At 36.2% G+C, this 57,671-nt stretch carries 41 protein-coding genes (2 of these 41 running past the window's edge); 25 read left to right on the top strand and 16 right to left on the bottom strand.

Features of this window, described 5'->3' with window-relative positions; genetic code table 11:
• Positions 1-10, bottom strand: the 5' end (the start) of a protein-coding gene (locus tag A3EM_RS0132750; RefSeq protein ID WP_020532495.1) for a transporter. The gene continues 977 nt to the left of window position 1, outside the view; only the first 10 of its 987 coding nucleotides appear in the window; the start codon lies at positions 8-10; the stop codon falls past the left edge of the window.
• Between the two features lie 496 nt (positions 11-506).
• Between A3EM_RS0132750 and A3EM_RS0132735 the strand changes: the two genes are divergently transcribed.
• The 8 genes from A3EM_RS0132735 (at position 507) to A3EM_RS0132700 (ending at position 8,226) form a co-directional block, all read left to right on the top strand.
• Positions 507-992 (top strand): thioredoxin family protein, encoded by a 486-nt coding sequence (locus A3EM_RS0132735; protein ID WP_020532492.1) that lies wholly within the window; start codon positions 507-509, stop codon positions 990-992.
• A gap of 271 nt (positions 993-1,263) precedes the next feature.
• The gene (locus tag A3EM_RS0132730; protein WP_020532491.1) at positions 1,264-2,676 is read left to right on the top strand and encodes an anthranilate synthase component I family protein; all 1,413 of its coding nucleotides are present in this window, start codon (positions 1,264-1,266) and stop codon (positions 2,674-2,676) included.
• Between the two features lie 28 nt (positions 2,677-2,704).
• Positions 2,705-3,271, top strand: a complete 567-nt coding sequence (locus tag A3EM_RS0132725; protein ID WP_020532490.1) for an anthranilate synthase component II — start codon at positions 2,705-2,707, stop codon at positions 3,269-3,271.
• A 108-nt stretch (positions 3,272-3,379) separates the two neighbouring features.
• Positions 3,380-4,363 (top strand): anthranilate phosphoribosyltransferase, encoded by a 984-nt coding sequence (trpD, locus tag A3EM_RS0132720; protein WP_020532489.1) that lies wholly within the window; start codon positions 3,380-3,382, stop codon positions 4,361-4,363.
• Positions 4,364-4,425: 62 nt separating this feature from the next.
• Complete coding sequence (locus tag A3EM_RS0132715) at positions 4,426-4,632, top strand: hypothetical protein (RefSeq protein WP_020532488.1); 207 nt, start codon at positions 4,426-4,428, stop codon at positions 4,630-4,632.
• Positions 4,633-4,853: 221 nt separating this feature from the next.
• Entirely contained in the window at positions 4,854-6,095 is a 1,242-nt protein-coding gene (locus A3EM_RS0132710) for a redoxin domain-containing protein (protein ID WP_020532487.1), read from the top strand.
• 158 nt (positions 6,096-6,253) lie between these two features.
• Positions 6,254-7,042, top strand: coding sequence for an indole-3-glycerol phosphate synthase TrpC (trpC, locus tag A3EM_RS0132705; protein WP_020532486.1), 789 nt, complete (start codon positions 6,254-6,256; stop codon positions 7,040-7,042).
• A gap of 257 nt (positions 7,043-7,299) precedes the next feature.
• On the top strand, positions 7,300-8,226 hold the full coding sequence (locus A3EM_RS0132700) for a CorA family divalent cation transporter (protein WP_020532485.1): 927 nt from the start codon (positions 7,300-7,302) through the stop codon (positions 8,224-8,226).
• 319 nt (positions 8,227-8,545) lie between these two features.
• Here A3EM_RS0132700 and A3EM_RS0132695 read toward each other — a convergent pair whose 3' ends face one another.
• Entirely contained in the window at positions 8,546-10,774 is a 2,229-nt protein-coding gene (locus A3EM_RS0132695) for an NADP-dependent isocitrate dehydrogenase (RefSeq protein ID WP_020532484.1), read from the bottom strand.
• Positions 10,775-11,021: 247 nt separating this feature from the next.
• Positions 11,022-12,392 (bottom strand): ABC transporter permease, encoded by a 1,371-nt coding sequence (locus A3EM_RS0132690; RefSeq protein ID WP_020532483.1) that lies wholly within the window; start codon positions 12,390-12,392, stop codon positions 11,022-11,024.
• Between the two features lie 337 nt (positions 12,393-12,729).
• Between A3EM_RS0132690 and A3EM_RS0132685 the strand changes: the two genes are divergently transcribed.
• Positions 12,730-15,402: a WG repeat-containing protein gene (locus tag A3EM_RS0132685; protein WP_157638198.1), complete on the top strand. Its 2,673-nt coding sequence runs from the start codon at positions 12,730-12,732 to the stop codon at positions 15,400-15,402.
• A gap of 75 nt (positions 15,403-15,477) precedes the next feature.
• Here the strand turns inward: A3EM_RS0132685 and A3EM_RS0132680 are convergent, their stop codons facing one another.
• The 3 genes from A3EM_RS0132680 to A3EM_RS44325 form a co-directional block, all read right to left on the bottom strand.
• Positions 15,478-21,657: a carboxypeptidase-like regulatory domain-containing protein gene (locus A3EM_RS0132680; RefSeq protein ID WP_083925346.1), complete on the bottom strand. Its 6,180-nt coding sequence runs from the start codon at positions 21,655-21,657 to the stop codon at positions 15,478-15,480.
• 127 nt (positions 21,658-21,784) lie between these two features.
• Entirely contained in the window at positions 21,785-22,204 is a 420-nt protein-coding gene (locus A3EM_RS0132675; protein WP_020532480.1) for a c-type cytochrome, read from the bottom strand.
• A 131-nt stretch (positions 22,205-22,335) separates the two neighbouring features.
• Positions 22,336-23,046: a TapB family protein gene (locus A3EM_RS44325; RefSeq protein WP_020532478.1), complete on the bottom strand. Its 711-nt coding sequence runs from the start codon at positions 23,044-23,046 to the stop codon at positions 22,336-22,338.
• Positions 23,047-23,406: 360 nt separating this feature from the next.
• On the opposite strand from A3EM_RS44325, the gene A3EM_RS0132660 reads away from it, so the two are divergent.
• The 3 genes from A3EM_RS0132660 to A3EM_RS0132650 all read left to right on the top strand — a co-directional run bounded on the left by A3EM_RS0132660 (position 23,407) and on the right by A3EM_RS0132650 (position 27,776).
• Complete coding sequence (locus A3EM_RS0132660) at positions 23,407-24,492, top strand: DUF2652 domain-containing protein (RefSeq protein ID WP_020532477.1); 1,086 nt, start codon at positions 23,407-23,409, stop codon at positions 24,490-24,492.
• A gap of 432 nt (positions 24,493-24,924) precedes the next feature.
• Positions 24,925-26,583: a transcription termination factor Rho gene (rho, locus tag A3EM_RS0132655; protein WP_020532476.1), complete on the top strand. Its 1,659-nt coding sequence runs from the start codon at positions 24,925-24,927 to the stop codon at positions 26,581-26,583.
• Between the two features lie 125 nt (positions 26,584-26,708).
• Positions 26,709-27,776, top strand: coding sequence for a mandelate racemase/muconate lactonizing enzyme family protein (locus tag A3EM_RS0132650; RefSeq protein ID WP_020532475.1), 1,068 nt, complete (start codon positions 26,709-26,711; stop codon positions 27,774-27,776).
• An 88-nt stretch (positions 27,777-27,864) separates the two neighbouring features.
• Here the strand turns inward: A3EM_RS0132650 and A3EM_RS0132645 are convergent, their stop codons facing one another.
• Together A3EM_RS0132645 and A3EM_RS0132640 are read right to left on the bottom strand one after the other, a co-directional pair.
• On the bottom strand, positions 27,865-29,208 hold the full coding sequence (locus A3EM_RS0132645) for a tetratricopeptide repeat protein (protein ID WP_026210723.1): 1,344 nt from the start codon (positions 29,206-29,208) through the stop codon (positions 27,865-27,867).
• 274 nt (positions 29,209-29,482) lie between these two features.
• Positions 29,483-31,207, bottom strand: a complete 1,725-nt coding sequence (locus tag A3EM_RS0132640) for a M61 family metallopeptidase (protein WP_020532473.1) — start codon at positions 31,205-31,207, stop codon at positions 29,483-29,485.
• Positions 31,208-31,608: 401 nt separating this feature from the next.
• Here A3EM_RS0132640 and A3EM_RS0132635 point away from each other — a divergent pair, with 401 nt between their 5' ends.
• The gene (locus A3EM_RS0132635) at positions 31,609-32,778 is read left to right on the top strand and encodes a glycosyltransferase family 4 protein (RefSeq protein WP_020532472.1); all 1,170 of its coding nucleotides are present in this window, start codon (positions 31,609-31,611) and stop codon (positions 32,776-32,778) included.
• Positions 32,779-32,827: 49 nt separating this feature from the next.
• Here the strand turns inward: A3EM_RS0132635 and A3EM_RS0132630 are convergent, their stop codons facing one another.
• Together A3EM_RS0132630 and pgl are read right to left on the bottom strand one after the other, a co-directional pair.
• Positions 32,828-33,262 (bottom strand): UPF0158 family protein, encoded by a 435-nt coding sequence (locus A3EM_RS0132630; RefSeq protein ID WP_157638197.1) that lies wholly within the window; start codon positions 33,260-33,262, stop codon positions 32,828-32,830.
• A 135-nt stretch (positions 33,263-33,397) separates the two neighbouring features.
• Complete coding sequence (gene pgl, locus A3EM_RS0132625; RefSeq protein ID WP_026210721.1) at positions 33,398-34,120, bottom strand: 6-phosphogluconolactonase; 723 nt, start codon at positions 34,118-34,120, stop codon at positions 33,398-33,400.
• Between the two features lie 242 nt (positions 34,121-34,362).
• On the opposite strand from pgl, the gene A3EM_RS0132620 reads away from it, so the two are divergent.
• The 7 genes from A3EM_RS0132620 (at position 34,363) to A3EM_RS0132585 (ending at position 44,547) form a co-directional block, all read left to right on the top strand.
• Positions 34,363-35,736 carry a tetratricopeptide repeat protein gene (locus A3EM_RS0132620; protein WP_020532469.1) on the top strand — a complete coding sequence of 458 codons (1,374 nt, stop codon included), beginning with the start codon at positions 34,363-34,365 and terminating at the stop codon, positions 35,734-35,736.
• A 315-nt stretch (positions 35,737-36,051) separates the two neighbouring features.
• On the top strand, positions 36,052-39,336 hold the full coding sequence (locus A3EM_RS0132610; RefSeq protein WP_020532468.1) for an amidohydrolase family protein: 3,285 nt from the start codon (positions 36,052-36,054) through the stop codon (positions 39,334-39,336).
• Between the two features lie 229 nt (positions 39,337-39,565).
• Positions 39,566-40,447: a lipoyl synthase gene (gene lipA / locus A3EM_RS0132605; protein WP_026210720.1), complete on the top strand. Its 882-nt coding sequence runs from the start codon at positions 39,566-39,568 to the stop codon at positions 40,445-40,447.
• Between the two features lie 18 nt (positions 40,448-40,465).
• Positions 40,466-40,705, top strand: a complete 240-nt coding sequence (locus A3EM_RS0132600) for a cytochrome b5 domain-containing protein (RefSeq protein WP_020532466.1) — start codon at positions 40,466-40,468, stop codon at positions 40,703-40,705.
• 105 nt (positions 40,706-40,810) lie between these two features.
• Positions 40,811-42,034: a GTPase HflX gene (hflX, locus tag A3EM_RS0132595; protein WP_020532465.1), complete on the top strand. Its 1,224-nt coding sequence runs from the start codon at positions 40,811-40,813 to the stop codon at positions 42,032-42,034.
• Between the two features lie 99 nt (positions 42,035-42,133).
• The gene (locus A3EM_RS0132590; protein ID WP_020532464.1) at positions 42,134-42,727 is read left to right on the top strand and encodes a hypothetical protein; all 594 of its coding nucleotides are present in this window, start codon (positions 42,134-42,136) and stop codon (positions 42,725-42,727) included.
• 146 nt (positions 42,728-42,873) lie between these two features.
• Positions 42,874-44,547, top strand: coding sequence for an alanine/glycine:cation symporter family protein (locus tag A3EM_RS0132585; protein WP_020532463.1), 1,674 nt, complete (start codon positions 42,874-42,876; stop codon positions 44,545-44,547).
• A gap of 57 nt (positions 44,548-44,604) precedes the next feature.
• Here A3EM_RS0132585 and A3EM_RS46530 read toward each other — a convergent pair whose 3' ends face one another.
• Together A3EM_RS46530 and A3EM_RS0132570 are read right to left on the bottom strand one after the other, a co-directional pair.
• Positions 44,605-45,738 carry a M15 family metallopeptidase gene (locus A3EM_RS46530; protein ID WP_020532462.1) on the bottom strand — a complete coding sequence of 378 codons (1,134 nt, stop codon included), beginning with the start codon at positions 45,736-45,738 and terminating at the stop codon, positions 44,605-44,607.
• A gap of 380 nt (positions 45,739-46,118) precedes the next feature.
• A complete protein-coding gene (locus A3EM_RS0132570; RefSeq protein ID WP_020532461.1) occupies positions 46,119-47,315 on the bottom strand; it encodes a murein hydrolase activator EnvC family protein in 1,197 nt (398 codons plus the stop codon).
• Between the two features lie 342 nt (positions 47,316-47,657).
• Here A3EM_RS0132570 and hisB point away from each other — a divergent pair, with 342 nt between their 5' ends.
• A complete protein-coding gene (gene hisB / locus A3EM_RS0132560; RefSeq protein WP_020532459.1) occupies positions 47,658-48,752 on the top strand; it encodes a bifunctional histidinol-phosphatase/imidazoleglycerol-phosphate dehydratase HisB in 1,095 nt (364 codons plus the stop codon).
• Positions 48,753-49,288: 536 nt separating this feature from the next.
• Positions 49,289-49,882, top strand: coding sequence for a hypothetical protein (locus A3EM_RS0132550; protein ID WP_026210719.1), 594 nt, complete (start codon positions 49,289-49,291; stop codon positions 49,880-49,882).
• 81 nt (positions 49,883-49,963) lie between these two features.
• Here A3EM_RS0132550 and A3EM_RS0132545 read toward each other — a convergent pair whose 3' ends face one another.
• Complete coding sequence (locus A3EM_RS0132545; protein WP_020532457.1) at positions 49,964-50,866, bottom strand: succinylglutamate desuccinylase/aspartoacylase domain-containing protein; 903 nt, start codon at positions 50,864-50,866, stop codon at positions 49,964-49,966.
• Between the two features lie 183 nt (positions 50,867-51,049).
• Here A3EM_RS0132545 and A3EM_RS0132540 point away from each other — a divergent pair, with 183 nt between their 5' ends.
• The 3 genes from A3EM_RS0132540 (at position 51,050) to A3EM_RS0132530 (ending at position 54,562) form a co-directional block, all read left to right on the top strand.
• Positions 51,050-51,919, top strand: a complete 870-nt coding sequence (locus tag A3EM_RS0132540) for an aldose 1-epimerase family protein (protein ID WP_020532456.1) — start codon at positions 51,050-51,052, stop codon at positions 51,917-51,919.
• A 285-nt stretch (positions 51,920-52,204) separates the two neighbouring features.
• Positions 52,205-52,945 (top strand): hypothetical protein, encoded by a 741-nt coding sequence (locus tag A3EM_RS0132535; RefSeq protein ID WP_020532455.1) that lies wholly within the window; start codon positions 52,205-52,207, stop codon positions 52,943-52,945.
• A gap of 42 nt (positions 52,946-52,987) precedes the next feature.
• The gene (locus A3EM_RS0132530) at positions 52,988-54,562 is read left to right on the top strand and encodes a thiol-activated cytolysin family protein (RefSeq protein WP_020532454.1); all 1,575 of its coding nucleotides are present in this window, start codon (positions 52,988-52,990) and stop codon (positions 54,560-54,562) included.
• Between the two features lie 29 nt (positions 54,563-54,591).
• On the opposite strand, the gene A3EM_RS0132525 is transcribed toward A3EM_RS0132530, so the two are convergent.
• The 3 genes from A3EM_RS0132525 to A3EM_RS46525 form a co-directional block, all read right to left on the bottom strand.
• A complete protein-coding gene (locus tag A3EM_RS0132525) occupies positions 54,592-55,224 on the bottom strand; it encodes a hypothetical protein (RefSeq protein ID WP_020532453.1) in 633 nt (210 codons plus the stop codon).
• Between the two features lie 249 nt (positions 55,225-55,473).
• Positions 55,474-56,532: a PorP/SprF family type IX secretion system membrane protein gene (locus tag A3EM_RS0132515; RefSeq protein WP_026210718.1), complete on the bottom strand. Its 1,059-nt coding sequence runs from the start codon at positions 56,530-56,532 to the stop codon at positions 55,474-55,476.
• A gap of 56 nt (positions 56,533-56,588) precedes the next feature.
• On the bottom strand, positions 56,589-57,671 hold the 3' end of the coding sequence (locus tag A3EM_RS46525; protein WP_052323402.1) for a leucine-rich repeat domain-containing protein. Its footprint extends 2,874 nt past the window's final position; the window shows 1,083 of its 3,957 coding nt (coding positions 2,875-3,957); its start codon lies beyond the right edge, outside the window — the gene reads right to left on this strand; the stop codon is at positions 56,589-56,591.

The following is a 57,671-nucleotide window of genomic DNA, read 5'->3' as shown; positions in this document are numbered from 1 at the left end:
AGGGTCGCATTTTTAGTCTTTGCAAATGCAACAATGGCAATAGTGATTATAGTTCGATTTTATCAAATGAGTTTTCCCTCAGTAAAAATTTGTTTTGTAGAATAAAAAGAAAAAACGGCAAAAATGCCTTCAAAATTAGTGTGGGAAAGGGTATCAGATATGGGGTTGTTTTTTCTAGTCCCAGGTGGGAAAATATGGCAGATATCTTCCTTACTTTCTCAGAAAACCTTTTTGAAGGCAAGATTTTTGGGCACTTTTCATCGAATGGAAAAGAGTCGAATGTGTAATCATCATGCTTTGCTTATAAATTAGTTTTGAAGTTTTGAGTGAAAGGTCAGTTATAAAATCTAAAAGTGGCTAAAATCCACAAAAATGAGCTTTTACTTTTTGCTACGGAAAGCCTAAATTTATTAAAGGAAATATTGTTTTCATAGGGCACCAATATAAGGAATACCTGATGAAAGAGGAATAAAAAGTTTTTGAGGTAAAATTCATGATTCATTAAAATGACAAAATTGATAAAAAGAAAGAGCGGTTATTTATTTACATCAGCTTATTTGGTGGTGGCGATTATTATTCTTGGTTTTTCCTCCAATGTTAAAAAAGGGGAAAATGATGAAAAACAAATTAACTGGCTGACTATTGATGAAGTTCAGGAACTTTCAAAAAAGGAACCACGGAAAATTTTTGTGGATGTGTATACTTCCTGGTGTGGCTACTGCAAATTAATGGATCGCACAACTTTTACCGATCCTGAGGTAGTGGATTATGTGAACAAACATTATTACGCTGTGAAGCTAAATGCAGAAAGTAATAAAATGATAAAATTTCATGGCAAATCCCTGGCTGAAGGCGATCTGGCCAATGCTTTTGATGTTTCCGGCTACCCAACTATTGTGTTGCTGGACGCAAAAATGAAAACTGCTGATGCCCAGCCCGGATATAGAAAAGCCAAAGGTTTTCTTAAAATGCTAAAGCAATATAATGAGTAAATTTTCCCGGAGAGTTTTCAATGAAAAGGCTGTTTTCTTGCCTGATTCTCAAAAAAATCCCTTTTAGCATTTGGAATATTCAATTTAGCTGACTTTTTTTGTTTTATGATAAAAAATAAATCTCAATATGGATTCTGGTTTTGGCAGTGGTGCATTGGAAATTTCAATGTGGGCAGAATTCTATTGTAATATTATAAAGATATTCTTAAGAAGGCTTCTTGTTCACTCAAGAGGCCTTTTTTTTTAATGTTCTTATCAAAACTAAAAGAAATTGAAAAAGTTTAAAATTACCACCAAACACAAAAAACTACTTGCCGATACCTACACTCCGGTAAGCATGTATCTGCAGCTAAGAGATTATTTTGTGAACACCATTTTACTGGAAAGCTCCGATTACCATGGAAATGAAAATGCTTTTACCTACATCTGTTGCGAGCCTATTGCCAGATTTGAGGCTTATGGAAAGGAATATCTGGTAAAATACCCGGATAATTCTATCGAAAAAAAGGAAGTTGGGGAAAGAAAGGAAATATTAGCCGCTTTAAATGAATTTACCGAAGCTTTCGATACGCCTAAAAGTGAGGTAAAATTTATCCAGAATGGACTGTTTGGATACATGTCGTTCGATGCTGTTCAGGATTTTGAGGAAATTAATTTTACCAATGAACCTACCGATGAACTTAAAATTCCGGAAGTTTTATATCAGGTTTATCGCTATGTAATTGCCATCAACCATTTCAATGAAGAAGTGTATTTGTTTGAGCATCAGGTGGAAGGAAATGAAGTTGAAAGTAAACTGGATACCATCCAGACACTTTTGAGCAACAGAAGTTATGGGGCTTATAATTTCGAAACTGTTGGAGAGGAAACTACAAACTTTACCGATGCCCAGTTTCTGGAAGTGTTACAAAAAGGCAAGGACCACTGCCACCGGGGAGATGTTTTCCAGATCGTACTTTCCAGAAGGTTTTCCAAAGCATTTAAAGGTGATGACTTTAATGTGTACAGAGCGCTGAGATCAATCAATCCTTCTCCCTATCTTTTCTATTTCGATTTTGGAAATTTCAAGATTTTCGGTTCTTCTCCGGAAACGCAAATCGCCATAAAAGATAAGAAAGCAGCGATTTACCCCATAGCAGGAACTTTCAGAAGAACTGGAAATGACGAACAAGATGCGGTAATTGCCAAAGAATTATTCGATGATCCCAAGGAAAATTCGGAGCATGTGATGTTGGTAGATTTGGCCAGAAACGACATGAGCAGAAATGGGGAAAATGTAAAAGTGGAAACTTTCAAGGAAATTCAATATTTCTCACACGTAATCCACCTGGTTTCCAAAGTAACGGGCGATGTGACTAAAGATAATATTTTGCAGGTAGTGGCAGATACCTTTCCGGCAGGAACACTTTCAGGTGCGCCAAAATACAAAGCCATGGAATTGATCGATAAATATGAAAATATAAGCCGAGGCTATTATGGTGGCTGTATTGGCTTTTTAGGTTTCAATGGGGATTTTAATCATGCCATTATGATCAGATCATTTTTGAGCAAGAATAATCAATTGCATTACCAGGCGGGAGCTGGAGTAGTTGCCAAATCTGAAACGCAAAGCGAGCTGGAAGAAGTGAATAATAAGCTGATGGCTTTAAGAAAAGCGCTGGATGTGGCAAAAGAAATAAGATAATGAGGCGGTTTACAAAAAGAAATTCAAAATGAAATTATTAATACTGGATAATTACGATTCATTTACCTACAATCTGGTTCATCTGATTAAAGAGTTGGGATATGCGCCAGTGGTAAAGAGAAATGATAAAATATCATTGGAATCGGTGGGAGAGTTTGATAAAATTTTGCTTTCCCCAGGTCCGGGAATTCCGGTGGAAGCCGGAATCATGATGGACCTGATTAAACAATATGCACCCACCAAAAGCATCATGGGGGTTTGCCTTGGGCATCAGGGAATTGGGGAAAGCTTTGGCGCGAATCTGATCAATATGGATTTGGTGTACCACGGCATTGTTTCGGAAACGCAGGTATTGGATGAAGAAGAAATCCTTTTTAAAAAAGTGCCTAAAGTTTTCAATACCTGTAGATACCACTCCTGGGTAGTCGATCCGAAGGAACTTCCCGAAGATTTGGTGATCACTGCTACCAATGAGGAAGGCAGAATCATGGGACTTCGCCACAAAAAATATGATGTGAGAGGAGTGCAGTTTCATCCGGAATCATTTCTTACGGAAAATGGCGCTACAATTATGAAAAACTGGCTGGAGGCTTAATTTTATTTGAATAAAGAAATCTGGTGAAGATTATATAAAAGCTGGTTACTTCCACTAAATAAGTAGCCAGCAACACAAATTGAATATTAACTGAAACCTTCGGGAAAAATGAAAGAAATTTTAAACCGACTTTTTGAATACAAAACCTTATCAAAAACTGAAGCAAAGGAAATTCTTACCAATCTTGCTCAGGGAAAATACAACCACAGTCAGGTGGCAGCCTTTCTCACGGTTTACTTAATGCGAAATATTACTGTTGATGAACTGGAAGGATTTAGAGATGCAATGCTCGAATTGTGCATCCCGGTAGAATTCGATGGTTTCGATGTAATTGATTTATGTGGAACTGGCGGAGATGGCAAAAATACTTTCAATATCAGTACGCTTTCAAGTTTTGTGGCTGCCGGGGCAGGCGTGAAAGTAGCCAAACATGGAAATTATGGTGTTTCTTCCGTTTCTGGTTCCTCAAATGTACTGGAACATTTCGGACATAAATTTACCAACGATCAGGACAAGTTGAGGAAGTACATGGATGAAGCCAATATTTGCTTTTTACATGCGCCACTTTTCCATCCGGCAATGAAAAATGTTGGTCCGATCAGAAGAGAACTTGGAGTGAAAACCTTTTTCAACATGCTGGGACCAATGGTAAATCCTTCGAAACCCAAAAACCAACTGGTTGGAGTTTTCAATCTGGAACTGCAAAGATTATATAATTACCTGTATCAGAAAACGGATAAAAACTATGTGATTCTTCATGCGCTCGATGGCTATGATGAGATTTCCCTTACCGGAGATTTTAAAGTAGTAACTCCGGCAAAGGAAAGCATTTATTCCCCCGAAGATTTAGGACTGAAAAAATGTAATCAGGAAGATATTTTTGGTGGGGAAAGCATAGAAGAAGCCGCTAAAATATTTAAGGATATCATTAGCGGAGATGGCACACCAATTCAAAATGAGGTGGTAATAGCCAATGCCGGAATGGCGATCCATTGTGCCAAAAATATTGCCGTAGAAGAAGCTTTAGCGCAGGCTAAGGAATCACTAGAATCCGGAAAAGCCAGGGCTGCTTTGGAAAAATTAGTGGCCTAAATAATAAATAAAGACTAATCAAAGACTTATAAATAATTGTTTAAAATTTAATTGAAATTGTCATGAATGATTTTATGAAAGACTTGGAAATGTATTCTTCAATGGAAAATGAATACCTTAAAAAATTTCCACAAGCCCAACCTATTGGTAACTTTTATTCTTACTTCGGTTTATCTAAAATGATGGAAATCCTGGAAGAAGCCAACGGAAGGGAAATCAGATTTTACAAAGGCGGAAATGAAGATCAGTGCATTTATGTATTCGTCTAACCCTTCCTCAAAGGATTTGCAAGTTGGAATAGCATCAACTTGCAAATCCTTTTTAATTTTATAAAATCCCTTCAAAAAAAGCTGCTGAACCCGCTGGATCGCAATTGCATTGCGATTCTTACAAATTCGGTATTTGCAATGCTATTTTATCTTTTTACATTTGATTGATATACATTACAATTTCTGCTAAGGTTAATACTTTTTCAAAAACAACCATCACTATGAACCTACCTGATTTTTCATTACCAATTATTCTAATAAATATTTTATTCGGTAGTATTTCTTGTTCTGTTAATAACTCTGGCAAGAATGGAGAAATTGAGCAAAAAAACCTATCAAGTATTACAGTAGGCTCAAAAGTACCTGCCTATTCCTTTAAGAACGTGTTAAATAGTAATGTGCAATCTATTTCGATTGATGAGTACAGTGGTAAACCAGTACTCATTGAATTTTGGGCGACTTGGTGTAGCCCTTGTTTACCAGCGATGAAAAAACTGGACAGCCTTCAACAGCAGTTCCAAGGTAAAATTGAAGTTATTACTGTTTCAGCAGAGCATAAAGATAGACTTGAGAATTATATTAAAAATACCAACACTCGTCTTCCTGTAGCAATTGATTCCTTTTTTTATCAAGCTGTACCTACAAATGGTATTCCTACTACTGTGTTAATAGATCAACTTGGTATCGTAAAAGCAATTACACACCCAGCTAATATTAATACGGAAATTATTAATAAGTTAATTGCTGGGGAGGAGCTTGCATTAAAAAGAGAAAAAGAAATTTCAAAATCTATTGTAATAAACAAGATAGTTGGGACAGAATATCAGATTTTACTTAAATCTCAATCACCCTCAAAAGGAATGGAAGAGCATTCTTCAGTTAACTCTGAAGGGAAAAAGAATGGCTATATTTATTATAACCATGCATTACCAAGCCTATTTCAGAAGCTTTTTGATATACCAACCTACTATAGACTTTTTTACAGAGATGGTCTAGTGGAAAGTGACTTTTATAATAACACTAATAATAACAATATCTTTACATTGATTTTGGAATTTGAACCTCAATTTGAAGAAAAAACTAAACAGAAAGCTATTGATTTTTTAAATAGAAATTATGATATAACTGGTAAAAAATCTATAGATAGTGTAGAATGCTTTCTATTAACTGTTTCTGATAATATTCTGAAAGAATCTACAACTGAAAAGGAAGATTATCAATTTAGAGGGCCTGAGCTAATAGCAAAAAAACAAAAAATGGAAAGACTTGCCCTTTATATTGAAATGATGCAACGTATAATTGTAATAGACAAGACAGGTCTGGAAGGACTATATGATTTAGACCTTAAATGGGAATTTGAAAAGCCTGAAACTTTGCATAGAGAATTAGCAAAATATGGACTTGAATTAAAAAAGTCAGAAACAACACTGCCTATAGAGATTGTAGAAATATATAAGAAATAAACCCAATTTTATTGCGATACTTACAAATGCTGCTAAGCAATACCCTAATCAAGTTTCCCACCCAAAAATTCCAGTCCACAATTAGTTTCTTTTCCAAAACCAATAGCAGTTTGTGATATCTCCTTATCTTTGTCGGGAAAAATTAATTTTAGATAGTTGTGGATATACTGGAAAGAATAATTGCCCATAAGCAAATTGAAACTGAAGCCAGAAAATCAAAGGTTTCGGTGAAGGAACTGGAAGCTTCTGAGCATTTTAACCGGGAAGTTTTCTCGCTCAAAAAATCATTGGCGAATTCCAATTTTGGCATTATTGCCGAATTCAAAAGGCGATCTCCTTCCAAAGGATTGATTAATGGAACAGCCCAACCAGCCGATATCACTCAGGGATACATCAGTGCCGGAGCCAGTGCAGTTTCCGTATTAACCGATCAGGAATTTTTTGGTGGGAATATGGACGATTTGAAAGCCGTAAGAAAGGTTTTATCAAGTCCTATACTCAGAAAAGATTTCACCATAGATGAATATCATTTATTAGAAGCCAAATCTATTGGGGCAGATGCTATTTTACTAATTGCCGCAGCGCTTGCTCCTCAGCAATTAAAAGACCTGGCAAAATTTGCCAAAAATCTGGGGCTGGAAGTACTAATGGAAGTGCATAACATACAGGAACTGGAAGAATGCCTGAACGACTATGTAGATGTAGTGGGGATCAATAACAGGAATCTAAAAACTTTTGAGGTAAGTATTGAGACTTCCATTGAAGTAGGAAAAGCCATTCCCGATCATTACCTGAAAATTTCAGAAAGCGGTATCAGCAATTGTGAAAGTATTTTTGAATTGCAAAAGCATGGTTTCCAGGGATTTCTAATTGGGGAAAATTTCATGAAAAATGCTGATCCAAAAGCCGCAGCAAAATCATTTTTCCAGGAATTGAATGGAAAATAATTATCCTTTTGCAGAATAAAACGGGGAAAAGCCTTCAAAACTAGTGGGGGAAAGACGACCAGATATTAGTGATGTTTTTCAAGTCATTAGTGGGGAAGTATTGCAGAAAGCCTAGAAAAAATGTAGTTTTTTTGTATTTATAGATGATTTGCATGCTTTAAAAATCGACAAAAACTTATAATTTTTTATAATTACTAAAGTTGTTTTTGAAAGGAGCAATTAAACAAATTTTTTAATCCTAACAACACATTTTTTTAATGATCCAATCAGTATTTCGGGACGAAGAACAAAATTTTGAGTGGCTGGATGTAACTAGTCCAAGTGCAGAAGACTACCAGACACTTACCGAAAAATATGACCTTCATCCAGCTGCAGTAAAAGATTGCCTTTCCCCAAACCATTTGCCCAAGTACGAAAGGATAGGGGAGACTGCCTTTTTAATTACCAGAATCTATGATGAAAATAGTCAGACAGAAGCAGATACAATACAGCAACTGACCAACAAAGTTGCGCTTTTTGTATCAGAAGAATACCTGATTACCATCCATAGAAAAAAGGAATCATTTATCGAAAAGGTAAAAAAGAAATGGCAAAACCCGGAAAAACTGGATTCTGAAACGCCCTCTTATTTGCTTAACCAATTATTGAATAAAATTCTCCATACTTATGATGGGGCAATGGAAAGAGCTGCTGAAGGACTGGATACACAAGAAACCAGAATTTTTAATGATACCAAAAACTCTTCCCAGCTGATTAGAGAGATGTATATCGTAAAAAGAAGAGCTTCGGTTTTTAAAAGAATGATTTTCCTGACTAAAGAAACCATGGAAAAGTACGCCAGGTTTTCCGATGTGCAGGACCCCTTTACTCAGGATTTATTGGATACGGTGGAGTCTTTACATTTCGTAGCTGACGAATTGCATGAAAATGTAAACAACTTGTTGAATTTACATATTTCCCTCACAGCGCACCGAACCAATGAGATTATGAGTTTACTGACTATTTTCTCTATTGCCTTTTTAGTACCTACCTTGATAGCGGGTTTATACGGAATGAACTTTAACAATATGCCGGAACTCCAGTCGTCCAATGGATACTTCATTGCATTAACTTCCATCATTGTGATGGTGTTGGGTTCTCTAATTGGGTTGTCTATTTGGTTTAAGCGGAAAGGATTATTGTAAGTATTTTTAAGGGATTAGTTATTAGGGTTAGGAATTTTTCTTACCTGTTGTTTGAAAAAAAATGTATTTACTATAAACACAAAAGTTAAAACTTGATGGCAAGATTTTTTTGTTCCCGGTCATCGCATGATTTTTCATCGACTGGAAAAAGGGCGGAAAGCTAAATTGTTATTCAGGTTTTAAATTTTCCAATAAAAGATTGTGAAGGGTATAACTTAGCTAGTTTATTAGTAGTAAGCTTATTTGATGTATAGTATAAAAAGTGGAAAGCCTTGTCAGTTCAACTGACAAGGCTTTTTGATATATAAGTTAAATTGACTTAAACACTTGCTAAAATAGCATTGAAAGTCTCACTTGGTCTCATGGCTTTTGAAGCCAAATCATCATTAGGATGATAATATCCACCAATTTCAACAGGGCTACCCTGAGCATCATTCAATTCATCTACAATCTTTTGCTCATTTTCTGCCAATGCTTTTGCCAGTTTAGCAAATTTCTCCTTTAAACCAGCGTCCTTGCTTTGATTAGCCATTGCCTCAGCCCAGTACATTGCCAAATAAAAATGACTTCCCCGGTTATCAAGTTCTTTCACTTTTCTGGATGGAGATTTGTCGTTATCCAGGAATTTTCCAGTGGCTTCATCAAGAGTTTCTCCTAAAATCTGCGCAGCAGGATTATTGAAAGCAGTTGATAAATGCTCAAGAGAAACGGCAAGAGCAAGGAATTCACCAAGAGAATCCCATCTCAAGTGTCCTTCTTCATTAAATTGCTGAACGTGTTTTGGCGCAGAACCTCCGGCACCGGTTTCGAATAAACCACCACCATTCATTAAAGGAACAATTGAAAGCATTTTAGCACTTGTGCCTAGCTCCAGAATTGGGAAAAGGTCTGTTAAGTAATCTCTCAATACGTTTCCTGTAACAGAAATAGTATCTTTTCCTTCTTTAATTCTTTCCAATGAAAATTTAGTAGCTTCTACTGGAGATTTGATAAGGATTTCTAATCCTGTAGTATCGTGATCCTTCAGGTATTGATTCACTTTTTGGATCAATTGTGCATCATGAGCTCTTTTCTCATCTAACCAAAATACTGCAGGGGTTCCAGTAGCTTTGGCTCTGTTTACGGCAAGTTTTACCCAATCCTGGATAGGAGCATCTTTTACCTGACACATTCTCCAAATATCACCTTCTTCAACCTTATGCTCAATTAAAGTATTTCCAGCCTGGTTAACTACTCTTACCACACCACTTCCAGAAATCTGGAAAGTTTTATCGTGCGATCCATACTCCTCAGCTTTTTGGGCCATTAATCCTACATTGGAAACACTTCCCATTGTAGTTGGATCAAATGCACCATGTTTTTTACAGAAATCAATGGTTTCCTGATATACTCCAGCGTAAGATCTGTCTGGAATAGTAAATTTGGTGTCTTTTTGATTGCCGTCAGGTCCCCACATTTGCCCTGAAGTTCTGATAGCAGCCGGCATTGAAGCATCAATAATTACATCACTAGGCACATGAAGGTTGGTAATTCCTTTGTCAGAATTTACCATAGCCAGCTCTGGTCTGTTTTTGTAAACTGCCTGAATATCTGCCTCAATGGCTTTTTGTTGATCGGCAGGTAATTGCTGGATTTTATTATAAACATCACCGATACCGTTATTCACATCCACACCAATTTCTTCAAATACAGTAGCATACTTTTCGAAAACTTCTTTGTAATACTCTACTACTACAGCACCAAAAATGATTGGGTCAGAAACCTTCATCATGGTAGCTTTCATATGCACTGAGAATAAAATATCCTGCTTTTTCGCATCTTCTATTTCTTTTGCGATAAAGCTTCTAAGGGCACTCATACTCATTACGGTGGCATCGATAATTTCCCCAGCCAGTAGTTTTGTGCTTTCTTTTAAAACTGTATTACTTCCATCAGCCCCTACAAATTCTATTTTCACATCATCATCTGCACTGATAGTCACCGATTTTTCATTTCCAAAGAAATCACTACTTTCCATACTGGAAACATGAGACTTCGAGTCTGCACTCCAGGCTCCCATGGAATGTGGGTTTTTCCTTGCGTATTCTTTTACTGCTTTAGGTGCTCTTCTGTCAGAATTTCCTTCTCTTAAAACAGGATTTACAGCGCTACCTTTGATTTTATCATATTTCGCTTTAATGCTTTTTTCTTCATCAGTTTTTGGCTCTTCCGGGTAATCAGGAAGGGCATAACCCTGAGACTGAAGTTCTTTTATCGCTGCCTTCATTTGAGGAATTGAAGCACTTATATTTGGAAGTTTGATGATATTGGCTTCAGGAGTTTTAGCCAATGCGCCAAGCTCTGCCAATGCATCAGATTGTTTTTGTGCATCAGAAAGATATTCCGGGAAATTGGCAACAATTCTACCTGCAAGGGAAATATCTCTTGTTTCCACTGCTACATTAGCCGCTTTAGTGAAAGTTTCAATGATGGGAAGTAGAGAATAAGTTGCTAAAGCTGGAGCTTCATCAGTTTTGGTATAAATAATTTTGGACGATTGCGCTGTCATTTTCTTTTATTAGTTTTTTTTCTCACTTATGCCATTTTAGCCAAATTGGTTTAAAAGGCACAGTTTTTTTGAAATTGATTGAACTGCTCAAATTTGCTGCAAAGATAAAGTTAAGAACTTAAAGTAAAAATTTGTTTGTCTGGACTTTGGGCTATTATTTTTTAATTAGGGAGAATATCGAGATGAATAGTAAAATTTAAAGGGAAATTAGATGAAGTTTATTAATCAGGCATTATGGTAAATGATGTTATACATGCTCACTCACAATAGTATTTGCCGCATTTTTGGCGGGAAGGTAAGAGGCTAAAATAGTAATAAGAATCACCACAATTCCGGTTGCCAGAAAATCAAAGCCGTTGAGCTTAACCGGATATGCCTCTACGATTGAACTGGGAACTCCTAGGGGAATAACTCCAAATTCCTGCTGGATAAAAACGATGATAAAGGCAATTAGCAATCCAAAGAAGGCTCCACTTAGGGCTATGATACTGCCTTCCAAAAGGAATATTCTTTTTAAAAGCTTTTTGGTAGCTCCCATGGAAATAAGGATTGACAAATCTTTTTTCTTTTCAATCACCAGCATGGCAAGGGAAAAGAATACATTAAAGGAGACAATAATCAGGATAAATGTAAAGCCAATGAAGACGAAAAGGCGTTCAATTTTTACCGCTCTTAAAACACTGGCTTGTTGTTCATCTGCATTTTTTACCAATAACTCTTCTCCCAATAAGTTTTGCAAATCACCCTGAACTGAGGAAATTAAAGTCGGGTCTGTTACTTTTATTTCCAAACTTGTTCTTTTATTCTCATATTGGAGTAAGTCTCGGGTAAATGCCAGGGGAACGATGACGTACTTTGTATCAAACTGTTGTTCTATGGCCAAAATACCACCGGGTAAAATGGACTTTCTTACCAGGGCTCTTTCCGGGTCCATACTTACCTTTTTACCTTTTCTCGGATAGTGAAAAACCAATGCAGAAAATTCATCTTCCAGCTGAACAGAAAGCTGGTTCATCACGCCAAACCCTAATAATGCTTGCGGTTTTCCGTCAAACTCAAGTGCTGACTGGCCTAAAACTAGGGCTTTTTCGATCGGGTATTGTTCATGAAAATTATCACTTACTCCTTTTATAATCACCCGCATGGAAGCATCCTTGTACCTTAAAAATGCATCATCTTCTATTACTTCTGTTACTGTATTAACACCCGCGATTTCCTGAATCCTTGAGATCAGCAAGCTATCTACCTCAAAAGATTTCCCTTTGGCAGGAGTAATTTTAATTTCCGGATTGTAGGCACCGTAAAGATTTCTGGTGAGATCTTCAAGGCCATTGAAAATGGAGAGAATAATAATTAGGGCTCCTGCGCCAATACCCACTCCAATCATGGAAATATTGGTGAGCATCTGGATGAGATTTTGAGCAATTAGTAAGTTGATGATTTTTCGGTAAATTTTTATTTCCTTTCCGGTGAGAAATACGAAAAGACCAAGAATTACCATAGGCACTGCCCCAAGAATAAAAAAAACAATACCTTTTAAAATACTGAAAATATTATTGCTATTTTGTGAGGTGAAATATCTTCTCGCAATATAATATGAAGGATTCTTAAGGAGCATATCAGCAATTGATCATCAATTTATTAACTTTGCGGCATATTGGATTTTTCAAACATATACATGGAAAAAATATTTGAAAGCATTTCACCATGTTAGTTTTTTAATTCATAACCTAATTTTATAAATATGTACCGATGGTAAAATTAGTTAAGTAAATTAAAAAAAAATGTTTTTCAATAAATTAATCAATTGTTATTGATTTTACGACTGATTTCGATTGATTTTCATTCCAACAACAAAAAACCAAATTATTGGAAATGGGTTGCATTTTGGAGAAGAAGCCAGGCAATATTTCTGTGAACTATTTGGTGGATTTTGGAATAAAAATAATAATAAATTGACAATAAGATTTTTTATGTTTCGGGGATTATTCTTGCTGATTTTTCTTGTTTTTCCCTTGTTTCTGAAAGCACAAAGTTTAAGGTCTGTTCAAAATGCGCTGGACAAGCAGGATTTTTCCAAGGCGAAAAAATTATTGGAGAAAATAATTGAAAAAGACTCTACCAATGCAGGCGGACTATATTTATATTCTATTTACTTTCTTCACCCCTATAATGATCAGGGTGTTGAAATTGACTCCTCTTATAAATATGTGCTTTCTGCTATTTCTTCTTATTACGCCTTAGAAGAAAAGGAAATAATTAAACTGGCAAATGTAGGAATTACGGATAGAGAACTTACTTTTCAAAAATCTTATATTGATAGCCTGGGTTTTGCTATAGCCGATAGTTTACACACCATAGAAAGTTATCAGCATTATGTAGATAAATTCAGTACTGCCACTCAATTTAACCTGGCCACTCACAAACGAGATAGCCTGGCTTTTGTGGATGCCGAGCAGACCAATACTTATGAAACTTATTATCATTTTTTTACCAGCTATCCCAATGCCAGACAAGCTGAAGAGGCTGAAATCAGGTATCATAAATTATTATTTCAGGAAAAAACTAAAGATGGAAATCTTGAAAGTTATGCCCAATTTATAGAAGATTACCCGGAAAGTCCCTTCAGACCAGATGCAGAAAATCAGTTTTACAGGAAATTTACCGCTGACCATAAGGTAGCCACTTACGAAAAGTTCCTGGAGAAGTACCCGGATAACGCCTATGCAGACAGGGCCTGGAAGTGGTTGTGGTTTCTTACGAAGGATACCGATAAGGAAAGTTTTTTGAAGATCTATCCTCAAATTCCCGATAAGGATTTTATTAACAAACATCAGGTTTTGGACTTCACCCATTTTTTCCTTTTCTATGATGATGAAAAAGGATTATATGGTTTTATGGATCAGTTTGGAGAAATCCTGATTGATGCTCAATTTGATGATATCCATCCGGATTATTTCTGTGAAAGTGTGGTAGAGGATTTTATCATCATAAGGAAAGAAGAAAAATATGGGGCAATTGACAAAACCGGGAAGTCCATCGCCAAAATTGAATTCGATAAAATAGAAGCATTTAGTCCGGGTGTACTCATTGTGGAGAAAGAAGGAAAGCTGGGCTTAATCAACCGAACCGGATACACCATTCTGGAAAATGAATACGAAGATATTGAATACCTGAATAGTAGTCTGATAAAAGTAAAGCGGGGAGAAAAATGGGGGTTAGTGGCTTTTAATGGTGTGAGTTTGCTGGGTTGCGAATATTTTGAACTGAGGGTAGATAGTGGTGGAGTTGTGGCTATAAAGCAAATGGGCAAATATGCCATAAAGACCGAAAAGGAACTGTTTTCACTGGCAGCTCAGGGAAAAAAAACTGAATTGTCATTTAAATACGATAGTTATGGTGTAATTCAGAATGAGTACCTGAAATTATATGCAGATGGTTATTATTCATTGTGGAAGATTGAAGGTAATAAAGGTATTATTGAATACGCCCTGGAAATAGAAGAAACCCCTGCCGGCTGGCTTGTTTTTAAGGACAATAAATTCCAGATTTTTGATAAGGAGGGTAAAAGAATAACTCCGGTAAATTTTGAGAAAATTGTGGTTAACCGGAAGGCTTATGGCATTAGGTTGGAGAAAAAATGGGGGGTAATAGATTTTAAGGGGAACATTTTCATTCAGCCTAAATACGATACGCTTATTTTTATAGGGGATCGGGGGATTTTGTTATTTGAAGATAAAAAGAAGCTCGGTTATTTTTATAAGGATGATTTTACCGATTTTACCAAATATAAATCTCTGAACATTCAGGCGGTAAAAGTTTTAAATGAGGATTCGGTATTTGCAGATGTGCCTTACATTATTACCGAGGATAGAAATGGTAAAATGGGTTTACTTTCCGGGGACGGAAAAGTTTTAATTTCCAATCGGTATTCCAGTCTGGCTTTAATGCCTGACGGGTTGGTAATTGTGGAGCAATATAAGAAAAGAGGATTGATGAATATTGAAGGGAAAACAGTACTCAAACCACAATACGATGGCATTGCCAACTTTGAAGAAGGTTATTATTCTCTGCTGAAAAGCAAAAAATTTGGTGTTTATGATCTTCCGCATAATTCCACCATCCCACCGGTTTACGATGGGTTATTAAAGTTTTATGGACATTCAGATAGCTTGTATATTGCCAAAAAAGGGAAGTATGGACTTATTGACAGAAATAATCAGGTATTGGCCGATTTCCAGTTTGATGACCTGAAGCACTGGAATGATACTTCGGTTTTGGTACAGCACCAGGGCAAATGGAAAATCTTTGATTATATCGATAAATATTTCATCCCCGAAACTTTTGACACTTTTGATTACCTCCGCCAGGATGAAGAGGAAACCATTATTACAACCTTCCGGGCAAGTGGGTACGGGCTTTTAAGCAATAAAAGAGGGAGGTTAATTCCCGAAGAATATTCCCAGATTGTAAATCTCGGTGATATGGAAACTCCTTTGTATTTTGTGGAAAAAGATGTTTCCCAGGCGGGTCTCTACATTTTGCTCTACATCGATAAAAATGGTGAAGTCATCAAAAAACAGGTGCTTCAGGAAAAGGATTACGAGAAGATAGCCTGTTATGATTGACAAGCATGCTGCATGATCCATTTATTTGGAAAAGTTAAGCCATGTCTTGCCATTTAAATTTTCTTAAAACTCAACTCAGTCCATCTCCACTTTTTTCATTTTTTCCCTGCCAAAAAATACCGGGAAATACATTTGTTCTGCCTTTGCCGGATTTACGGTGTAGGTTCCCGGATATCTGGTTTCCAGGTTTACCTGAAAGGAATAAGTGCCAGGGTTTAAGTTTTCACAGAAAATAGAAACTTTATCCCTGAAATATTCCCTATGGGCTTCCAGCCAATAGTTATTTCCAGCATGTTTATCTCCGTAAGAACAGCCTGCAGGGATGGGAATTTCAATCATCACATACTCCGATTTTTTTAACACTTTCACCTCTGCTACGAGTGTAATTCTTTTTCCACTTTCCAAATGTACCAGGGCACTGCTATCTTCCTCAAAATAAGTGTTTACTTCAAATTCCTGATCTACCTTTTCAGGTGTTTTATTCCAAAAGGTCTGGCTTGACATAACAAATATGGGCAGGTTTCCTGATTTACTTATTGTTAAGTTTTGAGGTTTATCTGACTCTAATTGGTAAGGGAATTCGGTAATGATTTGTTCAATAGCTCCGGAAAGCACCAGTTTACTTTCCGTTTGATTATTCTTCTTGCCTTTAATTATATCTGGCAGAATTGTTTCTAAAATCTGAGCTGATTCGCTGGTGTTTCTCCAATAGCCACTACGCTTCTTTTCCAGAAAATAATTTCTGATTTTTTCCCGGTACCCTTCAAATTCTTGTTCATCTTCCAAAAGTCGGTAAGCCATCAGGGTAGTGATAATGGCATTTTTCTCAAACCAGTATTTTTCCTCTCCCCAATAAACTCCGCCAAATAAAGTTTCTTTTTGCAGTTTTTTTAAAGTGTCCAGTTGGTAATCCAGCTGATGGATTTTTCGCAGTTCCTGTAATTTCATAAAGCTGTACAAATCCAGTGTAGTGTCCTTGGTGATTAAGTCAAGGCTTCTCTGGTAAGAAATGGGGTATTCCAGAAAAGTTAAAGTTTTGAGTATATCCAGTTGTTGTTCATGGGAAACCACTTCAAGATTATTATAAAGGTAATTGGCTGTTTTGTCTAGGTATTTGGTTCCGGCAAACCCAGCGCTTTCCGCTTTTAATAGGGCATCGGCTACATAGCTGGTCATCCAGATATTGGAAGAAGAATTGGGCCACCATCCCCAGCTTCCATCTTGTTTCTGAGCATTCTCCAATTTATCCACCAGTTTCAAAATGTCTTTATTATGCTTAAAATCCTGTCCCAGTTCCTCCCTGATTTTCTTTTCCATCAGGTAAGCCTTAAGCTTGGAAGCAGATTGCTCATTACAGGCATAAGGATAATCCTGAATGTGTTTTAGTTCGTCCAAAAGTACTTCGAATACATTGCCATTCACCTGTAAAGTCCAATTGTTAAATCCTTCCTTTGGGGAAATAGTGACAGAAGTATCAGTGTTTAGCACCATAAAATCACCAATACTTTCAGATACGCCAATCTGATAAACCGGGATTTCTCTCAATTCCCCATCAAAATAACCATTCTCCCTTTCAATCTGATATTTTACTGCAATTGTATCTTCGGAAGTAGCCGAGATATACACACTATCAATTTGGGCATCTTTTACCCAGTGTGACCAACTGGCGAGTTTTTGATTATTCAGCTCAAAAAAGGAATTGACTTTTACAGAATCCTGCTCGTAGTTTAATATTTTCCCAATCAATTGTGTAGAATCTCCCTTCACTAAAAATCTGGGAAGGGTAAGGTTAGCCGCCAGAGGTTTGAATGACTGAATAAAACTGTTGGTTTTTCCCGATAATTTCTTTTTACCCACTGCAATGACATGTGTATCCCAACCTGTAATGTCATCGGGGAATTTGGCCGTAAAAGTAGCTTTGCCAAACTGATCAGTGATCAATTGTGGTTCCCAAAAAGCATAATCTGAAAAATTCTGCCTCAACCCGCTTGGGCTTTGTGTTGCACCAAAAGGCTGAAACGTATCCTCAGAAGTTTTGGGTTGAATGCCACTTTTAGTCACTACAATTATTATCCCCTCTGCAGCCCTTGAGCCATAAATAGCCGTTGCTTGTTCCCCTTTTAACACATCAACAGTTAATATAGAGTCGGAGGTAAAATCGGATAATTTACCTGCGTAAGGAACACCATTGATGATAATGAGTGGATTGTTTTCAGCCGAAATGGAATTTGCTCCCCTTATTTTTATGGTTGGGGCATTTGTAACAGTTACTCCAGAAGCTCTTCCCTCTAATCTTCTTGAAACTCCATAGCCAACCACCACTACTTCTTCCAATGCCTGTATATCCGGTACTAGGGATATATCCATGTAGTTTTGCCTATTTACTCTTATTTCATTTGTCGTAAATCCAATATAACTGAAGATCAAAGAAGCTCCTACAGGCACATCAATACTGTAATTGCCATCAATATCTGAGACAGTTCCCTCTGCTGTACCTCTTATTAAAATGGAAACACCGGGAAGGGGTTCTCCATCCTCCGATTTAACTGTCCCAGAAATTTTTTTATACCCACCAGGAGCAATCAGGCTGGAAGCATGGTAAATACCACCATGTGTTGTTGCTATTGAGGCTGTCATATTGGCTTTCCTTCGGGTAGCATATCCCACTATCGAAATTTCTTTTAAAACCTGAAGAGTATCAATGGTTTGTAAGGCGATTTTATAATGTCCATAAGCGTTTATAGGGATATCCCGAATTTTTTTGTCTGAACAGTTTATGGTTAAAGTATCTCCCGGATTAGCCTTTATTTTAAAATTTCCATCAATACTGGAAAAAGTGCCCAAATGCTGATTTTTTAGCGTGATAATCGCCCCGATTAATGGATAACCGTCCATACCTGTGATTTTGCCTGAAATGAAATTGCTATTTTCTGAGAGATAAAAAACTACAGAATCACTTTTCGGAACAGGTTGGTGGAATGGTTTTACAGAAGTATGAATCTTCTCCGGGTTTAGCCTCAAAAAATTAATTCCATTAGGTACAATTTCAATTTGCTTTTTGGTGAAATATCTGTTGCTGTCCAGCAAAAAAATCATTTGATAATTGCCAGCCGGAAGGTTTTCAATTTTTCTGATATTTCCGCTAATGGATTTTACCTGTAATTTTTCTTTGTGAAATAAAATGACTTCCTGAATACGGTGATTGGGTTTATCAAATTCGAAAACAAAATGGCCTGAGTTAACCGAACCAGGAATTTCCCTCCAGTTTTGGTTAATAAAATAATCAATGGTAAAAATGTCTTCTTCTATTAATTGGGGAAGCTCAAAAGTATCTTTGGGTTTTTCCCAATGTGGTCGTAAAAGTTCACTTTCCCGAAGTACCCAATCATTGATCCAGGGAGTTTCCCTACTGTCATTCAAAAAATAATTGTTTCCAATAATTTTATCATTGAATTTCATCTTGATTTTACCAGGATAAAGATCGTATCCGTAGAATGGCTCCCAATCCAATCTGATTTTGAAATAATCGGGGGAAACAAATGTCATGGGCAAAGGACGGAAAGGTCCAATTACCAAGTCAGTTTTTGGGGAATGATTAAAATGATGCCCTGCATTTCCCGGGATGGCATAAATCTTATCTTGTTGCTTAAAATAGGAAGTATCTGCATAAAATTTATTTTTATATAATATGAGTGTGCGGTTTAGTTTGTCCTGTTCCCATTGAGTGAAAAACTTTCCCAAAGTATCGCAGTGCACAAATTCAGGAAGATTATCTAGATCAAGCGAAAAAATAGTTTTCTTTTGATGGGGAATATAAAAGCTGTCAATTTTCAGGTATTCATTAGAAGTTCTCAATTCAATTTTGTGTGCTCCGGAATCCAGTTGAAAGGAATATCTTTTGAGGTGGTCAGTATCTTTGAAATAAATTAATTGATTGTCTACCGTAATTGTGTAAACAGGAATACCATAACCATTTGCCACTACATGAGGAGAAAATTGTGTGATGCTGTCCAAAGCCGGCATTTCAAATTGATAAAATCCATTTTCAGGATATAGAAAATTGTAATATTCAAGGGAATCCAGCTTCATGGTTTTTTCCCAAAAGTCGAAATCTAGCAGCGTTTGTCCATTTTCCTGAAATACATCATAGTAGGGAAATGAAAATTCATTGTAATATTTTCTGTTTTTTGATTTGATATACCAGGCTGGTAGATCCGGGCTATTGTCAGCCTCAAATTTGCCAGTATAGGCATAGGCAGTCAGGTCAATATTTGGCAAGGGTTTTCCAGCATGGTTACTTACCAGAATATTCATTTCAACTTCTTGCCCCGGGTAAACTTTTTGGGGATGAATAATTTTCACATCCAGGTCCTTTCTCCGGTAGGGAATGGAATAGCTTTGTTCTTTTTTATTCCCTGCCCAGATATAATTGTAAGCGATAAAATAGTTTTCCCGAAGATTGGATTTTCTACTAAAATCAAGTGAAGTGGCATTGCCTTCAGCTATGATTTTATTATTGCGATAAATGGTGTACCAGAATGGTAATTTTCTGGGGTTTTCCATAATGATTTTCACGGAATCCTGTGTTCTGTGTGTAAGGCATTCTATGCGTTCCTGTTCATTTGAAATAGCAATGTTTATTGTTATACTATCTGTTTTCAATTGGTAATTTGTAGCGTATGGATTTAATTTAATTTTATCTGAAAGTGAGATTTCTTGTTTGAAAATCAGTTCATTTTCCTGCCATTCCAGCAACATTCCCTTCCTGGTTTTTAAAGCTTCAGGATTTCCATAATCCACAAACAGGCTGTCTTTTTCAAGCTTCAATTCAATAGGACGATAATCCTTAAAGAACTTTCCATTGAGGTTTCCCTGGTGAATTTCATTATCAGCGTTCGTGAAAAAAGTATGAATTTTATAAGCCAGGTCCACGTTCCCAAAGATGGAATCCGGAATATTTACTTTGGTTTCACCTATCGCTTCCAATGATACTTCATGCCGCCAAAGTGTATCTGGAACGAATAGAGAATCAGAATAATAGGTAAAAATGGACGGAGATAAAACAGAAATTTGGGCTTTGCCATCCAGCACATTCAGCTGATTGGCATCTTTCGCCTGGAGTATTACAGATTGCTTTTCACCTTTGTAAACAGTTTCTTTGGCTAATCTGGAAGTAAAATTCACATTATCCAATTCGTAATCTTCATAATGGAGATAGGTAGACATTACTGACTTATCCTTGTATTTGAGAATTATTTCAGCATTTCTATCGAGATTGAGCCGAAGGGAATCGTGTAAAATAAATTGATAGGAATATCCGCCTTTCCGGTAAGGAGAAACTTTACCCAGATGAGTATCCTTGCTGCCATATTGTGCTATCCAAAGATCCAGCTTTTTGCTGATGCCTTTCCCCTTTTTTCTGGTAATTATCGCTTTAAGTTTTACTGTATCAGCCGGGCGATATTTTGGTTGGTTCAAAACCATGAACCCCCTGAATTTTTTCTTGTAATTATAAAAACTGGAGTTATTTCTGTAATCCTCATCGAATATCCCAAAAACCTTTCGCACAACTCCATGGGGTTCTCCCCATTTTACGGAACGATAAATATTTCTTCCAAAATTGTAGAAAGGAACCCAAATGTAGCTGATGGGCACACTGTAGATGATGTTATTCTTTGTGCGTTTTATCCAGGAGTTTTTTTTGTTTTTTTCAATATAGAAAAAATGAGATTGCCCATTGTAATTTACCTTCACCCAGCCATCCTTTTGTCTTTTTCGGTTAATAAATGTGTTGGTTTCAGGATTGAGTTTTAATTTTTTTTGCTGTACAAAAACCTCCGCATCTACAATCGTATTTCCAGCGGTGTCATGCACCAGGATGGCTAAATCAGTCTGGTTGTTCAACAATTTGATATCCACCTGATTTTCAGAAATAATTTCGTAATACAATTGATTTTCTCTGGCTTCTACGAAAAGATAGTGGCCGAAATCCAGAGGTTTTCGGTAAACACTATCGATTTTGAAAGAATCAACAAGGGTATGGAAAAAGCTTGAATCGATTAGATACAAGCCGTTTTTATAAAGCACTTCTGCTCTTTCATTTTCTATATTAAAAATGTAAGTATTTAGGCTGTGCCTTTTGCTGATTAAAAGTTTGAAGTCCTCAGGATGTTGAGCGAATAGCTGGTTTGACACGCCTATTAAAAAAATCCCTGAAAGTAAAGTGGTAATAAACTGGTAGTAAAACATTTTCATAAGCTGTAGTTTTTGGGTTTATACCAACAGGATGCAGCCATTATGAAAATTCCATAAAGAGGGGTGACATTTTTTTAGAATAGAGGGAAATACAATAAGAGATTAGCGATTTTTTTCAGGAAAAACTTCATTCTTCACAATTTTCCAACTGTTCAGAAACGGTTTGGAAATTAATAGTAGGCAAATCATTTCCAAAATTTTTCAGCACATAGTTGATGATATTGGTAATTTCCGAGTCAGTGAGGTTGGGGTTAGCCGGCATGTTTTCATGATACTCAATCCCATTTACAATAATGGGCTGATTCATACCATAACGGATGATACAAGCCAGTTTTTCAGGATATTTTTCCAGGTAATCAGCCTGGGCGAGAGGTGGAATAATTCCTCTTAAACCTTCCCCTTTTTCCAGATGGCAGCTTTGGCAATGCGTTTCATATAGTACAGCGCTTTTATCTCCTCCTTTTACAATGAAAAGAATGGCCAGGAGCACAGCTCCTACTGCTATAAAAGGAATAATTTTAAATATAGATTTTGAGGTTATGCCCATAATTTTTGAGTGGTTAGGTATTGTTGGCTCAAAAATAAGGGAAGAAGGGAGATTTTTTCTGGGGGAATGAAAGGATTTGTTGGGGAAATCAAAAAATAAAAGGCCCTCATATTACCGAGGGCCGGAAAGGATTATTTTTTATAACCTGTTAAAAGAGTATATCCACTCATTTTGCCTTTTTTATCATAAGACTCCATTTTTACCATACCCACATCTTTGCTAATCCATTCAATTGCAGAGGTTTCAAAAGTCTTTTTTATTCCCATGATTTTTGTCTCCATGGTAGAATTATAGCTAATTTTATAACATTCAAAAGTACCGGCAGGGGTAGTGATAGATTCTTTTGCTTCTACTTTTCTATTATATATATTGATGTCAGAATCTGCCATTGCCATTGCAAGTGCCGGATTGTCCGAATTAACTTTTACGGTAAAGTTAGCTTCTTTTAGGGTTTCCCCAACTGAAAATGTACTTGGAAGTTCCAGCTGGCTACCTTCAAATTCTATATTGATTCCCTCCATTTCCTGCATATTCTGAGGAGCAAATCTGCTTAAATCGAGTTTGAAAACACCATTTTCACATTCCATTTCAATTTCAGCGGAATTTATTTCCTTATCCTTTTGATCCTGCATAGTCATTTGAGTAACATAAATTACATGATCACCTCCTCCTTTTACCTCCTTAATTACCATTGTGGTTTTGCCAGAGGGTTTTCCTTTGCCATTATAATTTGTTTGTTCAATTTCAGTCCCTTCATCGTAATTAAAATAAGGATTGCATTGTGAAAATGAAAGGTTAGTTAAGCCAAGCAAAAAAGTGAGAATAAATAGGTTTTTTAACATGGGTATTTGTTTTTAGTTTCAGAAAAATTTCAATTCAAAAAATCTTCAAGTTTTTAGGGAAAGAAATTCCCAATACATGAAGTTAATTAATAAATAGATGAAAAAGTAAACTTATAGAATGGAAAACTTTTGTAAAATGTGATAATCAATTTGACCTTTTTACAGATAAGTGATGTTAGTAGATATAAACTTAAGAAGTTTTCTTCCCTTAGGTCAGTTATTAAGAGTTTCCTACCTGAATTTATAGGTTAAAGGGTTTTAAGGGGTATCCAGTAAATAATGTTAAACATTCCACAATTTTTTAATACTATACCGCTAGGTCAGTGCTTTTCCGATTAATGTAAATTTTCGATAAATATAATGGAGATTAAAGAAGGTGAATCGTTAATTTTTCTGCCAGATATTTCAGGGTTTACCAAATTTGTTACCCAAACAGAAATAAATCATAGTCAGCATATTATTTCAGAACTTTTAGAAATTATTCTGAATGCAAATGAAATTGGAATGGAGGTAGCTGAAATAGAGGGAGATGCGGTGTTTTTTTATAAATATAATGAAATTCCTACTCCGGCAAAGCTTTTCAATCAGGTGAAAAGAATGTTTTTAGATTTCCATAGCCAGATTAAATTATATGAAGCAAGAAGGATTTGTAATTGTGGAGCTTGTACATCTGCAGTAGGACTTACCTTGAAATTTGTGATTCATGAAGGTAACTTTCGGTTCATTAATGTAAATCAGAATAAAAAACCGTACGGAGCTGATGTAATATTAGCACACCGATTGCTCAAAAATAATATAGATTCTAAGGAATATGCTTTATTTACTAATAACAATATAAATATTAAACATTCCGATTTTCTACCTGTAACACAGGGTTCGGAAAATTATGAAGGAATTGGTCAGGTACAGTTTAATTATATCGAATTAGCACCCTTAAAAAAGAAAATCGTAGCAATTCCGGATAGAAAAATAGGGAATTTAGAAAAGGAACCTTTAACCCTGGAAACCCTGGTGGAAAGTCCTGTGAATGAAGTAGTAGAAATGGTGACAAACCTCGAGTTGAGAACCAGCTGGAATAAAGAAGTGGATAAGTTTGAATATGTGAAAAACAGGGTTAACCGGCAAGGAATGAAGCATATTTGTGTAATTGGAAATCAAAAGATTTCATTTGAAACTGTAACTAACGACTTTGGTGATAATAAAGTAATTTATGGAGAAAAAACTAATCAGTTTCCTTTAGTAAAAAATTTTACCACTTACTTTATTTTCGAAAAATCAGGAAATGATTATACAAAGCTGACTATTGAACTGCATATGACCCCTCTTCCGGTGATAGGCTGGATGTTGGTTCCTCTTTTTAAGAAAAAAATGAAAGTAGAAATGGAAAAAACTCTGAGAGCGATAAAATCGATTTGTGAAAATGAATCTTTTAGCCTGGTAAAATAGTATTATTTCCTTTTAATCGCGCTATACTGTATTAATTAACCAGGAGTCTTGGACAGTAAGTTTACCAAAAAAGAAGTGGTAAATTAGCCGAAGATCACAACTTCTATGAGATTCATTCAATAGTTTTCATAAAAATATATTGGCATTTTAGGAATTTTGACCAGTAAAATAATTGGAGAAAAACCATAGTAAATTACTTTATTTGGGAAATGTAATTTTTTTGTTAGTATTACTGTATAAAAATTACTTCTTTCCTTTGCTATTTTGAATTAACTACCATATAATTGTAGTCTCAAATCAATATAAATAATCGCTCACTTTTTGATTTAAATTTTCCTCTCTCAAAGGATTTTTCATTAAATCATTCTAATAAAGATTAATAATTAAGCATTTTTAAAACTATTGGTTTAGTCTTAAACCACATTTTACAGTATGTACACGATTGAAGACTTGGACATCAGACTCCTTTCGGAGCTGAAAGTTATTGCAGAGGAGCTTGGACTTAAAAATTTCAAGAAATTACCTAAAAAAGAACTGATTTATAAGATATTAGATCAACAAGCTATCCTTCCAGATTCAGAATTACCAAAAAAAACAGACATTCCCACCGATAAGTCAAATCAGAAAAAAAAGACCGAGGCACCGAAAGAGTCAAAAAGTGGCTTTGAACCCACCAAACGGCAACGGGTGAAAAGAGAGAATGTAAAAAAAGGGGTGGAATCAAAAGCTCCTTCTAAAGAAGGTAATAGTGATAATCAGAATGAAAAAGAGGAGACTGTAAGGAGGCTGAAACCAAGAAAAGACGTCATTGAATCCCCCAAAAAGGAAAAAGAGGTCGCAGAAAATAAAGAAGTTGAGGCTAAACCTCATAAGCCAAGACAAGAGTCGGGGAAAGATAACAAAGATGAAGATAAGGGAAATAGCAATGAAAACCGGCCAAATAAATCGAAAAAACAGGGCGGATCAATCAGAGAATTTGATGGTGTAATTGAAAATGAAGGCGTTTTGGAGATCATGCAGGATGGGTATGGATTCCTAAGGTCATCAGATTATAATTACCTTGCCAGTCCTGACGATATCTATGTGTCTCCGTCCCAAATTAAATTATTTGGATTAAAAACAGGAGATACTGTAAAAGGACAAATCAGGCCTCCAAAAGACGGTGAAAAATATTTTGCATTGTTAAGAGTGGAATGGGTAAATGGGAAAACTACAGAAGAAATACGAGACAGGGTTCCTTTTGAGTACCTAACGCCATTGTTCCCCGATGAAAAATTAAACCTGAGTAGCAAAGGAGCAGCCATGTCAACCAGAGTTTTGGATTTGTTCTCACCAATCGGAAAAGGACAAAGGGGTATGATTGTTTCCCAGCCAAAATCTGGTAAAACAGTGCTCTTAAAAGAAATTGCCAATGCAATAGCTAAAAACCACCCTGAATGCTTCCTGATAGTGTTGCTAATTGATGAAAGACCTGAAGAAGTAACAGATATGGCCAGAAGTGTACGTGCTGAGGTGGTTTCTTCAACTTTTGATGAGCAGGCAGAAAGACATGTAAAAGTTTCTTCTATTGTATTGGAAAAGGCGAAGAGAATGGTAGAGTGTGGGCATGATGTAGTAATTCTTCTTGATTCTATCACAAGGTTAGCCAGAGCTTATAACACTGTTTCCCCATCTTCAGGTAAAATTTTATCAGGTGGTGTGGATGCCAATGCACTTCATAAACCTAAAAGATTTTTTGGAGCAGCAAGGAATGTAGAAAATGGAGGTTCATTAACCATTATTGCTACTGCCTTAATTGAAACCGGTTCTAAAATGGACGAAGTAATTTTCGAAGAATTTAAAGGAACTGGTAATATGGAATTGCAACTAGACAGAAAATTAGCCAACAAGCGAATTTACCCTGCCATAGATGTGATGACATCTGGAACAAGAAAAGAAGATTTGCTGCTTGATAAGGATACCTTATCAAGAGTTTGGATTCTGAGGAAATTTATGTCAGACATGAATCCAAATGAAGCTATGGAATACCTGCTTAATAACATGAGGGGAACAAGAGACAATGAAGAGTTCCTGATTTCAATGAATGGGTAATTAATATTCCAAATATTTCCGAAAAAGGAATATTCCAGGCTTTTAAATAAAAATTATTGAGGTAAATGTGGAGTTGAACCCACGTTTACCTTTTTTTGTGCCCAAAAACTAATTAAACAATAACCATGAAAATACAGAAGATAAACATTAGTAAGGAAAACCTTGGACTTACCAGGCCTTACACTATTGCTTACAAAACCGTTGATTCCGTTGCCGTGAGTTTTGTGGAAATTATTGGAGAAAATGGCCTATCGGGTTATGGTTCCAGTAATCCAAGTAAACCGGTAGTTGGAGAATCGCTGGATGATACCATGAAAGTGCTTGAAAATGAAAATTTCGATTGGCTGGTGGGTCAGGATATCAGAAACTTCTATAAACTATTGCATGAAGTCCATGCCCGTTATCCGGAAAACCCGGGAGTTAGAGTAGCGCTGGATGTTGCTTTATATGATATTTTCACGAAGTACCTGGGTGTTCCGTTGGTCACATTTCTTGGGGAAAAAATAAAATCTCTTCCAACTTCCATTACAATTGGGATAAAAAATGTGGAAGAAACCCTAGAGGAGGCCAAAGAATATGTAGGAAGAGGCTTTAAAAATTTAAAAGTGAAGTTGGGTATCTCCATAGAAGAGGATATTGAGAGGCTTACAAAGATTAATGAATTGTATGGGAATAAGATTATTCAGAGAATAGATGCAAACCAGGGTTATAATTTTGACCAGATAGTTGAATTCTATAATCGAACCAAGCATCTTAAACTGGAATTGATAGAGCAACCGATTGATGCTAAAAATATCGATCCTATGCGTAATCTACCATCTGAAATTAAAAACATAATTGCTGCAGATGAATCGTTGGTATCTCCAAAAAATGCCTTCACTTTAGCCGCTCCTCCTTCAGCTTGTAGGATTTTTAATATTAAGCTGATGAAATGTGGGGGAATATTTCCTGCTATTGAAATTGCTACAATATCTCAATATTCTGGTATGGATTTAATGTGGGGATGTAATGATGAAAGTATAATAAGTATTTCTGCAGCATTGCATACTGCATTTTCATGTAAAAATACCAGGTATATTGATCTTGATGGTAGTCTTGATTTGGCCCGGGACTTGGTGAAAGGGGGCTTTATTATAGAGGAAGGAGAAATGAGAATCTCAGGTAAGCCGGGCTTAGGTGTTAAAAGAATTTAATGGATTGAAAACAAAAAGGAGGACAATCCATAAAAAGAATGTCCTCCTTTTCTATATTTTAGAGCCAATTATTAAAACATTATAATAATTAATCTTGGGCAATCACTTTTTTGGGAGCTGGTGGTAATTTCTCTAATTCATACTGAGAAACATTTCCAAATGGGCCTTTATTAGATTTTTTAAAAGCTTCCCTTGCTTTTTCTGTTTGTCCAACCGATCCGTACATTATTCCCGATGAAAAATTATAAGTTACAATTTCCAATGGAGTAAGATTCGCATCTTTTACCAATTGCTCTAATATAATAAGACCTTCTTCAGTTTTGCCCTTTTTGTGAAGTGCCATACTTTTCATGAGCAAAATATTCCTTGCATTGATGGTTTTAGACAAACACTCATCTGCTAGCTTTATGGCTTCATCATATTTTTCAGAACCAAGCAGCAATTCAATCACCGTATCATAAAGCCTCACTGCTTTTTGAGGGTCATCTTGTCCGTTTATGGCTTTTTTATAAAGGGTGATGGCTTTCTCTGGATGATGCTCACTTTTGATAGAAATTTCAGCAAGTAATTGATTTGAGTCCGGGTGATCAGCATCAATTTCCAGTGCAGTATTTAGCATTTCTACTGCAGCCTTAAAATCATAAATATTCACATAACTACTGGCCAGGTTTTGATAATACCCGGGAGTAAGTTTTAAAATTTGTAACTTAAATGGACCAAAGTTGGCTTTTTCGAAGGCTGCTTCGCTCTTATCAAATTGTCTTAATTTATGATAGGCAAAGCCAAGTTCGTAATAAAACTTAGCAGTGATTTTCGGATCATTACTGGCAATCGTACTGGTAGCAGATTCCATATTGTTTTTGGCTATCTCATAGTTCCCCAGTTCGTTATTAACCAAAGCATCATAGTATAAAGCATCTAAATTGGTTTTATCTTTTGAAAGGGCAGCCTTCGTTTGGGTTTGAGCAGATTTAAAGTCCTTTTTATCAATATAAATTTGGGCAAGTTTTATCCTGTAATTAATTACTTCTTTTGGATCTTTTTCTACTTCCACCACTCTAGTCAGGGATTTTTCGAGCATTTCATCATTTTTCTCAATGGAATATACTTTGATCAATGCTTTATGAGCTCCTAAAAACTTTGGAGCCAGATTTATGGTTTTTTCAAATGACTCAGCTGCTTTTTCAGTATTTTTCAAGGCCATGTAAGTCATTCCTTTTGCAAAATGCACTTTTGAAACGGTATCACTAATTGCCAATGCAAAGTCATATTCTGAAATAGCTTTTTCGTATTGCCTTGATTTTCTCCATTTTTCCCCATTATTAAAAAATGCATCAATGGCTTCATCAGTTGTTTTTTCAGTGTCCTGAGCAAATACCAAATTGCCTAAGCATATGCAGAAGAAAGCAGCAATTGTAATGGTTTTCATCATAATAAAATTCTAGTTTGGTTAAATAAGTAGAAAGACCAAATGTCTAGGAAAGAGCTTGTCCTTTTATTGAATTTTAGTATGAAACTCAAAGAGTGAAACAAGGCTCGTTAAAAAAATACTTATTATTTATTCTATCTAATATATAATGGCTTATAATTAGGTTTATGATAAATAATTGAAGTTTTATTTAATTTATGTTCCTGTATTTTTACTACTTAATATTACCCCACTGAAAATAAGGGACTTATGCCTTAAAAGGAAGGGCTGCCTACCGTTACCTACCCATCCACTTTTTAAGGTTTTCCAGCTGATCTGATGTGCTTTTTTCATTTGGTTTTATCAGGTACTTCTTAAAGTAAGTTGTATTTTGTTTTTTCTCTAAACCAATCGTTTGCAGCACATTGTTTCTAAAAACTGAGACAACCAGGGTATTTTTTCCAGCACATATTAAATCAATATTTTCCTCAACTGCTTTCTTGTAGTCTATTGCAATTATTTCATCATTTAAAAAAAGTTTACCTTCAGCGGGCGATTCAGGAGCAATCTGGCTAATAAATATTTTTCCATTTATCGTATTGCATTTTATTCCAAAAAATCCAGCCAGGGGAGAATCGTTTGTTTCAGTTTGAAGCGTTAGTCCAAATTCTACTAGTAATTTAAGTAGATTTTCTTCGATTTGCACAACATCATAGATATAATCTTGAAAAAATGAGGAAAAGTTTTGTTGGGAAACCTGATTGACAGTCTGAAGGATGTCATCAGTGGCATAGCCTTTACCATTTGATCCAAACTTTTCCCAAAGTAATGCCATTACATCGTCAAGGCTTTTTTGATGATTTGAATTGATTCGTAATGTAAGATCCAGCATTAAAGCAACCAGGGCCCCTTTTATGTAAATGGAAACTTTCCGATCGGGAATTCCTTTTGAATATCCATCGAGCCACAAGTCGAAAGAAGAATCGGCAAGTGAAAGGTTCAATCGGCCGTAGTTTTCAAAATGCCTTTTTAATAATTTATTTAGTTCTTTTAAGTATAATTCCTGAGTAAATACGCCCGATCTTTTGAGCATTAAATCACCGTAGTAAGTGGTAATACCTTCTGCTACATAGCCTGTATCAAAGTAGTTTTCTTGGGAGTAATCATATTGTTGCATTTCTTTTGGCCGAATTCTACAAACATTCCAGGCATGAAATAATTCATGTGAACTTACCCCCAAAAAGTCCAGATACAAATCATTAGACAGTTTTGCTTGAAGCATTTCAGAAGGGCCAAGGGTAATTACTGTAGAATTCGCATGTTCTACTCCATGATAATGACGGTAAGGTAATATTTGGAAAAGAAAGTGATAATCAGTTGTTGGCAAATTTCCGAAAATTTCAAATTGACTATGGGTGAATTTTTTGAAATCATTTAAAATCACATCCCAGTCTGGTGTCCAATTTCCCTGAATCCAAATATGAAATTTTATCCCATTATATTCATAAAAGTTGTGCTGTAGGTTTGCGCTTGCAATTAGAGGGGAATCAAATAATTCAAAATAGTTTTTAGCCAATAGCAGATTTTTTTTCGGCTGTGTTAAGCTACTTGCAATTTCGTAATTAGTAGGAAGGTTTAATTCCATCTGGTAAGTTTTATCTTCTTCTCCTGGAATAAAAAATGCACAATTTACCCAGTTGATATAAAGTTGTTCATCATCCAGCCAGCTTCCCCCAGCATCCATCTGATTTGCAAAATATTGATATTTTACCTTGATCTGCTCCTGCCCTTCACATAAAATTTTCCATTTATCTTTTGTGATTTTCTGAAATTTAAGTGGAGAACCGTCAGCCCCAAAGGCAGAAAACCCTCTTATATTTTTAGCAAAGTTTTGAAGCTCATACCTTCCTGGTCGCCAGGCTGGTAATTGAAGCTTGATGTATTGTTGATTTTTTTTATCAATTAGTAATTCGAAATCAATAAAATGACTTAATGGATTTTTTATAGAGATTTTATACTTCATGTTTTATTGAGTTTTCGCTCTTTATTCAGCTGAGAATGTTTCTATTAACTATTTAGCTTTCTGGTAAAAAATACCGGTTATACTTTTTTCAATTGTAAAGGAAAATTAATATTGGGCGATTTGCCTATTTATACAGAAAGGATTATTACATACTGAAAATTCCAGACCGCAAAAAGCAAAGCAAAAATGAAACAAGTAAATTGACTCATTTCATGAATTAATAGTATTATTAGAAGTTTTGTAAAAGATTAGATTATTCCTTCCTACCACAAAGATATTTTTTTCATTGAAATAGCTATAAATCTTACCAGTCACCCCGGCAATATAAATAATTTTAAAAAGTTAGGTATTTAGTTCAAAAAGGGAGAGTTAACTAAATTTTTTTAATCAAACATTTCCGAATGAATATAGGGATTACAATTAACAGTGCCTGGAATATCTACAATTTTAGAAAAGGAATTATTCTGGACTTATTAAAAAACAACCATAAAGTAATTGCCATAGGCCCTGATGATGGATACGCAGACAAATTGAAAGAATTAGGTTGTGATTTTTGGGAAGTGAAAATGGAGAATAAGGGTTCTAACCCTCTTCATGATTTAAAATTATCCTACGATTTATATAAAGTATATTCGAAAGCCAGGCTTGATGTTGTTTTACATTATACCATTAAGCCGAATATATATGGTACTATTGCCGCCTACCTAAAGGGGATTCCTTCAATTAATAATGTGACTGGTTTGGGGACAGTATTTTTGCATAACAATCTTACTTCCTTTGTAGCAAAAACCCTATACAAAGTGGCCTTTATGTTTCCTCAAAAGATTTTTTTCCAAAACCACGATGACAGGGACTTATTTCTGGGGAAAAAATTGGTAAAGAAATCAGTTACGGATGTAATTCCCGGTTCGGGAGTAAATATCGATTATTTTTCAAGTAAAAATCGGGGAAAAAATAAAGAATTTACATTTCTATTGATTGCCAGAATACTTTATGATAAAGGTATTGTAGAATATATCAATGCCATTAAGATTTTAAGAAAAAAAGGTATTAATGCTAAATTTCAATTGCTTGGTGCCTTTGATCATAATTCCTCTTTAGGGATAAATAAGGTAATGGTAGATCATTGGGAAGGAGAAGGATATATTGAATATTTAGGTAAAACAGCTGATGTTCGACCTTATATTGATAAGGCAGATTGTGTAGTGCTACCCTCATATAGAGAAGGTACGCCAAGATCACTATTGGAAGCCGCAAGCCATGGAAAACCTATGGTAGCAACTGATGTGCCCGGGTGTAGGGAAATCGTAAAGGATAATTATAATGGTTATTTATGTGAGGTGAAAAATGCTGAAGATTTAGCAGATAAAATGCTGAAAATGATAAACCTGGAAGAAAGTGAAAGAATCAAACTAGGTAACAACAGCAGACATTTGGCCGTCACCAAGTTTGATGAAAGGTTTATTATCAATAAATATAAAAGTGCAATTTCCTATTGCTTAGGAAAGGAAATTGCCACAGAATACCATAAACCAGATTTAAGTGCATTGCTTCCTCAGGGGAGTAATTAAATTTTGTTAAGGGTTAAAAAAAGCCTTCCATTATGCTGGAAGGCTTTTTTTATTGAAACAATATAAAATTTTTCTTAACCCACTCTTTTGCCATTTGTTTGCAAATCCTATTCTTAAAATTATACCATTCATTCCATAAATCGGTATCTTCCAGAGCGTACCGGAATTGCCTGAACGGATTAGGCCGGTTAAGTGCTGAAATTAGTCTTTCCAATTGGGTAGGATTTCTAACCTGTTCGGTAAATCCTTCCATTGCAGCATAATCGTCTCTGGAAGTTGGAGTTTCTATTTCTATGTACTGATTTGGATTTTCCTTTATTTTCCGGATAATGTCTTCATATAAATCCGAATCGGCATAAGCTAGATTATCATCATCAGGGAAATATTCTAAATCCCAGGTGTTCTTATTTAAAAAATAGCGAAAGCCTCCAATTTCAAAAGCATGCTCTACGTGTTTTACTAGTTCTTCTTTTTTCTTCATCATTCTCATATTTAAAGTAGCGTAGTATAGAAAGAATCCTCTATCTTTAGTTATTAATTTAATATAAATCTAAATGAAAAACAATACTAAATATAAGAGATGAATTTGAAGAAATGGCAAAATGAATGTTAAAAAATTTTATCCATTTAATTTAGAAGCCGATCCTTCATCCAAATACCATATCAATTTCCCATGCTCAGGCCTGATCAGTTGAGTTGGAAGCTTTTCCGGCTGGTATTCGCCTTCTAAAACTTGTTGTAAAGTTGCTGCTTTGCCCTCTCCAAAAACCAAAAATACAATCTTATCAGCCTGATTGATTAATGGTGCGGTTAAAGTAATCCGATCAGTTTTTTGTTCCTCGTTGTAAGAAGTGCTAACCAACCTATCTTTTTCCTGTAAAACATCAGTTCCCGGAAATAAAGAAGCAGTATGGGCATCGGCTCCCATTCCAAGGAATATCAGGTCAAATACTGGCTTCCCATCAGGAAAATAAGTGTGAATTATCGCTTCATAGGCTTTTGCAGATTCTTCCAATGGCAAGGCAGTATCCATTATATGAATATTTTCTTTTATTGCAGGAACATGATTAAGGAATACCTCGTGCGCGACCCTGGCATTATTCAAGTCACTTTCATAAGGAACATGTCTTTCGTCTCCCCAGAAAAAATGTACTTTTCCCCATTCTACCTGATTTACATAAGGCTCCTGAGTTAATAGGGCATACATTTCATTCGGAGAGCTTCCACCGGTGAGTGCTACAATAAACTTTCCGTTTTCCTCAATTGATTCTTTTGCACTATCTACAAAAAGTTGAGCCGCATCAATACTTAATTCTTTCTTCGATTTGAAAACCTTAATCATAATTATATTTAATTGTTTCTGGGGATTAAAATCAAAAGCAAAATTAAAATATAACTTCTTAGAAAAAATGAAGTGTACTAATTTTTCAGATTTAAAGATACTTTTAATAGCTGGTATCCCACCACTCATATTTACCGGTGATCCGGGAATTTTTGCCTTTATAAATTTTCCGAAAACCTAAGTAAGGCCAAATCGTTTTGAGACTAATTGGATTTTTTGCTATAAGCTAATATTTCAGCAACATGAATAAGATTTTAAAAAAAATACAATTGCTTTTAATAGGTATTATTCTGGTATCAACTCCTGGTTTTAGTCAGCAGAGTATCCATGATTCTGCAAAGAATTGTGATGAGGATGGGTATTGTTGGGGAGAAAACAGAGAGGATTCCCGGAGACAATATACCATGTACAGCGATTATTATAGTTTCGGGGAGGAATATTGGAAAGAAGGTGAACCCCACCTAGACTGGTTAATTACCAATGTCCCATACCTGAACCAGTCCATTTATATTAATGGGTATAAGATTTATGACCATTTAATTAAAGAAGAAAAGGACGAGTCAAAAAAAGCAGAATATCAGGATAAGCTATTGGCCCTTCTGGATAATAGAATGATTTATTTTGGGGAAGAAGAAGGCGTTTTGCAAAGAAAGGGTATGAAGGCATATCCGTTTTTGGTAAAAAGAGGAAGTGGACATTACGAGGAATTGTTTCAGTTGTACTCCAGTATATTGTCCAAAAGTGGTGAAGGGACCAATAGAGCAAATCTTTTGTATTTGATGTCCACGGTGAAAATAAATTTTAAAACGGGGAAAATTGGAGAAAAGGAAGTTTTAGGAATTTACGATAAAATTTCAGCTGTCATTTCTGCAAATCTGGAAAAAACAGAGGGTGATGAAAACCAAAAGTGGGAAGAAACCGAAAATAAGGTTGATCAAATGTTATCTTCAATTATTCAATTTGATTGTGAAACCTTACAGTCAAAATTTGGAGCTGATATTGCCGAGGGAAATCTGAGTCTTGTCCAATCAAAAAAGCTGCTCAAGTACTTGATGCAGGCCAAATGTTTTGACGATGAACTATTCCTTGTTGCTGCTCAAAATGTTTATCAAAAAGAGCCTTCACCCGGGATTGCCAGTACTTTAAGTAAGAAATATTTTGCTCAGAAAGATTATAAAGCATCTCTTTATTGGTATGATGAAGCAATAAAGCAAAGTGAAGGAGATGAATTGAAGTCAGGCGAATTTTATTTAGAAAAGGCACGGGTATTGGCTGTTGTTGGAAAATATACAGAAGCCAGGGAATATTCCCAAAAAGCAGTTTTATTTAATCCTTCCTTGCTTTCAGATGCTTATTTACTTATTGGTGATCTGTATATGAATTCTGGGAATTATTGCGAGGAAAAAAATCCAGTGCAACAGAGAACAATTTATCTGGCAGCATTTGATGCTTATGAAAAAGCGGGCAATAGTGAAAAAATGCAATTTGCCGAGGCTCAGTTTCCTTCCATTCAGGAAATTTTTTCCCATGGATTTAAGGAAGGTAATAAAATTGAAATTGGTTGCTGGATAGGCGGGACTACTATCATAAGAAGAAGACCATCTGAAAATCAATAAAACCTATTATTTCAAAAGTTTAGTGTTTTCCTAAAACTGTTGCTTTCCTGAGGCAGCAGTTTTTTTTGTATCCTGACAAAATCTATATGCAAAAACAGGCTTTAAGCCTTCCATGTAATTGTGATTGCGTCATATTAGTAAAAATTCAGTATTTTGGCGCTCAAAATATATTACTCAACAGAAAATGGTTTGGGAAAAAGTCAGTTGTTTGCTACTTGGTTTCATATACTAACAATTTGATATCTCCTAAAAACCAAAAATGTGATCCGATAAATCGATGGTCCGACAAATCGGTTCACAATAACTAATAATCACATGCTTAGAACAATAACAACAATTTTAGCAATTTTACAGATTGTCAGTTTCCTTCATGGACAGGAAAAAAAGGATGACAAAAAGTGGGATGTAAATGATCCTACGGGAAATTATAAAGAAATCTCATTCTCCACTGATGAAGGAACATGGATGAATCTTGATATTAGTCCGGATGGGCAAAGTATTGTTTTTGATCTTCTGGGGGATATTTATATAATGCCTTTTAATGGTGGTGAAGCAAAGGTTCTGAGAGAGGGGCATGCGTTCGAAATCCAGCCAAAATTTAGTCCGGATGGTAAACAAATCTCATTTACCAGTGATGCAGGCGGAGGAGATAATATCTGGATAATGGATGTGGATGGTTCTAATGCCAAACAAATTACCAAAGAAGATTTTCGGTTACTAAATAATGCCGACTGGTCACCTGATGGTCAGTATTTTGTAGCCCGAAAACACTTCACCTCTGGCCGCTCACTTGGAGCAGGGGAAATGTGGCTTTATCATATCTCAGGAGGTTCAGGAGTTCAACTGACAAAGAAAAAAAATGAGCAGCAGGATGCAGGGCAACCTGTGTTTTCTCCAGACGGAAGGTACATCTATTTTAGTGAAGACATGTATCCAGGTGGATTTTTTCAATACAATAAAGACCCGAACAGTAGAATTTATACCATAAAAAGGTATGACAGGGAGGAAGGTAAACTTGAAAACATAACAGGTGGTCCGGGAGGGGCTTTAGGGCCACAGATTTCCAACAATGGAAAAATCATGGCTTTTGTGAAAAGGGTGAGAACCAAAACTGTGCTTTATCTGCATGACCTTGAAAGTGGAGAAGAATGGCCCTTGTATGATAATTTAAGTAAAGATCAACAGGAAGCCTGGGCGATTTTTGGGCCTTATACCAATTATAGCTGGACACCCGATGATTCCCACATTGTGATATGGGCAATGGGTAAAATATGGAAAATTGAAGTAGCCACAGGAAAAGCTGTAGAAATACCATTTAAGGTGAATTCAACACACAAAATTGTAGATGCGCTCAGGTTTAAACAGGATGTTTCCCCAGAAAAATTCACTTCCAAAATGATCAGAAATGCGGTCACTTCTCCGGATGGGAAAATATTGGTATTCAATGCTGTGGGTTATTTATGGAAAAAGTCATTGCCGGACGGTAAGCCTGAAAGAATTACTGCGGGAAATGACTTTGAGTTTGAACCTGCATTCTCCCCCGATGGAAATAAATTAGCTTATGTAACCTGGAATGATGAAAACCTTGGAACAATCCAATTACTGGATTGGAAAAGCAAAAAGGCAAATCCTGTGAAAATTACGAGTGAAAAAGGTATTTACAGGACTCCTCAATTTTCCCCCGATGGGAAGCAATTAGTTTTTCAAAAAGAAAATGGCAATAATGCCCAGGGTTATGACTTTACCAAAAATCCGGGAATTTACACCATTTCTGTAAATGGAAGTGAAATGAAGAAAGTAACTGATGGGGGGCAATTCCCACGTTTCAGTGCTGATGGAAAAAGGATATTTTACCAGACGGGAGGCTATTTCTTTGGCAATGTGGACAAAGAATATAAAAGTGTAAACTTGGCCGGGTTTGATGAAAAGACGCATTATAAGGGGAATTATGTCAATCAGATAGTGCCCAGCCCTGATAACAAATGGGTGGCATTTATTGAACTTTATAAGGTTTATATTGCCCCAATGAACTTAAATGGGAAACCATTTGACTTAAATTCCAAAACAAAAGCTGTTCCGGTGAGTAATGTAGCCAAAGATGCCGGGATTAACCTGCATTGGTCAGCAGATAGTAAAAAACTACACTGGACATTAGGTGAAGCATATTTTTCCCAGGAAATTACCCAAAGATTTACCTTTCTGGAAGGCTCACCAGATAGTATTCCTCCAATTGATACAGTTGGAGTAAGTATAGGACTGGAGCTAAAAACTGATGTTCCTGATGGAATAATTGTTTTCACTGGAGCAAAAATTATTACCATGAAAGGGGAGGAAGTAATTGAAGATGGGGTGGTAATAGTGGAGCAAAATAAAATTGTGGCAGTTGGTAAATCTGGTGAGGTTGACATTCCCTCAACGGCAAAAGTGATTGATGTAAAAGGCAAGGTCATCATGCCGGGAATAGTGGATGTTCATGCACATATGGGCACTTTCAGGTATGGGTTGAGTCCGCAAAAACAATGGTCCTATTTTGCTAATCTTGCTTATGGAGTGACCACTACCCACGATCCTTCCTCTAATACCGAAATGGTTTTTTCTCAGTCGGAAATGGTGAAGGCTGGGAATATGGTTGGTCCGAGAATTTATTCTACCGGAATTATTTTATATGGAGCGGATGGCGATTTCAAAGCTGTGGTTAATAATTATGAAGATGCTTATTCGGCAATTAAAAGGACCAAAGCCTATGGTGCTTTTTCGGTGAAAAGTTATAACCAGCCCAGAAGAGACCAAAGACAGCAAATCATTAAGGCATCAAGAGAACAGGAAGTAATGGTAGTGCCAGAAGGTGGCTCAACTTTTTACCATAATATGACCATGATTTTGGATGGCCATACCGGGATAGAGCATAATATTCCCGTTTATCCTGTTTATAAGGATATAAAAGAACTCTGGTCCAACAGTCAGACTGGCTATACGCCAACATTGGTCGTGAATTACGGAAGTGTTTCAGGAGAATATTACTGGTATCAGCATACGAATGTCTGGGAGAAAGAACGTTTATTGAAATTTACCCCAAGAGCAGTAATTGATCCAAGGTCAAGACACCGAACGATGATTCCCGAAGAAGAATATGAAATGGGACATATCTTAAGTTCCAAAACCTGCAAAACTTTGACTGATGAAGGAGTAAAGGTAAATCTTGGGGCGCACGGACAGCTTCAGGGGCTTGGGGCACACTGGGAGTTGTGGATGTTGGCTCAGGGCGGAATGACCAATATAGAAGCACTGACCGCTGCTACTATGAATGGTGCGCATTACATCGGCATGGAGCATGCTATCGGTTCCATTGAAGTGGGTAAACTTGCCGACCTTATTGTTTTGGATAAAGATCCGCTGGAAAATATTCGAAATACGGAATTTGTAAAATATACCATGGTGAATGGAAGGTTGTATGATGCGGAAACCATGAATGAGATTGGAAATTACGATCGAAAAAGGACGAAATTTTATTGGGAAAACAGTAAATCAAGCCAAAACTTTGCGTGGCACTATAGAACAAGGTCTTTTTCATTACCCCATTGTGGCTGTGGAGTTCACTAAAACAAGCCAAGCATGCTGCTTGACCCGATTATTCATTACTGGTAAAAAATGGTACAAGAGATCGATCTCCCTTGTGCTTTTGTTTTTTTTAAAATAAAGACTGAATAATTCCCCACCAGAAATGAAACAACCCTAAGATTTTAAAAGACACGGGAATAAACTATTTTTGCAGGCAGGTGTTGTTAGAGGAATAAAAACATCACCACTTGTAGAAAAAAAGAAAGACATCATGATAGAGCTACCAGTTATTTCAAAAGATCAACCAGAGAGAAAAAAGAAACCGAACTGGCTAAGGGTAAAACTACCAGTCGGACCTGAGTTTAAGAAGGTAAGGAGTCTGGTGGATCAGTATAAATTACATACTATTTGTGAAAGTGGAAATTGCCCGAATATGGGAGAGTGTTGGGGAGCGGGAACAGCTACTTTTATGATTTTGGGAAATGTGTGTACCAGAGGATGTTCTTTTTGTGCTGTGGCAACGGGAAGACCAACTGAGTACGATACTGATGAACCAAAGCGTGTAGCAGAGGCGATTAAACTGATGAAAGTAAAACATGCTGTGCTTACTTCAGTGAACAGGGATGAATTGAAGGACAGAGGAGCAGAGATCTGGTATCAGACCGTAGTGGAAATAAAGAAAATTAGTCCAGAAACGACTATAGAAACCCTGATTCCTGATGTTCGGGGAAATTGGGATGCACTTTACAGAATGATAGAAGCCGGACAGGAAGTAGTTTCTCATAACATGGAAACAGTGGAAAGCTTGTACAGAACTGTAAGGCCACAAGGGAAATATGCCAGAAGTCTGGAGCAAATAAGGAGAATTAAGGAATTTGGGAAAAGAACCAAAACAGGAGCCATGCTGGGTTTAGGGGAAACTGATGAGGAAGTATTCAAATTAATGGATGATTTGGTAGAACAGGGATTGGATATTTTAACTTTAGGTCAATACCTGCAACCTACCAAAATGCACCTTGAAGTGGAAGAATTTATTCACCCTGATAAATTTGAATTCTTTAAGGAAGAAGGTTTAAAAAGAGGTTTGAAATATGTAGAATCAGGTCCTTTGGTGAGGTCTTCTTACCATGCTGAGCGACATGTAAATGTTTAATTAGCCTGGTTTGGTTTTATGAATGAAGATTTACCGGTTTTTACCAAAAATCAACTGGCTTTAAGAAACGGGAACGACAAAGCCGAAATCTGGGTGGCCTTTCAGGGGAAAATTTATGATGTAAAAAAATCCAGACTTTGGAAAAACGGAAAGCATTATGAACACTGGGCTGGTCAGGATTTAACAGAAGAATTGGCCGATGCCCCTCACAATGCCAATGTATTCGATAAGTTTGATGTCGTTGGCATTTTGAAATAATAGTTGAACCACTGTAAAGTAAGTGATTGGACTGAAATAACAACCTTTTAATTTGTTTCCCTGAGTGGAACTCAGGTACTTATTATTTATTTATAGCGAGATAATTTGAAGAAGGAATTTCAATATTCGAAGGAAAAGGAGAATCAGGCTGCAAAAGCAGTGTTGGTAGCGGTGTCCACTGACAATCAGCCACCACACAAAATGCATGAGTATCTGGATGAATTGGAGTTTTTAGCCAAAACACTTGGGGTGGAAACTGTAAAAACATTTACTCAAAAACTGGAAAAACCAGATCCCAGAACTTTTGTGGGAAAGGGAAAACTGGAAGAAATAGCGGCTTATGTAAAGGCATTTGAAATTGATATGATCATTTTCGATGATGACCTTTCCTCTGCGCACGTGAAAAATCTGGACAGGGCCATTAAAGATTGTATGGTCATTGACCGAAGTTTATTAATCCTGCAAATTTTTACCAAGAGAGCACAAACTGCCCAGGCAAGAACTCAGGTAGAATTGGCACAATATCAATACATGTTACCAAGGTTAACCAACCTTTGGACACACCACTCCCGACAAAAAGGGGGTATTGGTATGAGAGGCCCGGGTGAAACAGAACTGGAAACGGATAAAAGGATTATTCGGGATAAAATTACCCTTCTGAAAAAGAAGCTGGCAAAAATTGACAAGCAAAGTGCAGTAAGAAGAAAATCTAGGGACAGATCGGTGCGGGTGGCGCTTGTTGGCTATACCAATGTGGGTAAATCAACCATTATGAGGGCTTTGGCGAAGGCTGATGTTTTTGCAGAAAACAAGCTTTTTGCCACAGTGGACTCTACAGTTCGTAAAATTGTGCTCAATAATATTCCCTTCCTGCTTACGGATACGGTAGGTTTTATCAGGAAATTACCCACCACACTTATTGAAAGTTTTAAGTCTACTTTGGATGAGATTGTAGAAGCGGATTTGCTACTTCATGTGGTAGATATTTCCCACGATTCATTTGAGGAGCACATTGAAGTGGTGAATAAAACCCTGATGGAAATTAATGCGCAGGATAAGCCTACTTTAATGATTTTCAATAAAATTGATCTCTTTAAAAATAAGGAATATCCGCCATTCGAAGAGCATCCGCCAGCCACTTTAGCAGAAGTGGAAGAACATTATATTGCCAAAAATATAGATGCCATTTTCATCTCTGCGGCTAAAAAAGAAAACTTTGATACTCTGCGAAAAGAGATCTTCAAAAAGGTCTCGGATGAATATTATAAAATTTTTCCAAACCATCAGAAATTCGATTACAACCAGCTTTGGTTGAATGAAGAAGAGTAATTAGACCATAGAATTATCAGGAATTTACATAATCGATGTAAATTCCTTTTTTTTGATATGAAAATAGATATTGTTTATTCTTTTTTTTAACAGGATGTCTTGACAGGAAAATTGATCAGAAGAGTCAAACTAATTACTGTATTTGCTATAATATCCACAATTAACTGGGGGTGTAGTGATTATCTTCCCTTTTGTCTTTTATCCAAGGATTGTGGTCAATTTCCAGCGTATTATATTTCTGATCCTCAGACTGTAAATAATGGATATAAGATCTCATTTGAAGATAGTATTCAATTAAAAGTCAAGACTTTTCTGTTTTATAATACTTATTTCCAAAAACCAGTCACCACAATAAATCTTACTGTTTTTAATAAAAACGCTCAAGACCTTAAGTTTTTTCCAAAAAAATTAAAATTAGTCTCGAACTATTTAGAATATAATGATTATCATATCCGTGGGTATGGTTTAAATGATTTGCCTATTGTTATATCACCAAATAAAAATACAAGTGTAACTTTGGTTGTATACGCAAAAGAAACTGGATTGACCTATAAAGAATTTAAAGAGCAGGTTTTGAAGAACGATGAACTAATAATGCATAATTTAATTTTTGAGAAGACGCAGGAATTCGTTAAACTCCCAGTAATTAAACTTTGTCCTATTAATAAATGTAGAAAACGAGATCTGAACTAAATTTTCTGCCACCGGTTTTCTTTGCTTCAATAAAACGGTTTTTTAACCTTTTATCCCGTCCTGAATTCATAAAATCAATTATTCTGCTAAATTTACTGCCTGAATTAAATTCCATTCAGGATAAACTAACAATACATTAAAACTCTATGCAAGAACTTAACGATATTCTGGCCCAGATTGACGGGTATATAGGTGGAAGCACCTGGTTTATTTTCTGTCTTTTGGGGACAGGTCTTTTCTTTACCCTCTATCTTAAATTTCCTCAAATTCGCTATTTCCGCCATGCCCTTAGGGTAGTGAGTGGGAAATATGATAAAGCTGATGATTCGGGAGATACTTCCCACTTTCAGGCATTGGCTACTGCACTTTCCGGAACTGTTGGTACTGGAAACATTGCAGGTGTAGCCTTGGCTATCCACCTGGGCGGACCAGCAGCTTTATTCTGGATGTTGGTAACTGCTTTTTTGGGTATGACCACTAAGTTTGTGGAGGTGACCCTATCCCACAAATACAGGGAAAAAGATGATGAAGGTAAAATAGCAGGTGGGCCTATGTACTTCATGAAAAATAAATTAAACATGAAATGGATGGCAGTCATTTTTGCCATTGCTACGGTGCTATCTGCATTCGGAACCGGAAGTTTGCCTCAAATCAATAGTATTTCAAATTCCATCTTCGCCACATTTGGCATAGATCATATCATAACGGGGGCTGTGCTTGCCGTTATCCTTGGGTTTGTAATTATTGGAGGAATAAAAAGGATTGCCCGGGTAACGGAAAAATTGGTTCCGGGGATGGCTATTGTCTATTTTATAGGGGCTCTGGGGGTAATTTTTTATAATATAGAAAACATTGTTCCTTCCTTTATTTCCATTTTTGCAGATATTTTTTCCGGAACTGCAGCAACAGGTGGATTTTTAGGAGCCACTATGGCATTTGCCATCAACAGAGGGGTGAACAGAGGATTATTCTCTAATGAAGCAGGACAAGGTTCAGCACCAATTGCCCACGCTGCAGCAAGAGCACACGAGCCGGTTTCAGAAGGAGTAGTAGCAATTTTAGAACCCTTTATAGATACTATAGTGATATGTACAATCACCGGCTTGGTATTACTTTCTTCTGGTGTTTGGAATGAAAAGCATGAAAACCAGTTCCAATATGCGGATATCACGGTTTTTGAGAAAGTATATGATGAAAATAATAAAACTGATAAAGAAATTCTTTCCAAGTACCTTACCCAGGGTGGTGTAGTGGCTTTATACACTGGTGATTTAATCGTAGAAAATGGCAAAATTACCAATGAACTGACCATTATGCACGCCAGATCTGTGGCTGAGGATATGGAAGTATTTGATGCGGAGGGGGCAAAGTTCAGCGGTAATATCTCCGTAACCAATGGTGCGCTGGACCAAACCAATTCAGTGGTAATCAATGGAAAATCATTAATCCATAGTGCTCCTTTGACTGCAGAAGCATTTAAACGAAGCTTTTTTGGTGATTTTGGGCAATATATTGTATCAATTGGATTGCTTTTATTTGCTTTTTCCACAGCCATTTCCTGGTCCTATTATGGCGATAGAGCCATTACATTTTTGGTAGGAGTAAAGGGAATTATTTACTTCAGAATAGTGTACGTAATTGGGTTTTTCCTTGCTTCATTTGTAGACACCACCATAATTTGGACACTTTCAGGCATTACCATTGCCTTAATGACCCTGCCAAACCTTTTGGGAATTGTGCTGCTGCATAAAGACATGAAACAAACCGTAAAAGACTACTGGCTTGAATTTAACAGAGAATGGCCTAAGGACGAAAAATAGTCTTCTAAAGTATTATTAAAAAAGGACTGGGGTTTTCAATTCCAGTCCTTTTTTAATTTAAGCCAACCCTAGTTTTCTTGCTTTTTGCACCGCATCATATCTTTTTTTCCATTTTTCAGGATCTTTATTTAGATGATCGTCAATATGAACAGGATCGGATTTTCTAAAATCTCCTCCCCACCTCAATTCCGGGTCGTTTCGTATTTCTTCAATAAATTGGGCAATTTGCGAGGGCAGGCGCTTTCCCAGGCATTTGGAATTACAAAGTTTTGAATAAGTGGGACCATATTTAATATTCATATCTATACCGTGCCCGGCCATATGATTGGACATTCTGGCCGGAGTAACAATTGCTCCGGGCACTTCAATGGAAGTTCTGAAAGAACTGGTAATCAAAATTTTAATATCGTGCTTTGCGGCATAAGCATTTATCCTTTTTAGTGCAGGGACAAATTCAACATCGCAGGTGATTTTCTTCCCAACGAAATGAGTGTCAGAATAAGTAACCAAAGCAGAAGTTGGCATTGGTGGAGCCTCTTCAGGTTGCCTGTTTTGATTGGGCTTATTGTTAATGGAGAGTTCCAAAGATTTCCGGGTGATCTTCCAGTCCCTTCCATAATACTTGGAAAATTCACTTACAATTTTCTTACACATCCTTTTCGTAAGGTATTCTCCTTTGGACTTAATTTTTCGGTGAACAGCAAATTGTAAAACTGCTTTTGTGGTTCCTTTGCCGTAAATACCATCATTTTGGTAAGTTTCCCAATTGAGCTCCTTTCCATAGCCCATGGCATTTAATAAAGTTTGCAAACCGGCAACTTCATTTTTGTATTTACTTCCTCTTCTGTATCTTTTTTTATAATTCCCATTATAAATATCACTGTTCAATTGCTGTACTTCATCCAGAATATCATATAATTTTATGATGACCCCGGCAATTTCTTCCGAAACAATATCACCATTGCTAATGATATTATTTCGTTTGCTCAAATCTTTAATGGCACTTGCTGTTAATCTTCCATAATCGCCATCTGCATGATAAACATCCCATTTTAATTTTTTCCCAAATCCCATTTCATACAAAATGGTTTGCAATTCCTGAATTTCCGGTTTTGAGCCAGAGCCTTTTCTGAGGATTTCTTTAATAGTTTTCTTTTCCAATAAATCGACAATATAAAAATGACCATCCATAGTACATGAAGTGATAAGAAGGGAATGATAAAAGAAAAAATAGCTTGTAAATAAATTCTTATTTACAGCTTGTTATTGATTTCTCAAATTAGAAATAAAATTCGATTATTAAAGGACTTACGCTAAATTTTTCAACCTTTAAATAGATAATACAGGTTATTCATTGAATTAGTAATCCAAAATTAATTGTGTATTATTTTTCCTCGGAAATAATAGTTCCCGGTGTGGAGCACCCGGTGTGGAGTACCCGGTGTGGAGCACTGGTGCTTAAAGTTTTTGAAAAAACAAAATAACTAAAAATGGAAGGAGTGGATTATTCTTTAAAAAGGGAGTTATTGAAATTGAAAACTAAACCTGAAGAAAATAAAAAAGGCTCATAATTAATGAGCCAGCCATAATTCAGGATCTAACCTGTTTTGATTGTGCCAGATCTGAAATTGCAATTCGGGGATTTTGCTTTGATTGGAAACTACTTTGGCTAATGCCGTTTTTCGTTTTACATACTGACCCACCCGAACGGAAACATTTTTCACATTCGCATAAACTGTATAGTAATCTCCGTGTTGTAAAGTCACTACGTAGTTGAGGCCTACTACCTTGTTTACAGCCGCCACCTTTCCATCGAACACGGCCCTGACTTCTTCTGATTCACTGGTAACGATATCTACTCCCAGGTTTTCCACCCAGATTTTTTCCAAAACCGGATGTGGTTGTTTCCCAAACCTTTCGGCAATAAAACCTTTCTTCACCGGCCAGATCAAATTGGACCTGTTTAACTGGAAGCTATCTGATACAATTTGAGCTTCCGGAGTTAGCTTAAACAAATCGGAACCCATTTCCCCTGTGGAAATCTTTTTGAGATCGTTGGCGATAATTTCCGCCAACAAAGTATTCAGATTATTAAAGTTTTCTTTTTCCTTTTCAATTTCGGTTTTTAAGTCTTCCTCTTTAGTAACAACTTGGGAAAAAAGTGTTTTTTGTTCTTTCCTCAGTGCTAAAAGCTTATTCTTTTGTCTCTTTTCAGTTTGGAGCAATACCATCCTGTCTTCCTTTCTTTCCTGAAGAAATATTTTTTTCTTTTCCAGCATGTCTTTCACCTGAATAATCTGATTCATCTGATATTTACGGGTGTCCTGGTATTGCTCAAAATAATTGAGTCTGGAAAGGAATTGGTTCATAGTCTTGCTGGCCAGTAAAAATGAAAGTTTCTGGTAGCCTTCCTGCTGATTCATTTTGGAAGAAGAGTAAAGCATTTTGGAGTATTCCTTCTTCAGGTCTTCCAAATCTTTTTGAAGCGCTTCAAGAATATCATTAGTTTCAATTACATCTTCCTCAATCATGGCCAGCTCTGTATTAATATTTTTAATTAAGGACATATTCTGATGAATCTGCGAATTTAGAATCCTTAATTTCCCCTGATGGCTTAACCTTTCCTTTGAAGTTTTTTTTAAGATATCGTTGGTAGATTCTATCTTAATCAACAGCGCAAGTCTTTCTTTCTCTAAGTTTTCTTTAGATTGCTGGGCTAATGACGAAAAAGCAATTAATAAAAAATATAATGTTGAAAATAACCTCATCTTTTGCAAAAACTAATTTATTCCACTGGCAAATTCACCTTTAATTAAGGTAAAATGCCTGTATTGTTTATTCAGGTCTTTCAGATGGTTTAATTGCTTTTGTGTTACTTTTTTAAATTGGCTGCCAATTATTGATAACAAGTGTTTGGTATCTTTGCAAAGCAACCGGCTTGGTTTGTAACTTTGTAACTAAAATTTGCAAGCGCAAAGATCAATCATATTTTTTTAAATTGCATTAAAAAAAGAAAAATGGTTGCTGCACTGTCAAATCTTATTATTATAACATGAATTAACACTCATTAATTATTGAGGAGATTCAGAATATTTCAAAATTAAAAGATCGTGAAAAAAGTATTGTTTATCGACCGGGACGGAACTATAATTAATGAACCGCCAGAAGATTTCCAGGTAGATTCACTGGAAAAGCTTGAATTTATTCCAAAAGTAATCACCAACCTGCATAAAATTGCCCGGGAGCTTGATTATGAATTAGTGATGGTAACCAATCAGGATGGTCTGGGAACCGATTCATTTCCTGAAGATACATTTTGGCCTGCCCATAACAAAATGCTTAAAACTTTGGAAGGAGAGGGAATTGTGTTCGATGATATGTTGATAGACAAAACATTTGAGCATGAAAATGCACCTACCAGAAAACCCGGAACAGGCATGATGACCAAATACATGTCTGAAGATTATGACCTTGCGAACTCCTTTGTAATTGGAGACAGGGCATCTGATATTCAGTTGGCTGAAAATCTTGGAGCAAAAGGAATTTTCATTTCCAATGAAGAAAATGAAAATGCAGCCTTAAGCACTACTGATTGGGACGAAATTTATGAATTTTTAAAACTTCCTCCCAGAAAAGCTGCAGTAAGCCGGGTTACTTCAGAAACCAATATCCAGATAGAATTGAACCTGGATGGTAAGGGAAAATCCAGCCTATCTACAGGAATCGGTTTTTTTGATCATATGCTGGAGCAAATTGCCAGACATACCGGAGCCGATCTTTCTATTCAGGTAAAGGGAGATTTACATATCGATGAGCACCATACTATTGAAGATACCGCCTTGGCTTTGGGAGAAGCATTTTTAAATGCTCTGGGAGATAAAAAGGGAATTTCCAGATACGGATTTTTACTTCCAATGGATGAGGCACTTGCTCAGGTTGCCATTGATTTTTCCGGTAGAAACTGGCTGGTTTGGGACGCAGAGTTCAAAAGAGAAAAAGTTGGGGAAATGCCTACAGAAATGTTTTACCATTTTTTTAAATCATTTTCAGATACTGCAAAATGCAACCTAAATATAAAGGTAGAAGGGGAAAATGAACACCACAAAATTGAAGCGATTTTCAAAGGATTTGCCAAAGCCATAAAAATGGCTATAAAGCGTGATCCCAACGATAATCAAATTCCGAGCACCAAAGGAAGTTTGTAGGTATTCAGGTTTGGGTTTAATAAAAATTGCTTATTAAATCCATTCCCATTATTCATTAAAAATTAATATTTGGGGATTTGTAGATTTCGATAAAAAATGCTTACTTGCACAACTGTGAAAACTAAAAACCCATATAATTATATTTACTTAATAAAAAATATGATTATTCTTATTTTAAAAAACTAATTATTATCCAAATTTTTTGCTAGTGGGACCAGAATCAAAAAAATGAGCATATGAAACGCTTTTAACTAGCTCATTCCCACATTGTTAAGCTATAATATAATTGTTGACAAGATATAAGTATTACTTTCTTCCAGTTTTACTCCTTTAATAAACTAATTTACCAGCATATCAGGACTGTTTTTAGGTAAGAACCATGTTCTGCTCCGGATAATTTAATTGAGTAACTTTACCTCAATTTCAATCTGTAGTGGTGTTTTAAGGGGTTGTTTTTTCTATCCAACCGGTTTATTACCTTAAATACAGTATTCAGACTATCCTTTTTATTTACTGAAATTAAAAACATTAAAATTATGGGGAACTACGGAGTGGAAAAAATGAACTCCCTTGTAGGCAAATCCACAGGATGGAGGACACATGAATCAATTGCTGAGCAGGGAAAAATTTATGTTGTGGAAGGGAACAACAACCTGGCTATTAAGTATTTTAAGTATGCAATGGAAATGGTTATTCAGACCAACGATCAGGATGTTTTTTTAAGACATTATGTTGGGTATTTGCTGGAAGCACTTGAATTATCAGGAGCCTACCAGGATGTATTAGATTATTGTGATATCAACTTGAGAAAGATAGGGAATAAGCCCCCTAAAAACTTAGAAGAAATTAGAGTTAAAGCTTCATTGTTACAGCGGAAAGGCATTATTTTATTGAAAATGCAAAAGGAATCCGAAGCCATAAAAGCATTTAAAGAAGCGGAAAATTTATTAAGCAACAATCCAGAATTAGTGCTTACCCAAAGCCTGTTGTTTTTAATAAGTTCCGGTTTAAAATTGAATCTGGACAGAATCCTGGCCGAACAGGAAAGAACATCCTATTTCAGGGTAAATGAGAAAAATATAAAAAGAAATAAAGCCATGAAATTACCGCCTTCTATTTTGAAGGATTAACCAAAAGCATAATATCAACTTAAAGCCGGTACAATTGAAAAATTTGCCGGTTTTTTTTATTAAACAGGAATCAAAAATATTTTACCCCTCCATTTCCTTCACAATAAAAAATCCATCACTTCCTTCGGGTTGGTAAAGAGGCATGAGCATAAATCCGTCAACTGGTGCCTTTATTTCTCCTTTGCTGTCCCTGGCTACTACTTCGCCTTTTTCAATTTTATCAAAGTTTTTATAACCGGGTTTCATCTGAAATTCATCCTTTGGATGGATATGGTGGCAGTATTCCAAAATCATTTTTTTGGGAAGGTGGGCAGTCTTCTCACTCAGGTAGTTATAATTTTGGATTTGTAGGGGAACATCTTTCCAATCAATAAATCCGGCAAAACACAATACCTGCCAGATGATCATTTCATGGTTATGAACCGATTGAAATGACCCAATTTTTCCTGCTTCAAAAGCCAGCGAGGTAAAACCATGCATGTGCATATAAGGAATTGAAGTATTTAACAGGCCTTTATGAAGCCCTAGCACCATGGGAGCATGGATTTTTTCTACAATGTAACCTGTAGTTTCTAATTCTTCTACCATAATGAAAATTCCATTTTCGGCTGAAGTAGTATGTAAATCCAAAAAAACACGATCGGGGTATTGGTTAAACTGAAGTTTTTGAAAAACCTCAAAAATTTCCTTCAATTCGGCATATTCTGAAACCTGCTCAGCATTTTTAATGGCTTTTTTTATGGTTTCATCATCCCAAACCCGGTTCATGTCCTTATCAATAAATCTCCTCCCACTTTTTAAGGCGGCAATATTTCCCCTAAGGCCTACAAATCTGCCATTCAGGTCAATTTTTTCTTTTTCAATAAAATCAAAAACTCGTTCCAGAGCAATCACCCCACTGGTTTCATTTCCATGAACTCCACCAATGGAAAGCAGTAGTTTTTGCCCTTTTTTGTTCCCAAGGTCTCCAATTATGCGCTCCATTTTATATTTGGTTAAGGCTTTTCAACAAAAATAGTAATTTTGTGGTATCCAAAAATTTAAGAAAAATCTAATATTGAATTGTATCAGGCAAATTAAAGGTTTAGTAACCTGGGAAATAATGAAAAATATCAGGTTTCTTTCCTAAATTCATTCATAAAATTTTCATCAAAATTAAATTGATAAATGACCTACACCATTCAAAATCAAAATCTTACAGCGACATTTAAAACGAAGGGGGCAGAATTATCCAGTTTAATCGATAAAAAAGGAATCGAATATATCTGGCAGGGGGATCCAAAATTTTGGGCAAGGCATACTCCAGTATTATTCCCAATAGTAGGCAGACTGAAGGAAGATACCTATTTTATAGATGGCAAATGCTATCAGATGGGACAACATGGTTTTGCCCGTGACGCAGAGTTCGAGCTGGTGGAGCAATCGGAAACTGAGATTTCTTTTAAACTCAACAATTCGGTTGATAATTACTCCAAATACCCTTTTGATTTTGAACTGGTAATTTCCTACAAGCTGAGCGAAAAACAATTGGAGGTTGGTTATTTAGTGAATAATACCCAGGCCAGCCCGATTTGGTTTTCAATAGGCGCTCATCCTGCTTTTAATTGCCCAATTTCTCCTGAGAAAAAAAAGAGTGACTATTTCTTGAATTTTGGTAAAAAAGTGGATGCGGAAGCCATATTGTTGAAAAATGGCTTATTAACTGAAGAAACAAATTTAAAACTTGAGGATACAGAGGCTATAAATATTGCAGATGATTTATTCCGAAACGATGCTTTAGTCTTTAAAAATTTCCCCTCAAATGAAGTGGCTTTGGCAGATGAAAATCAGAAACCTTATCTAAAGGTAGTGTTTGAAGGTTTTCCTTTTCTGGGTATCTGGTCTAAATCTAAAGAGGGGCCTTTTGTTTGTATAGAGCCTTGGTTTGGCATTGCTGATCATGTTGATTCCTCCCAAAACTTTAGGGATAAGGAAGGAATGATTCAGCTGGAAGGAGCTGGAGAGTTTTCTGCTTCATATTTCATAGAGGTTTTTTAGAAACAGCTGTTCTTTTTGGGAAAAACCAGACCTATATCTGGTTTTTCCTACATGCTTATCAAACATGTTCAGAGTTATTAACAGGCATAGGTATGGATTCCTGAAATGATGTTAATTTTGGTTTAATTGATTGATAATTAGGTTTTTATATAATCATGCTCTCCCAATTTACTATTTTGCCTCTTAGGCTATTTGTTAATGAGTATTAGCCGAATCTGGAGATATCATCGAATTTGATAGTATTTCGTACATCAAATAAACTGAGAACAACCAACCTCCAGAAGAATGAAAATTGAAACTAATACTTTATCCCCAGCCCTAAGGAGCTTTTTCCTTATCATTTTATTTAGCCTTTCATGGGCAACTACATCATTTGCTACTTTTCCTCCCAAATCAGGACCAAAAAAGAAAACCAAAAGTCCTTTCGATCCTAATGTAGGGCTAGGAAATAACTATTGGGAATTTGGCGGTGGTTATGGATTGTGGTACCAGTCTAACCAACTGCATATGGAAAATTCTTTGGGTCCAAGGGAATTATTTGTAGAATATGGAAAAATGAACTTTCCGGTAAGTATTGCTGCTGGTTATAACTTCAATACCCAGTTTACACAGGAAGGCTTTTTATTAAGTCCGGATTACAAATACCTGAGGGTCAATTTTAATTTTTCTCATTTTATGGGAGAAGAATTATCAAAAGATTTGAAATTATATGCTTTTGGGGGAATGAACCTCTGGAATGCTGATTTACAAGATACACGCGATCCAATTGCCGGCAGTGAAGCTAATTTGATAGAAAAAGACAATGGAGCAGGTGTATTAGCCGGAGCAGGAATCCGATATTATTTTGGTCCTGTTGGAATTGGCGCACAATACAACTATTTCGGAGGGAAAGGAGAATATTTTGCAGGTACGGATGATAAACTTTCCACCTGGACAGGCTCCAGCCAGTTACTGGCCACTTTATCTTTCAGGATTACCACATCAGGTAAAAAGAATAATAAAATTCTTTGCCCTACCTACAGATAATCTCCAATTTATTGAATAGATCATACCAAATGAAATAAAGCTATGAAAATATTATTTAAAGTTTCCGCATATCTTTTGTTATCGGTATTTATCACAAATTGCCAACAGGAAAGCGATTTGGGAAAGGAACTGACAGCTATGGGAATTGATGATTTAGTAAAAAAATCAACAGAATTTAAAGCTCCCCAGAGTGAGTTTACAGAAACCCTTTTGGATGAGGATAAATATAACGAAGCCACTAATGGAGTAGAATTCCTATGTGATGTGGTAAATGTAAGGAGAACTGATGTATTGGAAAACCTTACTTTAAATGCTTTTGATGACAGAACTGCGACCAATACTGCTGCGCTTTATCCAGGCTCTATCATTAAATTAGGTGATCTGAAAAATTTGAGAGACCTTAACGGAATCGGAAATTATGAAAGAACTCCAGTAGAAATTTCAAGCACATTGGGCGATATCAGGAAGGTGGAAGATCCTTCACAAAGAGGGAATGTGGATAAGGCGATAAAGGAAATAGAATCATCTCAACAAGGGGATTTTGCAGCCAATATCAGGTATAAAGTTGTAGAGGCTTATTCGCTTGAGCAGGCTATGCTTGAATTGGGAATTGATGTGAAATACCTGAACAATTCGGTAAGGTCGAAATTTCAAATGAAAAATTCGGTAGAAGAAAAAAGTGTTTTTATTCAATTCTTTCAGGTTTACCATACGGTTTCTATGGGAAATCCTGTAAGGCCATCAGACCTTTTCGGGCCATCTGTTTCATCCGAACAACTTAAAGAGGTTACTACAGAGGATGATCCTTTAGGATATATTTCAGAAGTGGCATATGGCCGAATACTGGTAGGGAAATTTACCTATAAAGGAACAAAGTTTTCTTCAAAGACAAGTCTTTCAGGAAAAGTTAGGGCCGGATTGGCTGTGATTAGCGGGGAAGCCAACGGAGCGCTTGACAAAGAGCTTTCAGAAGCTACTTTTGATGTGGCGATTTTAGGAGGAAGTGCCAATGAAGCAGATAATGTATCTGGTGGAGCTGGTTTGGAGTCTGTGCAAAAGGCATATGAATTTATGCAGAATGGCGGGAATGATCCATCTCTAGGGGTACCCGTACAGTATAAAGTCAGGTATTTATCTTCTAATAACCTGTTTTCCATTGGTGGAGGAGCTGAGTATAATGTACCCACCTGCGATCAGTTACCAACTGGTGTGAAAATATTGAATATCACTTGTGAATCTTTAGAAGATAAAAGTTATGATCCCGGCTCCGCTTTCCCAAGTCCTGAACTTTACCCCAGGATTTTAGAAAATGGCAGTACTGCTTTTAATTATCGTTCTTCTTTTGGAGATGCACCTACAGTTCCGGTGGATGAACTGCCTAAAACTTTTAATTTGAATGATCAGTCCTATAAGGTGGGGAATTTGAGAGGAAACTTATCCATACAATGGTGGGACCAGGATGTAGCGCTTAACTTTAATGGAGATGATAAAATTGGTACTATCAATTTTAACTGGGGAGATTATAATTATAATTCATCCAATCCTTATCCTGCAACGGTGAGGAAAGTAAGTGGAAAAATATCTACTAAACTCACTTTAGAATGGCTGTACGATTAATTTTAGGATTGTAGGGAGCCAACTACCAACTACTTTCTTCCTAATAGATTAATCGTAAATCCGATAAAAAATACGAGAAAAGAAATCAGGCTAATGGGGGGCAATCCCCCTGGCCATTTTTCTATGATATGCCAGCCTTTTAAACCCAGAAAAAAAACATGGCAGCCACTCATCAACATGCCAAATAGTATAAATCCTTTTGTAGTAAAAATTTTTAATACCTGATTCCCTTCCCTCAATAAAGCCTGGAAGTTTACATGGTATGCCAACAAAAAGGTGAAATAAATCACTCCGGAAAGCATACAGATTTCCCCAAACAAGGTCATGGTGTTGTTTTCCTGAAAGAGTTTTCCAAAATAGGCAGGGTTTAAAATAAAGAAGCTAATGCCGGAATGAATAAAAGCCAGAATTAATCCGATAATACCCAATCCTTTTCTTGCTTCCATCCAGTGTTCCGGAATTTTTCTGCCCATGTTTTTTAGCGGAGTGAGGGAAAAAACAAACAGGATAATGATTAAAGAAGCCAGTGAAAAAGCTTTATTAGATACATATAAGGGAAGGTTTTCCCATGGAACCCCTTTAAAAATATTGTATCTGATAATCGCATAAATAAAGGAAATAATGAAGGTATAACTAACAACCCGAAGGGTAAATTTTTGCATGAAGTTTTATTGAAAATAGCCAGGTGCCACAGGTATTAAATAAGACAGGTTGATTGAATATTGATAATCAGTTTGTTAACTCAATGATTCCCCTCCCTTATTTGGCGTTAGTAGCTCAGTTAATAAATTTTATCTTACTATTTTTCAAAAATAATGAGCGGCTGATGATTTATGAATCTTTATGGCTTGAATTGGGGAAAATTATCCATAAAAACAGAAGATTAGTGAATCATTTTTTTTGGGGAATTATTAATTTTTTGGACCTCTAAAATTTCTCATTTTTTTCCTTTTACCAGGAGAATGACTATCTGTAGGGTTTCTTCCTTTTCCTCTTTTCTTTTTCACAGTATAAATTTTATTTAACCTTCTTGAAGCGGTTTTTCCAAAATTCCTTCCTCCAGAGGTGGTGTTAAAAATACTCTCCACCTGGTCGAAAGTATACCTGATGGTAATTTCATCGGATGCACCTACTACTCCCGAAAAATTTTTCAATAAAATTTCATGAGAATAACCCAGGGAAAGGTTTTCAATTATGGTTACACCAGCCGCAATATGAGCGGCTGAATTAGTGCTGTAATTTCCTCCGAGGGTAAATTTATTATTGTAAGTATAATAAGCACCCAAATCAGCTACCCCTGTGAAGGTTGAAAATTTTTTATAATAGGCCAGAATTTCAAACTTATCTCTTTCATTTGAAACGGGTAAAGTTATCAGACCATAAGCTGTGAAAAAGTCCGGATGTATGATATCACCTTGTGTTTTATTATCCTCTGATTTTAATGCGGTCATTATTCTATTGAAAGAAAATCCTGTCTGAAATTTTGGTGTGGAGAAGTTAACGCCAAAATACCCGTCAAACTTATTTTGTTTAGTAAAATCGAAAATAACCGGATCGGACAAATCCACTACCTGGACATCATTTAAATTCAGAGAAGTGGAAATAAATTCTGCGGACAAACCAAATGAAAGTACGGCATTATCATTTAATAAAGCATGATAAGCCAGACCTCCGGAAAAGTCCACCGTTTGGAATACATTAAATTTTTCGTAGTAAATATTGAAACTCATTCCCAGGTTTCCGGAATTTAAGGGAGATTGAAAGCCCAGATAAGATTTATTAAATGCACCTTCCACTCCCGACCATTTATTTTCATAAGCAAAATCGTAGGAAGCTTCTTTCAGTCCGGAAATTGAAGGGTTGTACATTAAACCCACATTTTGTTTTTGTATATAAACAGGTAAATCCTGAGCGGATAATTGATAGAATGAAATTACGAAAATTAAGGGTAGTAGGGCAGATAGTTTCATTTTAGTAGTTTTTTCGAATCCATGAAAACGTTTGTTGAAAAAGGTAGTTATAGTGGTTAATTTTCCCGCATAATGGAAATCAGCCTTCTTATTGTTTGGGATGTGGGTTCTTTGGTGATAATTAAACATACATATTTCCCAAAGGGTAAGGTATTTCCTGCATTGTCGGTAGCGTTCCAATCGTTGTTGTATCCCTTCTGTGTAAATACAATATCTCCATTTGAATTGATAACAGTTACCTCACTTTCAGGATAACGTTCTATGTTTTTAATAAATAATTCATCATTTTTTCCATCCTGATTTGGTGTAATTACATTCATTATTTCAAGCTCCTCTGCATTAGGTAAAATGATGATTTTCAGGGGAACTATATTATTTTCTTCACTGAGTTCTCCGGGAATTACATTGTCAGCATCGGCAATAAATAAGATGAAGTAATTCCCAGGAGTAGATTCAGCGGGGATTAGGAAATTATTGTTGATATTTTCAGCTTCCCTGGTTTTTAATTCGGGAATTTCCTGAGAGAATAATTCAGTATCACTGGGATCGGGGATGGTATCGGTTGATAATAAAATTTTAAATGTGGTAGGAGCAGCATTTTCAGTTCCGATATTACCCACACTGGCAAAAATTTCAAGGAAATCACCTGCATTAATTTCCCTGTTGGCAGCACTTACATTCACTACAGTAAGATCGATATCCACTGTAGGGGTAATGGTTATTTTTATATTCCCGTTTTGAGCTGAATAATCTTTTCCATCGCTCACTTTAAAGGGAATTTCAATTTCACCAGAAAAATCATTTTCGGGAGTATAAACCAATTGATCGATTTCCGCAGCCAGAATTTCCTGCCCAACTGTCACAGGAAGATTGTTATGGGTAAGGGTACCACTTTGCGGAAGCCCATTGAACATCACACTTTCAAGCTGGTCCTCCTTATCCTGATCGGTAAAACTATTTTCAAAGTCATTTAATGTAATGAGGACAGTTTCTCTATTGTTGCTTTGCTTTTCAATATCGGATACTACAGGCCTAAAGTTCGTTTTTGCCTGAGCTTCATTACTATAACCAGATAAAATTAAATCTAAAGGTCTTTGAGCTTTTATTCTGTAAAAATATGTGGTGCCTTCCTGCAAGCC

The organism is Flexithrix dorotheae DSM 6795 (assembly GCF_000379765.1).
GTDB lineage: Bacteria > Bacteroidota > Bacteroidia > Cytophagales > Flammeovirgaceae > Flexithrix > Flexithrix dorotheae.
The sequence above is the reverse complement of the archived record's forward strand: the minus strand, read 5'-3'. Positions and strand labels throughout refer to the sequence as shown.

Excerpts from the sequence above, each read along its gene's own strand:
- A3EM_RS0132735 (WP_020532492.1), top strand. The coding sequence starts at position 507 with ATGACAAAATTGATAAAAAGAAAGAGCGGTTATTTATTTACATCAGCT.
- A3EM_RS0132725 (WP_020532490.1), top strand. The coding sequence starts at position 2,705 with ATGAAATTATTAATACTGGATAATTACGATTCATTTACCTACAATCTG.
- trpD (WP_020532489.1), top strand. The coding sequence starts at position 3,380 with ATGAAAGAAATTTTAAACCGACTTTTTGAATACAAAACCTTATCAAAA.
- A3EM_RS0132715 (WP_020532488.1), top strand. The coding sequence starts at position 4,426 with ATGAATGATTTTATGAAAGACTTGGAAATGTATTCTTCAATGGAAAAT.
- A3EM_RS0132710 (WP_020532487.1), top strand. The coding sequence starts at position 4,854 with ATGAACCTACCTGATTTTTCATTACCAATTATTCTAATAAATATTTTA.
- A3EM_RS0132700 (WP_020532485.1), top strand. The coding sequence starts at position 7,300 with ATGATCCAATCAGTATTTCGGGACGAAGAACAAAATTTTGAGTGGCTG.
- A3EM_RS0132695 (WP_020532484.1), bottom strand. The coding sequence starts at position 10,774 with ATGACAGCGCAATCGTCCAAAATTATTTATACCAAAACTGATGAAGCT.
- A3EM_RS0132690 (WP_020532483.1), bottom strand. The coding sequence starts at position 12,392 with ATGCTCCTTAAGAATCCTTCATATTATATTGCGAGAAGATATTTCACC.
- A3EM_RS0132680 (WP_083925346.1), bottom strand. The coding sequence starts at position 21,657 with ATGAAAATGTTTTACTACCAGTTTATTACCACTTTACTTTCAGGGATT.
- A3EM_RS0132675 (WP_020532480.1), bottom strand. The coding sequence starts at position 22,204 with ATGGGCATAACCTCAAAATCTATATTTAAAATTATTCCTTTTATAGCA.
- A3EM_RS44325 (WP_020532478.1), bottom strand. The coding sequence starts at position 23,046 with ATGTTAAAAAACCTATTTATTCTCACTTTTTTGCTTGGCTTAACTAAC.
- A3EM_RS0132660 (WP_020532477.1), top strand. The coding sequence starts at position 23,407 with ATGGAGATTAAAGAAGGTGAATCGTTAATTTTTCTGCCAGATATTTCA.
- rho (WP_020532476.1), top strand. The coding sequence starts at position 24,925 with ATGTACACGATTGAAGACTTGGACATCAGACTCCTTTCGGAGCTGAAA.
- A3EM_RS0132650 (WP_020532475.1), top strand. The coding sequence starts at position 26,709 with ATGAAAATACAGAAGATAAACATTAGTAAGGAAAACCTTGGACTTACC.
- A3EM_RS0132645 (WP_026210723.1), bottom strand. The coding sequence starts at position 29,208 with ATGATGAAAACCATTACAATTGCTGCTTTCTTCTGCATATGCTTAGGC.
- A3EM_RS0132640 (WP_020532473.1), bottom strand. The coding sequence starts at position 31,207 with ATGAAGTATAAAATCTCTATAAAAAATCCATTAAGTCATTTTATTGAT.
- A3EM_RS0132635 (WP_020532472.1), top strand. The coding sequence starts at position 31,609 with ATGAATATAGGGATTACAATTAACAGTGCCTGGAATATCTACAATTTT.
- A3EM_RS0132630 (WP_157638197.1), bottom strand. The coding sequence starts at position 33,262 with ATGATGAAGAAAAAAGAAGAACTAGTAAAACACGTAGAGCATGCTTTT.
- pgl (WP_026210721.1), bottom strand. The coding sequence starts at position 34,120 with ATGATTAAGGTTTTCAAATCGAAGAAAGAATTAAGTATTGATGCGGCT.
- A3EM_RS0132620 (WP_020532469.1), top strand. The coding sequence starts at position 34,363 with ATGAATAAGATTTTAAAAAAAATACAATTGCTTTTAATAGGTATTATT.
- A3EM_RS0132610 (WP_020532468.1), top strand. The coding sequence starts at position 36,052 with ATGCTTAGAACAATAACAACAATTTTAGCAATTTTACAGATTGTCAGT.
- lipA (WP_026210720.1), top strand. The coding sequence starts at position 39,566 with ATGATAGAGCTACCAGTTATTTCAAAAGATCAACCAGAGAGAAAAAAG.
- A3EM_RS0132600 (WP_020532466.1), top strand. The coding sequence starts at position 40,466 with ATGAATGAAGATTTACCGGTTTTTACCAAAAATCAACTGGCTTTAAGA.
- A3EM_RS0132585 (WP_020532463.1), top strand. The coding sequence starts at position 42,874 with ATGCAAGAACTTAACGATATTCTGGCCCAGATTGACGGGTATATAGGT.
- A3EM_RS46530 (WP_020532462.1), bottom strand. The coding sequence starts at position 45,738 with ATGGATGGTCATTTTTATATTGTCGATTTATTGGAAAAGAAAACTATT.
- A3EM_RS0132570 (WP_020532461.1), bottom strand. The coding sequence starts at position 47,315 with ATGAGGTTATTTTCAACATTATATTTTTTATTAATTGCTTTTTCGTCA.
- A3EM_RS0132550 (WP_026210719.1), top strand. The coding sequence starts at position 49,289 with ATGGGGAACTACGGAGTGGAAAAAATGAACTCCCTTGTAGGCAAATCC.
- A3EM_RS0132545 (WP_020532457.1), bottom strand. The coding sequence starts at position 50,866 with ATGGAGCGCATAATTGGAGACCTTGGGAACAAAAAAGGGCAAAAACTA.
- A3EM_RS0132540 (WP_020532456.1), top strand. The coding sequence starts at position 51,050 with ATGACCTACACCATTCAAAATCAAAATCTTACAGCGACATTTAAAACG.
- A3EM_RS0132535 (WP_020532455.1), top strand. The coding sequence starts at position 52,205 with ATGAAAATTGAAACTAATACTTTATCCCCAGCCCTAAGGAGCTTTTTC.
- A3EM_RS0132530 (WP_020532454.1), top strand. The coding sequence starts at position 52,988 with ATGAAAATATTATTTAAAGTTTCCGCATATCTTTTGTTATCGGTATTT.
- A3EM_RS0132525 (WP_020532453.1), bottom strand. The coding sequence starts at position 55,224 with ATGCAAAAATTTACCCTTCGGGTTGTTAGTTATACCTTCATTATTTCC.
- A3EM_RS0132515 (WP_026210718.1), bottom strand. The coding sequence starts at position 56,532 with ATGAAACTATCTGCCCTACTACCCTTAATTTTCGTAATTTCATTCTAT.